This window comes from Streptomyces sp. NBC_00464 (assembly GCF_036013915.1).
GTDB lineage: Bacteria > Actinomycetota > Actinomycetes > Streptomycetales > Streptomycetaceae > Streptomyces.
In genome coordinates, this window is the sequence record NZ_CP107899.1 from 1,724,287 (window position 1) to 1,780,633 (window position 56,347).

Genomic DNA, 56,347 nt, shown 5'->3' on the forward strand with positions numbered 1-56,347 from the left:
TGGCCCGCCACGCGAAGCTCCACGGCGCGGAGCAGCCGCTGCCCCCCTATCAGCACTGGCTGGACCGGCTCGCCGACTTCGACCCACGACGCGTGCTCTTCGCCCACGACTGCTCGGTCTGGGAACCGCCGCAATCCGAAGGCCGCTGAACCCGGCCGGCCCGCACCACGATCGGCGCGGACCGGCCGCACACCATCCCGGCGCTGCACCCGTCGTCAGCGCCGGCGGCGGACCTTCAGCGCGTTGTCCGTACGAGTGGTGGGCTTCCCGTCCGGGTCGTTCTGGACGCGCTCGTGCTCCGCGCTGACCAGCACGTCCCACTGCCCCTCGGGGAGTTCGAGGGCGGCGAGCACCTCGTCCGTGGTGGGGAGCTCCATGTCCGCGTGGTCGTGCTCCCAGGCGGGGAAGCCTGCGTGGCCGACGATCAGGAGCACGCCGCCGGGTGCGACCGCCGCGGCGGCCCGGCGCAGGATCTGCTCGCGCGGCAGGTCGCCCATCGAGTGCAGGAACTGCGCGGAGACCAGGTCGTACTCCCCCTCCGGGAAGGAGACCCCGAGGTCGTGGAACTGCCAGTCGATACGGTCTGCGACCCCCGCCTCGGCCCCGTGCTCGGCGGCCCGGTCCAGGGCCACGCGCGAGATGTCGGTGGCGGTGACCTGCCAGCCCTGGCGGGCGAGCCAGACCGCGTCGGCCCCTTCGCCGCACCCGAGGTCCAGGGCGCGCCCGGGGGTCAGATCCTCCACCTCGCGGACGAGTGCGGTGTTGGGGTTGCCGCTCCAGATGCGGTGGCTCTCGCGGTAGCGCTCGTCCCAGAGTTCGGCGTCGGACACCTTGGCCGCGTCGGGTGCGGTGCTGTCGGTTGTCATCGTGTCTCCTGCAGTCCGTGACGTCGGTTTCCGAGGGCCTTCTCGCAGACCTGGCGCTCGGCCTCGGCCGAGAAGGGTGCGCGACGGTCCTCGACCGCGCTCCGGGTGTCCTCGGCGACCAGGTCGCCGTTGATGGCGCGGCCCGCCTTCAGCCCGGCCGAGGCAGCATCGATGACCTGATCCATCAGACTCGCGACGTTACCGGCCACCCACACCCCCGGCACCTCCGTCGCCCCGGCCGGGTCGGCCGCGATGTACGTACCAAGAGTGTGCCCGCCCATCTCCAGCGGCGTGGCGTGCAGCCCGAGGCCGTCGAGCACCCCGGAGCGCGCCGTGAACCGCGGCTGGACCACGACGGCCTCGCGCGGAACGACCCGGCCACCGGCCAGCCGCACCCCGGTCAGGCGGTCGCCGCTCACCTCAAGACCGGTCACCTCCCCGTCCACCACGGCCACGCCCCGCGCCGCCAGCTGCTCGTACTCCTCGTCGCTCGGCTCGGGCGCGTTGTGGAGGAAGAGGGTGACGTCGGCGCTCCACTGCCGCCAGAGCAGCGCCTGGTGGACGGCCATCGGCGTCACGGCCACGATGCCGATCGCCGCGTCCCGGACCTCCCAGCCGTGGCAGTACGGGCAGTGCAGCACGTCCTGCCCCCAGCACTCGGCCAGGCCGGGGATCGGCGGCAGCTCGTCGACGAGCCCGGTGGTGACGAGGAGGCGCCGCGCGGTGACAACGGTCCCGTCCCCCCGCACGACGCGGAACCCGGCGCCGCCCGGCAGCTTCTCCGCCGCCGTGACCTCACCCTCGACGATCTCGGCCCCGTACTGGGACGCCTCCTTGCGGCCCACGGCCACCAGCTCCGAGGGCGGGGTGCCCTCGCGCCCGAGGTAGTTGTGCACGTGGGAAGCGGGTGCGTTGCGCGGGCTGCCCGCGTCGATCACCAGCACCGAACGCCTGGCCCGCCCCAGGGCCAGCGCCCCGCTCAGGCCGGCGGCCCCGCCACCGATCACCACCACGTCGTACGTCTGCGTCATGTCGCTCATGCGAAACACCTCCATCTACGGAAGATGGTGCGCGCAGGGCCCAGATTCGGCAAAGATCCTTGCCGAAGCAGCAAACTCACACCAGACGACCTTGCCGGGACTCCGCTCCCCCACGCCCCACGCATCAGCCAGCACCGAAACCAGCAGCAGCCCGCGCCCGCCTTCGGCGTCGGGACAGGGCTCGGCGCACTGAACGGCCGGGACCTCGCCGTCACCGCTGTCATGCAGCTCGATACGGAGCCTGCCGCCTCCGCCCCGCTCCCAGTAGAGGTGAATACGGAACCCGCGCCCCGGCGGCACCCCATGGACGAGCGCGTTGGTGGCGAGCTCGCTCACACAGAGCAGTACGTCGCCGACATCCACCCCGCACGCCCAGTCGGCCAGCGCCTCGCGCGCGAACCTCCGTACGAGCGGGATCGACCGGCGTTCACGCCGGTAGAACGCCTCACGGAAGGAGGGGAGTTGAGTTGTCTCGTTCATGAGACGAAGGTCACACACCGTCACTACGGTTGATCAGTGCGTCAGGTCGTACATCGCGGCCGTACGACCCCTGACGGGTCGTCCGGTGTCCGTTACGGGGAGAGGCAAGCCATGCAGTCGGCCAAGAGGAACAAGCGCGTCACGTCCTGGCACGTGATCGGCGCCCAGCTCGCCACGTTTCGCAAGGCGGCCGGGATGACGCAGGCGGAGCTCGCGGAGCGGTGTTGTGTGGGCGAGGACACCATCGCGTCGATCGAGCAGGGGCGGCGGCCGCTTCAGGCGGACTTCGCGCGCCAGTTGGACGCACTGCTGGACACGAAGGGGGTGCTGGAGGTCGCGGTGGCGAAGGTGCCACAGAAGGAGCGGTTTCCGGCGTTCGTACAGGACTTCGTGGAGTACGAGCAGGAAGCGGTGACTCTGCTCTCGTACCAGAACCAGGTGGTTCCGGGGCTGCTTCAGACCGAGGCGTACGCGAGAGCTGTGTTCAACTCTCTCTACCCGCCCCTCGAAGCGGAGGAGGTGGACGAGCGGGTCGCTACACGGCTGGACCGGCGAAGCCTCCTGGAACGCAAGCCAAGGCCGATGATGAACTTCCTGCTCGAAGAGGTCATCCTGCGCCGACCGCTCGGCGGGCACGAGGTGCTACGCGAGCAGATTCAGCACCTCCTACTGTGTGCGGAGCTCCCCTTTCTCGGCCTCCAGATCATGGAAACGGGGCGCGAGAGCCACGCCGCCCTCGATGGCCCGATGGTGTTGTTGGAGACTCCCCATCACGATCAACTCGCCTACATTGAGGGCCAGCGCGTGAGCTTCCTCGTCGACGATCTCGACGAGGTCAGCGTCCTTCAGCAGAAATATGGGATGCTCCGATCGCAGGCGCTCTCGCCCGAGGAGAGCATGCGCCTACTGAACGAACTGCTTGGAGAGACATGACCCGCGCAGGACACGGCACAGGGCTCCACTGGTTCAAGTCCAGCTACAGCGGAAGCGAGGGCGGCGACTGCCTCGAAGTCGCCTACGACTGGCACAAGTCCAGTTACAGCGCCAGTGAGGGCGGCAACTGCGTAGAGGTCTCCACCCACCCCGCCGCCGTGCACATCCGCGATTCCAAGGTCACCGACGGCCCCGTCCTCACCGTCCCCCCGCACGCCTGGTCCGCGTTCCTCGACGCCACGGTCTAGCAGCGCGGCAGCGGGCTCATCGGCGGCGACTCCGTCCGCAGCGTCTGCGTCCACCACGCGCTCAGGAATCCGGACACTGCCCCAGCCTGCTCGCAGGGCCACCCCGACCAGCCTGCCGCGGCCGGCCCACGGGCCGCCCTCGGAATCGACCCCGTGGCCTACAACCCCGGGTTCGTCCCCGGCACCGGCCCGCCCGAAACGCGGGACCGGCCTCCCGGTTGCCGGGTCGCCCGTCACAACCCGGCGCGAAGAGCGGCAACGCGCGCGGCGGCGGCATCGAAAGCCGCACCGTCCAGTTGGCCCGATGCCAGCGCGTCCCTCAGGGCGGTCACCGCCTCGTCGCCCTGGGAGACGCTGCGCGACGAGCAGAGCAGCAGGTCCATGCCCGCGGACGCGGCCGTGACGACGCGCTGCGACGTACTGCCGAAGGACTGGAGCGCACCGGCCTCCAGGGCGTCGGTGATCGTGACGCCCGTGTAGCCGAGCCGGTTGCGCAGTTCACCGACGACGGTCGGGGACAGACCGGCGGGGCGCGTGGAGTCCAGGGCGGTGTAGATGGCCCAGGACAGCATGACGAGCTTGGTACCGGCGGCGATCGCGTCCCGGTACGGCACCTCGTCCACGCTGCGAAGGGTGGCCGCGGACGTGGTGATGGTGACGGGGCGGATGTCGGTGTTCTGGCTCGCGGTCGCGGGGCCGAGGCCGGGGAAGTGCTTGGCCGTGGCGGCGACACCGACGGTCTGCTGAGCGGTGATGAAGGTCGAACCGCAACTGGCCACGGAGGCGGCGGACTTGCTGTACGAGCGTTCGTACTGGTCGGTGAAGTCGCCGTTCTGGCGGTAGACGTCGAGGACCGGCGCGAGGTTGACGTTCATGCCGATGCCGGCGAGGTTCATCCCCGCGCCGCTGCCGGTGAAGTCCGCCCACTGGTGCGGATCGGCGGAGGCGCCGACGTCCTTGGCGGACATGACGGGCTCACCGGGCAGACGGCGGATCATGCCGCCTTCCTGGTCCGTCATCAGGAGCAGCGGGGCCTGCACGGGGGCCGAGGCGTGGGCCGCGTTCATCGACTGGATGACGCTCTCGACCTGGCTCAGGTTCTCGATGTTCTCCCCGAAGAAGATCACACCGGCCGTGCGGCCTTCCTTGATGGCGTTCATCAGGGAGGCGGGGGGCGTGAGGCCGGAGTAGGAGTGGATCACGCACTGCCCGGCGCGCTGCTCAGGGGACAGCGCGGCGACCTCGGAGCGTGAGCTCTCCGGCATCCGTACGGCCGCTTGCGAACTTGCCGCCAGCCCCAGCCCGCCGGCCAGAGCCGCAGTTCCGGCGATCAGGGCGCCGCGCCGGCTGAGGGATGGTGTCGAGCTCATGGCTGTTACTCCTTCACGAAGTGTCGTGGAGCCGGGCAGGACCCTCGGGAGGGCACGCGGGGGCCGGGGCGACCGGCGAGACGGCCGCTCCGGCCCCCGTACCCCTCACGCAGAGGCCACGCCCGGGACGGGGCAACGTGTTCCGGCGTCCACCGTCACGGGGTGTTGTTGGCCAGAGCCAGCAGGCGGGAGCGGTCGCCGCTGAAGCGGTCGCGGTCGACGTTGCCGGAGACACCGCTCACCGAGCCGGTGGAGCTGTACTGCCAGACCGTGTAGTACGGGAAGCCCGCCGGGATGCTGGGGGTGCCGGTGGTCCAGTTCGCGACCCACAGCGGGCTGAGGGCGGACATGCCGCTCCAGCCGCCGGTGCAGGTGTTCCACCAGCTCGGGCTGGTGTAGATCACGACGTCACGGCCCGTGCGGGCCTTGTACGTGTTGTAGAAGTCGAGGACCCACTGCCGCATGCCGGCCTGGGAGTAGCCGTAGCAGGTGCCCTCGATGTCCAGCACGCCGGGGAGCGTGAGGTTGTCGCGGGACCATGCGCCGCCGTTGCTCGCGAAGAAGTCCGCCTGGGCCGCGCCGCCGGAGACGTCCGGCCGGGCGTAGTGGTAAGCGCCCCGGATCACGCCCGCGTTGTAGGCGTTCAGGTAGTTCGCGCTGAACGTCGGGTCCTTGTACGACAGGCCCTCGGTCGCCTTCATCCAGGCGAACTCGATGCCCGCGCCGCGGACCGAACTCCAGTTGATGCCTCCCTGCCAGCTGGACACGTCGATGCCTTCGGGGTTCGCCTTGAGATTGGCGTCCGCCCGTGCGCCGAGGTGCAGTTGGCGGGGGTCCGGCTTGAAGTCCTTGCTGTCCTGGACGTAGCCGACGCCCATGTACCCCTTGCCGTACGGCACGGGGTTGTCCGGCACCGGCGCCGACGACGCGGTGCCGGACATCAGGCTCAGCAGCAGCGCGGCGCTCGTGCCGACGACAGCGGCCACGGTGATTCTCTTCCGGGTGGATCTGAGGGAGATATTCCGGGGGAACATGGCGGCCTCCTGCTTGTGGGGGGATGCGATTCCACGACGGTCTACGCGCGTCCGGTTGTCGGGAACACGTCATAGTGAGCCACAGGAGCGCCCGCGGGGTAAATAGTTTTCCCTTTTCGTTAGCGGTCTAGACCTGTCCGCGCCCCAGTGAGCTGCACGAACGACCGGCACTGAAAGAAGTCTTCCGGCCTGCGGGGGCATCGGCGGCCGTCACGAGGGGGATGAGCCGCCCCTGCCGGCTGCGGTGGCGCTTTGGACGCAGTCGCGGAGCAGAGCGCGTCGCCGGTCATGGACGTCATCGGGCTCTTGGCTGTTGGCCGCATAGACATTGCTGACCGGGGACCAGGCCATGGACATGGCGATGACCATGGCCATGATGTCGAACGGGTCACCTGCGCGAACCCGCCCTGCGGCCTGAGCCTCGGCGATGGCCGTGAGTTTGCGGTCGTCGTAGTGCTGGTGCGTCTCGACGAGGTGCCCCACGGGCCGGCGCTCCAGCCGCGTCCAGGTCGCCAGCCGGATGAGGTCGGGGCGGCGCAGGTATTCGTCGTAGAGACGAACGGCCCACTCCGCGAGATCGTCGGCGTCGATGGGCACGACGTTGGTGATGCGCTCCAGCGAGCTGAGGAAGATCGCGTCGAAGAGTCGCTCCTTGTCGCCGAAATAGGCGTACAGCTGCGCCTTGTTGGTGCGCGCCGCCGTCACGACACGTTCGATGCGCGCCCCGGCGATGCCGTGCTGGGCGAACTCTTCGGTGGCGGCGTCCAGGATGCGCTGGTAGGTCGCGGCGCCTCGCGAGGTCTGGGGCTGTTCCGGCATGCCCGCATCCTAGCAAACAGAACAGTTGGTTTGCCTTGAGGCGCGATCGCCCCTACGCTCGGACAGACCGAACAGTCTGTCTGAAGGAGTCACTCATGCGAACGACCACCGGATGGCGGGCGACCGGCCCGACAGGTCTGCGGCGCACGTCGCTGGAGCGCCGCGACCTGCGCCCGGATGACATCGCGGTGCGGGTCGACTACTGCGGCGTGTGCCACACCGACCTGCACGCCCTGCACGCCTATGACCAGCACGCGAAAGCACCCCTGGTGCCGGGTCACGAATTCACCGGCGTGGTGACCGGGACCGGACGGGAGGTCACCACCTTCTCGGTCGGCGACCGCGTCGCGGTGGGCAACATCGTCGACTCCTGCGGCGTGTGTGCCATGTGCGAAGCCGGACAGGAGAATTTCTGCCACTCCTTCCCGACTCTGACCTACGGCGGCACCGACCGGCAGGACGGGTCGGCCACCCTGGGCGGCTACTCCCGCGAGTACGTCGTGCGCGACGCCTTCGCCTACCCGCTCCCCTCCGGCCTCGACCCGGCCGCGGCCGCCCCGCTGATGTGCGCCGGCGTCACCGTCTGGGAACCCCTGCGCTCCCTCGGCGTGGGCCCCGGCAGTCGCGTCGCCGTGGCCGGCCTCGGCGGCCTGGGCCATCTCGCGGTCAAGATGGCCGTGGCACTCGGCGCCACCACGACGGTCGTCAGCCGCACCCATGACAAGCGCGACGACGCCCGCAGGCTCGGCGCTCACGACCTCATCGTTTCCACCGACACCGAGCAGATGGCCACGGCACGCGACACCTTCGACGTCGTCATCGACACCGTCTCCGCCCCTCACGAACTCGCCCCGTATCTGAAGCTGGTGGCGATGGACGGCACCCTCAGCCTCCTCGGGTACCTGGGGCCCGTCACCGTCGAGGCCATGGACCTGCTCGTCGGACGGAAGAAGCTCAGCTCCGCGGGCAGCGGAGGACGCCCGGCGACAGCCGAGATGCTTCGGTTCTGCGCCGACCACGGCATCGCCGCCGACATCGAAGTACTCCCGTCGTCACAGGTGGACACGGCACTCGACCGCCTCCGGCGAAACGACGTCCGCTACCGCTTCGTGCTCGACATGTCCGATCTGGACCGAAGCTGAAGAGACGGGGCTGCCGGGCATGTTCGCGACGACCTCTGGCGGCGGGGCGAGACGGGGGGCCGTTCGTCAGCCCCGGTGGCGCGTCGCCGAGAGGTAGATGCGGCGGGTCGGGATCTCGTCGTCGTACGCCTCGCGGACCGTGCAGTCGTCGACGCGGAAGGCCGCGTCCCCGGCAGCCGTGCGGAGCTCGTACTCCGTGAACTCCGCCCAGTACACGCGCAGATCGCTGCCGAGCGGATCGTCGACCACCCCGTCGCCGGTCCCCTCCTTCGCCACGATCAGCAGCTGCCCGCCGGGGCGGAGCGCCGCGGCCCACGAGGTGAGGGCCGCGGCCAGCTGTCCCTTCGGCTGGTCGTGGAGCGAGTAGTACGAGACCAGCCCGTCCAGCCGCTCCCCCGCGATGTCCCGCTGGTCCATGACCGCGAACCGGCGCGCCGGCCTCTCCTGCCGCGCGAGGGTGACGCAGCGCGGTGAGAGGTCGATTCCGAGGGCGTCGAGACCGTGGGCAGCCAGCAGTTCCGTCACATGGCCGCAGGGACCGCAGCCGACGTCGTACACCCGGCCTCCCTCGGCGACTCGCCCGGCGAACGCGTTCAGGACATCCAGGTCGAAGGGCTTTCCGTCCCACTCGTGGCGGAACATCCGGAGATAGTGGTCGGCGCGCGCGTCCCACGTGCGAACGACATCGGCGGCACTGCCGGGCTCCGGCACGGAGGAGGGCGCATCTGACATGGTCACAATCTAGTGAGGTGGCATCTGACCCGAGGGAGTGGTTTCGCCATGGCGGATGGACAGAGCGAGGTTCCGGACAGCTCCGCGGTACGGGTGGCTCTGTGGCGGGCGCTGCATGTGCAGGTGGACGCTCCGCCCCATGTCATCGAGGACGAGGTCGGGCTGCGACTGGCGGACCCCGACGAGGGGTGGCGACAGCGCCCGGACATGCACCCGCAGGGCACCAGCACCTTCCGGGCCGCCATCGTGGCCCGCGCCCGGTTCATCGAGGACCTGGTCGTGGATCAGGCCGGTCACGGGATCACCCAGTACGTCGTGCTGGGCGCCGGGCTTGACACCTTCGCCCAGCGGAGGCCGGAAATCGCCTCCCGTCTGCGGGTGTTCGAGATCGACCAGCCGGCCACCACGGCATGGAAGGGGCGGCGGCTGAACGAGACCGGCTACGGCGTCCCGGACTGGCTACGCCTCGTACCGGTCGACTTCGAGGCGAGCGAGGACTGGTGGGAGCGGCTGGCCGACGCCGGATTCGATCCCGGGCTCCCGGCGCTCGTCGTCTGCACCGGCGTCACCGTGTACCTCACCAAGGAGGCCACGGCAACGACCCTGCGGCGGCTGGCGGGGCTGGCACCCGGATCGACGCTCGCCATGACGTTCATGCTGCCGACCGAACTTCTCGATGCCGCCGACCGCCCCGCGATGGAGGCCACCAAACCGCAGGCGCAAGCGTCCGGGACGCCGTTCATCAGTTTCTACCGTCCGCAGGAGATGCTGGAGTTGGGGCGCGCCTCGGGATTCGCCGACGTCCGGCATGTGTCGGGGGCCTCGCTCGGCGAACGCTACTTCGCCGGTCGGGCGGACGGGCTGCGGCCGTCGAGCGGCGAGGACCTGTTGGTGGCGACCACCTGACGGGCCCGGAGGCCCGTCAGGTGCCTGCTCAGTCCAGACGCCGACGCAGCCACCAGGCGCTGAACCCGGCCAGGATGCCCGCGAGTGCGGCGAAGATCGCCGTCTCGATCCACTGGAAGGCCCAGTAGCGGTCCCCGGGCTGGTACTCCACCGCCACATGGAAGTCCGACTTCGCGAAGCAGCGCAGCGGGTCGGTCTCCCGTGCGGCACAGCCCGCGCTGCCACGCATCTCCTCGCCGGCGGAGTTCAGTACGGGTCCGAGGTCGGACAGGACCCAGGCCCCGGGCCTGGACAGGCCCACCTTCACCTGGGCGTTCTCCCCGTCGCCCGACAGCAGGATGTCGGTGGCGCTCCATGCGGCACCCTCCGCCGGCCTCCCCTCCTGCGCCGCCATACCGAGGCCGGCGAGTGCCACCTCCGCCCGCACCGGTTCCATGAGCAGCGGCCGGATCGCGTACGGCATCAGGATCTGGACCGCGGCGAAGAGGCCGAGGGTGACCGCCATCGCGGGGACCGTCCGGCGGATCAGCAGGCCGGCGCAGACTCCGACGGTGAAGGCGAACGCGGCGTAGCCGAGTGGTGCGACGCCCCGGCCGTCGAACAGCAGCGGGTCGAAGCGGTTGCTGGTGATCTCGTCGAGCGGCCGGGCCCACCAGGTCACCATGAGGCTGAGCAGACCGGTGACGGCGAGCGAGGACAGGCCGACGGCCGTGAGCTTCACGGCGAGCCAGCGGCTGCGGCTGATGCTCTGGTTCCAGATCAGCCGGTGCGTGCCCGTCTCCAGTTCCCGGGCGATGAGCGGCGCACCCCAGAAGATCCCTATGACGCCCGGCACGACGACGAGCAGTCCCGTGACGAGGGCGGCCAGGGTCTCGTACTCGTGGACGAACGCGTTCTTGGCCGCTTCGCAGGTGGTGGAGCAGCCGGCCACGTCGCCGTCGTACGCGGTCCGCATCTGCGTCCCCGTGATCACGAGGGCGATGCCGACAGCGGCCAGCGCCGCCAGGGCCGCGAGGGTCTGGACGCGGTACTGGCGCCAGGTCAGCCAGATCATCGCTGTGCCTCCGGGGTCATCGTGGCGGTGGCGGTTCTGCCTTCGGCCATGTAGGTGAGGACCAGGTCCTCCAGATCGAGGGGTTCCAGGACCCAGGCGGGGTCGTGGAGGGCGGTGTCGGCTCGCACCAGGAAGGTGCTCTGTCGTTCGGTGTGGGTGGCCTGGAGCACCCGCATCCCCTCCGGGAGGCTCTCCGCGTCACGGCGGGCCGTGGTCAGCCGGAAGTGGGTGGAGATCAGGTCGTCGACGTCTCCGGCGAGCTGGACCCGGGAGGCGACCAGGGAGATCAGGTGGTCGCAGACCCGCTCCAGGTCGGAGACCAGGTGCGAGGAGAGGATGACGGTGGTGCCGTGCTCGGCGACGTGCTCCATGAGCCCCTGGAGGAATTCGCGGCGGGCCAGCGGGTCGAGGGCGGCAACGGGTTCGTCCAGGATGAGCAGTTCGGGGCGCTTGGCGACGGCGAGCGTCAGCGCGACCTGGGCCCGCTGACCGCCGGAGAGCCTGCCGACCCGCTGGGCGGGGTCGAGGCCGAGGTCCCGGATCCTGCCCTCCGCCAGGCCCTTGTCCCAGGTGGGGTTGAGGCGGGCGCCCAGGCGCAGATGGTCGGCGATGGTCAGCGCGGCGTACGTGGGGGTGTCCTGGGCGACGAAGCCGACCTTGGCCAGCTGGGCCGCGTCTGCGGCGGGGCGTCCGCCGACGACCTCGATGGTGCCCGAGGTCGGGGTGATCAGCCCGCAGGCGAGTTGCAGGAGCGTTGACTTCCCTGCCCCGTTGGGGCCGACCAGGCCGACGACCCGGCCGGCGGGCACGCTGAGCGTGCAGTCGGAGAGTGCCTGGCGGCGGCCGTATCGCTTGCCCAGGCCGATGGCTTCCAGAATGGCGGTCATTGCTCCTCTTCGGTGGCCGTACGGAACGTGCTCAGGAACAGGGCCTCGATGCTTTCCTCGTCCAGACCGGCGGCCCGCGCCCGCGTCAGCCATCCGCGCAACTCCTGCCGCAGTGGCTCGTGCTGGGACAGCGAGGCGTCGCTGAGGGTGCTCGACACGAAGGTGCCGACACCGGGCTTCTTGGTCACCAGCCCCTCGTACTCGAGCTCCCGGTACGCCTTGAGCACGGTGTTCGGGTTGATCGCCACTTTCGCCGCGACGTCCTTGACCGTGGGCAGGCGATCCCCCTCGAACAACAGCCCAAGGCGCATGGCCTGTCGGACCTGGTGAACCAGTTGCAGGTACGGCGCGACGCCGGACCGGGCATCGAGGTGGAACTCGATCACCGTCGCCTCTATTCATCTAGGGTCCTAGCACTATAGGACTCTGGCGGTACGTCACGTCAAGGGCCGTCGGAAGGCAGGCGAGGGTCAGGCGGTCCCCCACTCGATCGAGTGGACGTGTCCGGCCCCAGCCGCGATTCAGGCGATATCCCTCCGAACCAGACGCGATCATTCGGCGGTGACCTCAACCATCCGGACGGCACGCCGTCCCAAGTACCCGTTCCTGGCCGGGCTCGGCTCGCTCGCCGTACTGACGCTGCTCCCGGCGCTCCCCGCCGAGGCCGCACCGGCGGACGACGCATCACCATCGGCCACCGGGTTCACCTCGCCCCGTGAGGTGACGGCCGCCGAGCGCAGGACCGCCGCGTATCTCAACGCCTCGCAGGGCAGGCCCCAGCGGCTGAAGGCCTTCTTCAAGGCGCTGCCGAAGGGCGGCGACCTCCACAACCACCTGTCGGGTGCGGCCTCGACGGAGTATCTGATCCAGCTCGCGATCGAGCGGGGCCTGTGCATCGACGCGACGATGACGGCCATCGCGCCGCCGTGCGGTACGGGCACGCGGCCCGCCGCCGACGCGCGGACGGACGCGGACTTCCGGCAGCAGATCATCCGGGCCTGGTCCATGCAGGACTTCCCGGCCGACCAGTCCGGGCACGACCACTTCTTCGACACGTTCGGCAAGTTCGGCCTGGCGACGTGGGACCGGGGCAAGCTGCTGGCCAATGTGGCCAACACCGTGGTGAAGCAGAACCAGTTCTATCTGGAGACCATGGTCACCCCGGCCTCGGACAGTGCGAAGAAGCTTGCCGACGCGGTGGGTTATGACGCCGACCTGGCCGCCTTCCACCGCAAGCTCCTGGCCGGCGGTCAGCTCGACCGGGTCGTGGACGAAGCGGTCCAGGAGGCCGACGACGCCAACGCGCAGTTCCGGGCGACCGCGCACTGCGACACCGCCCGCCCCGACCCGGGCTGCCGGCTGCCCGTCCGCTGGATCTCCCAGGTCTCCCGGGGCAGCTCCCCGGCCCGGGTGTTCACGCAGATGGCGATCGGCATGCGGCTGGCCGAGCGCGATCCGAGGTTCGTCGCGGTCAACCTCGTACAGCCGGAGGACTGGGACAGCTCGTTGAGCAACTACAGCCTCCAGATGCGGATGCTGCAGTACCTGCGCGGCCAGTACCCGGACGCCCACCTCACCCTGCACGCCGGTGAGCTGGCCCCCGGCCTGGTCAAGCCCGAGGACCTGACCTTCCACATCCGCGAGGCGGTCCTCGTCGCCGGCGCCGAACGCGTCGGCCACGGCGTCGACCTGGTCCACGAGGACGACTGGCGGCAGCTCGCCCGGACCATGGCACGGCGCCAGGTCGCGGTCGAGGTCCCCTTCTCCAGCAACAAGCAGATCCTCGGCATCGCGGGCGCCGACCACCCGTTCAACGCCTACCGCCGCTACGGCGTCCCCGTGGTCCTGTCCACCGACGACCCGGGTGTCTCGCGGATCGACATCAGCCACGAGTACCAGTACGCCGCCCAGACGTACGACCTCGGCTACACCGCGCTGAAGGACCTGGCCCGCGCCTCGCTGGAGTACGCCTTCCGCGACGGGCGCAGCCTGTGGGCCACCGGCTCCGCCCCCTCCGGGTATCGGCCGGTCCCGGCCTGTGCCGGCAGCCGGCCCGGCGGAGACCGGCCGAGCGCGCGCTGCGGCCGCTACCTCGCCGACAACCCGAAGGCCGCGACCCAGTGGCGTCAGGAGACGGCCTTCGCCGCCTTCGAGCGTGACCACGCCGGGCGCCACTGACACGGGACCGACCGGAACAGAGGGTGCGGGGCCGTGGGCCCCGCACCCTTACGCGTTTGCCACCGGCCGGTACGTGCACACCTGCACGCCCGTGCCGCTGGTGACGTGCGAGACCAGTTCCAGTGTGCGCAGCCCGCCGTCCTCCGGGAAGATCGACTTACCGCCGCCGAGCAGCACCGGCATGATCACGAGCCGGAGTTCGTCGACGAGTCCCTCGCTCAGCAGGCTGCGTACGAGGGTGGGGCTGCCCATGACGAGCAGGTCGCCGCCGTCCTTCTCCCGGAGTTCCTGGATCCGTCCCGCGAACTTCTCGCCGGGGATGCGCACGGTGTTGTTCCACGTCAGGTCGTCGTCGCCCAGGGTGTCGGTCACGACGTACTTCTCGATCGCGTTCATCCGGTCGGCGAAGGGGTCTCCGGCCCGCTCGGGCCATGCCGCGGCCATCGTCTGCCAGGTGCGGCGGCCGAACAACAGGGCTTCGGCCCCGTTCATCGAGTCGTTGAACGAGCCGCCCACCACCTCCGGGTCGAAGAACGGGTGCGACCAGCCGCCGTGGGCGAAGCCGCCGTCCGTGTCCTCCTCCGCCCCGCCCGGGGCCTGCACGACGCCGTCCAGGCTGATGAACTCGCTGATGACGATGCGCATGTGGCTGTCTCCTCGTGGACCGGTGTTTCAGGTGTACGGGAAGTGAGACTGCCACGCTGCCCGGAAGTCATCGCGGACCAGCGCGGCGATTGCGGGGGAATGGCCCGGCCTGGCGCGAACGGACGGTCAGGGCCGGGGCCGGGGCCTGCAACAGGAGTGGGTCCGGCAACAGTTGCCGGTAGTTCCTTGCCGCCAAACGGTGTTGATGCCTGTACGCAACACGTGGATCCTTCATGCCGACGGACACACCGATTCTGGAGGCACATCCATGAGACCGACCCGCGCCGCCCTGCTGATCGCCGCAACGGCGCTGACGCCCGCTCTCCTCTTCACCGCACCGGCCTTCGCCACCGACGCATCCCCTGCGACCACGTCCGTCACGTCCACCACGCCCGTCACAACCACGCCGGCCACGGCCTGCCCGGCCGTCCCGTCCGACGCCGGCACTCCGGTCGACGAGATGACGGAGGACGAACTCCGGGCCGCGATCCAGGACATCCTCGCGGACGAGAACGCCGGCAAGGGCGTCCTGCGCGAGGCGAACGAGGCCCTGGGCGGCACGGTGGACGCCATGCGCGCCTTCCTGGAGACGGGCTGCCGCACGGCCCAGGCCGAGGACGACACCGTCTCCGTCGTCCGCATCCTCAACGTCGCCACCCAGAACGGCGACAAGAGGGTGATCCAGGAGGCCAACGACCTCCTCGACGCCCGCACCCCCGAAGCCCTGCGGACCTTCCTGGAGACGGGGTACGCCCTGGCCCAGGCCGAGGACGACTCCGTCGCGATCGTCCGCATCCTCGGCGTCGCCACGAAGAACGGCGACAAGAGGGTGATCCGGGAGGTCAACGAAACCCTCGACGCCAACACCCCCGAAGCCCTGAGCTACTTCCGGTGGACCGGGTACCGGCTCGCCCAGGCCGAGGACGACTCGGTGTATATCGTCCGCATGCTCACGGACCCGAACATCAGCGACGCCATGTACGACGCGATCCAGGCTGTCCTCGACGACGGCAGCCCGGAGGCCCTGCGGCAGTTCCGGACGGTCGGCCAGTACGAGATCGACGGCTGATCGCAGCCCTCAGAGGCGGCCCGCCGAGGCTGGCGCCGCAAGGCGCCCCTCGGCCGGGCCCGCCCCGGTCCGGGCCACCGCTAGAAGCCGCCGCCGCCGAAGTCACCGCCCCCGCCGAAGCCTCCGCCGTCACCGAAGCCGCCGCCTCCCCCGTCGCCGAAGCCGGACGAGTCGAAGTCGGAGCCGGAGAAGTCACCGCCGGAGTAGTCACCGCCGCCGTAGTCACCGCCGCCGTACTCCGCCGCGTACGCCGGGGTGGAGAGCATCGAGCCGAGCATCGTGCCGACCAGCAGGCCCGGGAGCAGGCCACCGCCGAAGTAACCGCCCGCCCAGGGGCCGTAGGCCGGGCCGGCCTCCCAGTACGGGCGCCTGCTGCCGTCGCCCATGTCCACGGTGCGGCTCATCGGGTCCTCGCCATTGCGCAGCCGTACCTCGTCGGCGCCGCAGACGGGGACCTCGCGGGCCGTGCCGCCCGAAGGGGTCCAGCGGACGTCGGCGACCGAGGGGCCGTGGCGCGGGTCGAAGAAGCAGGGCGGCCTGCGGGCCGGGAGTTCACCGCCGGTGCGGCGGGCGTCCAGGACGGCGAGCGAGTAGCGCCCGTCCTCCAGCGCCTGGGTCACCCCGCGCACGTCGGAGGGGTGCTCGGCGTGCTCCATCCGGGATTTCGCGCTCTCGTAGGAGTCGAGAGCGCGTTCGTAGTCGGCGCGCATCGTGTCGTCGGCGCCCGGCTCCGCGGGGTGGAAGTCGAGCCGCTCCAGATTTTCCCCGTATGCCGTGATGTCCTCGTCGACGACGACCCGGAGCTTGTCGAGGGCGGCCTGTTCCTCGGCCTCCTTGCGCTTGCGGTTGCGGCGCACCATCGTGTAGGCGCCCGCGCCGCCGATGACGACCACCGCGCCGACCGCGATCAGGCCCGCCGTGGCCGAGCTGCTGCCGGAGGAGGAGGTGCCGCCCCAGGAGCTGGGGGCGCTGCCCCGGGCCTGTTCGACGGCCCGGTCGACGAAGGCGTTCAGCTGGGTCGCGGCGGAGGTGTCCGCGCCGGGGGCCTTCACGGCCGCGGTGAGGTTCCGGACCGCCTGCTGCGACATCACCTGCGGGTCGGCGCCCGCGTTGAAGCCGTCGCCGAGGCGGACGGCGTAGACGCCGGTGATCCCGGTGTCGGTGCGCAGGGTGCGCAGCACACTGTCGGCGGGGAAGGCGGAGCTCTGCGGCAGCACGGCCACGAGGACCGGCTTGTCGGCGTCCTTGATCTTCTTCGTCAGGGCGTCGGCCTGCCCCCGGGAGAGCTGGCCGGCCGCTGCCGGATCGACGTACACGGGGCCCTTGCGCAGGGCCTGGGCGACCTCGTCGACGGTGGAGGCGCCGGTCGCGGCCGGTGCGGCGGGGGCCAGGAGCAGGGCGGCCGCCGACAGCAGGAGAAGGAGTCCCGCCAGGAGCGCCGGGACCAGGAAATTCTGGAACGCTCTGTTCCGCATACTTCGAAGCTAACCCAAACGGGTGAGAAATGCGTTGCGGGCGGGCGGCCGCCGCCGCCCGCCCGCGTTGCCTCAGGCGGCCCGGTACGCCGCCCGCAGCTTCGCCACGGCACCGGTCAGGTCACCGGTGAGCAGCAGGTGGTCGGCGTCCGCGAACGGCTTGGAGACCGCCTCCGAAAGCTTCCCGTTGATCTTCTGCTGGACCAGCAGCCGGGCCTGGCCGACGATGGTGCGGCCCACGTCCGTCCGGCCGAGGCCGGTCTTCTCCGCGACCTGGGCGGCCACCGCGAGTGCGCCGAGCGTGAGCTCGCCGCCGGCCGGGGGCTTCTTCAGGGTGCTGAGGCCCCAGCCGTACGGGAACTGCGGGTCGTACGCCGCGTCGCCCACGTTGATCGGCAGCTGTGCCTCGGACTTCGGCCAGGTCACCGGCAGCTGACCGGTGAAGGCGCGCTTGCCGTAGAGCACGTCGGCCACGCCGTCGCCCTCGGTGCCCGGCAGCCAGGAGGCGACCAGGGCGTCGATGCCGTCGAGCCGGTCGCCGATGAGCTGCGGGCGGCCCGAGACGATCAGGACGGCGCACTTCATCGCGGCGCAGACCTTGTCGACCGCGGCCTTGTCGGCGGCGGACAGTTCCAGGTCGTGGCCGTTGCCGACGTCGCCGATGCCCTCGGCGTAGGGGGTCTCGCCGACGACCACGACACCGACGTCGTAACCGTCCGTGGCGGCCGATGCGTCCTTGGAGTACGTGACCGAGTCGGCGTCCTTCTTCATGGCCGACAGGATCGTGGTGCCCGGGGTGATGTTGCCGGACGAGCCCTGCCAGCTGACGGTCCAGCCGCCGGCCTGGTTGCCGATGTCGTCGGCGTTGGAGCCGGCGACGTACACCTTCTGCGTGGATTTCAGCGGCAGCACGCCGCCGTCGTTCTTCAGCAGCACCTGGGACTCGGCGGCAGCCTCGCGGGCCACGGCGCGGTGCTCGGCCGAGCCGACCTTGTCGAGGTTGGTGGTGTCGGCATACGGCTTCTCGAACAGGCCCAGCTTGAACTTCTGCGTCAGGATGCGGCTCACCGCGTCATCGATCCGGGCCTGCGTGATGCGGCCCGCGGTGACCTCGTCCTGGAGCGTCTTCGTGAAGTCCTTGTACGCCGTCGGCACCATGATCATGTCGAGGCCGGCGTTGACCGAGGTGCGGACGTCGCTCGCGTAGTCGCCTGGGATCTGGTCGATGGCCTGCCAGTCGCTGATGACGAAGCCGTCGAAGCCCATCCGGTCCTTGAGCACGCCGTTGATCATCGCGGCGTTGGCGTGCATCTTCACCGGGCCCTCGTCGTCGCCGAGGATGTCGAGCGAGGAGTACGACGGCATGACCGTGCCGACCCCGCGCTTGACGGCGTCGTCGAACGGGGCGAGGTGGACGGCTTCGAGTTCCTGCCGGGTGACCTTGGTGACGCCCTGGTCGATGGGGTACGAACCGGTGGTGGATGAGCCGTACTCCGTACCGCCGTCGCCGACGTAGTGCTTGGCGGTGGCCAGCACCTTGTCGTTGCGGTCCAGGTCCTTGCCGGAGGCCGCTCCCTGCATGCCCTGGATCACGGTCTCCAGGGACTCGACGAGCGCCGGGTCCTCGCCGTACGCCTCGTAGGCGCGGCCCCAGCGGTCGTCGCGCGAGACGCAGAGGCAGGGGGCGAAGTCCCACGGGATGCCGGTGGCGCGCACCTCGTTCGCGGTGACGGCGCCGGTCTTCTCGACGGTCCTCGGGTCGCGGGTCGCGCCCAGGCCGACGTTGTGCGGCATGATCGTCGAGCCGATCACGTTGTTGTGGCCGTGGACCGCGTCCACGCCGTAGATCAGCGGGATCTGGAAGCGGGTCGCCTGGGCGCGCAGCTGGTAGCCGTCGACCATCTTGGCCCAGGCCGCCGCCGTGTTGGGCGTGGGGACGGAGCCGCCGCCGGAGAGCAGCGAGCCGAGGTCGTACGTGGCGATGTCGCCCTGTGAGGAGAGCGCGTTGCGCTCGGCCTGCGTCATCTGGCCCGCCTTCTCGGCGGGCGACATCCGGGCGAGCAGGTCGGCGACCCGCTGCTTCACCGGCAGTTTCGGGTTCTGGTAGGGCAGCCCGTGGGCGTCGATGACGACCTGCGGGTTCTCCTTCGGCGGCTTGGCGCCGGTGACGGTGAGTTCGAGCGGAACCGTCTTGGCGGAGGCGGCGCCGGTGATCTTCTTCGTGGTGACGGAGACCCGGTGCGTGGTGCCGGAGGCGGTGCCCGCGGGGAAGGTGTACGTGCCGCTGACCGGGGTGTAGTCGGCGCCGGAGGCCGCGGTGCCGCCCTTGGTCTCGTACGCGACGGTCACGGGCTCGTCCAGCGGAAGCGAACCGGTGGTGGCGACGGAGAGGTCGATGCCGGCGGTGGCGCCCTGCTTGACGGGATGCACGGCCGCGTCGGTGACGACGCTCGCCTTCAGGGCGGCGTCCGCCTTGCCGTACAGCTCCATGCCGTCGATGGCGAACGTGCCGGGGCCGCCGGGCGGCAGGGTGAGGGCGTAGCCCCACATCTCGTCGAGGCCGAGGACCTGGTCGATGCCGCCGACGGGCTGGTAGTCGCCGCGGTAGGTGAAGTCGGCGAACGGGATCTCGACCTGGTGCCAGCCCTCCCAGTCGTCGGTGAAGGAGGTGGTCCAGAGCTCGGAGGCCTCGCCGTGGGCGCCGCCGTCCTTGATCTCGAAGCTGATCTTCCTGCCCGAACCGGGCGGCAGGGGCGCGGTGTTCTGGCCGTACCACCAGAAGCGGATGCCCTTGTGGGCGGACCAGTCGTGGGCGGGCTGGTCGGCGGCGTAGTCGTGGCTGAGGCCGCCGTAGCCGCTGATGTCGTAGGTGCCTTCGAGGACCTTGGCGCCCTCGGGGGCGTCCGCGCGTTCCTTCAGCGCCAGGGTGGGCGGGTCGTCGGCGTCGCCGCCCCAGGTGAAGATGCCCTCGGCGGGCTGGGTCGCGAAGGGGACCTCGCCCTCGAAGCGGTCGATGGCGACCGGGGCCGGTTCGTCGGCCGCGGCGGGCGCCGCCGCGCTGGGGACGGCGCCGGCGAGCAGGCCGGCGAGGACGGTCGCGGCGGCCAGTGCGGCGGTCGCGGGTCTCGCCCGGTGACGGGTGCGGGGTGGCATGTGCGGCTCCTCGGTGCGGTGACCGCGCGCGGCACAGCGGGGTGCGGGTGCTGATGCTGTGCCGCGCGCGGGGTGCGGGTGTGACCTGGAGGTGCGGGGGGGGTGGCCTGCTACTTCTGGGGGTCGTGGTCCGGTTACTTCTTCTGCTCGACGCGGACCCAGTCGATCTCCGCCTTGACGCCGCCCTGTGCGATGCGGTCGACGCTGGACTGCGGAAGACCCCAGTAGGGGGTGGTGACCTTGTTCCAGCCGGCGGGGTACGCGCCGCCGAGGGCCAGGTTGAGGATCACGTACTGGTTGTGGTCGAAGACCCACTGGCCGCGGGTGGATTCCAGCTTCTGGCGGGAGGTCGTCTGGACGACCCGGTCGTCGACGGTGAACGTCATGCCCTCGGGCGTCCACTCGACGCCGTAGGTGTGCCATTCGTCGGCGCGGCCGCCGTTCGGGTAGGTCTGCTGCTTGCCGATGTTGCCGTCGGCCGAGTACCCGGGGCCGTGCAGGGCGGAGCTGGTCCAGTCGCCGTAGCCGATGTTCTCCATGATGTCCGTCTCGCCGGAGCCGGGCCAGGAGACGGACGGGTCGTCGACGTTGCTGCCGAGCATCCAGAAGGCGGGCCAGAAGCCGTCGCCGACCGGGAGCTTCATACGGGCGCTGACCTTGCCGTAGGTGAAGTCGAACTTGGTGTTGGTGTCGACCCGGCCGGAGGTGAAGTCGAAGGTTCCGTTGGGCGTGGGGGTGCACGCCTTGCAGTACTTCGACTCCAGGACGAGGGCGCCGTTCTCGGTGCGGATGTTGTCCGTCGAGTCGACGTAGGCCTGCGATTCGCCGTTGACGGGGCCCATCTCCGTACCGGTGCGCACCACCCGCCACTTGGAGCGGTCCAGGCCCGAGGCGGTGAAGTCGTCGAAGAACGTGGTGCTGTACGCGCCGCCCGGGTCCTTGGGCAGGGCCGGGTAGGCGGCGTCCGCGCTGCCTCCGGTGCCCCAGACCTGCAACTCGTAGAGCGAGTAGCCGAACTGGGCGGTGGACGGTGCGGGGTTGTAGAAGGAGCGGCGTTCCACGCCGAGCATCCGGACGTAGCGGCCGGTCGCCGGGGTGGGCAGGGTGACGGTGTCATGGCGTCCGGCGGCCTCCCCCGGCGCCTTCACGTCGGCGCGGCGGGCGGCGACGTCGGCGGCTGAGGGCTGGTAGACGGTGCGCCAGGTGCGGTTGTCGTCGGAGACCTGGATGCGGTAGTCGACGGCGTACGCCGCCTCCCAATACAGGTCGACCGTGTCGATGGTGGAGGTGGCGCCGAGATCGACGCCGACCCAGCGGTCCGCGTTCCAGTCGCTGGACCAGCGCGACTGGTCCGCCTTGAGGTCGGCCGGCCAGCCGCCGTCGGTGACGAACGCCGGTGAATTGCCCGCGTGCTGGTAGAGGTTGCCGTACGCGGGGTGGTTCAGGGCGAGGTTGGTGCGGGTCGTGGAGGCCGGGGCCTGCTCCCCTCCGTACACCTTGAAGGAGTACAGGGAGTAGCCCCAGGCGGTGGCGCGCTGGATGCCGCGCATCCGGACGTAGCGGCCGGTGACCTCCTGCGGGTAGGTGTGCGCGGTGACGCTGCCGCCGGTGCCGTCGTCCTCGGTGTAGAAGGCGGTCCAGTCGGTGCCGTTCTTCGACACCTCCAGGACGTACTTCTTGCCGTAGGCGGCCTCCCAGTCCAGGGTGACCTGGCTGATCCGGATGGTGGAGCCGAGGTCGACCCGGATCCAGGCGTCGTCGGCGGCGTTGCTGGACCAGCGGGTGGTGCCGTTGCCGTCCGCGGCGGCTCCCGGTCCGGTGGCGTCGTTCTCGCTGCCGGACGCGGTGACGGATCCGGGGTCGGCGGCGTGGGCGGCGGCCGCCCGGTCGGTGTCCCAGGCCGCGGCCTGCGCCGCCGGCCGGGGGGCGGCCGGAGCGGCGAAGGCCATGGGGGCGGCGAGGGCGATCAGTGCGGCGGTGGTGGCTGCCAGAGTCGTACGAGAGGGCACGGTGGGGCTCCCGTTCGTATCCTTGAGGGCTGCGCGGGCGCGGCCGGGCAGGCCCTACGCGTTGCGGGTGAGGTGGATGGTGTCGCGGTACCACTTGGCGCTGTCCTTGAGTGTCCGCACCTGCGTGTCGTAGTCGACGCGGACGATGCCGAATCGCTTGTCGTAGCCGTAGGACCACTCGAAGTTGTCCATCAGCGACCAGGCGAAGTACCCCCGGACGTCGGCCCCTTGTGCGCGGGCATCGGCGACGGCGGCGATGTGGTCGGCGAGATAGGTGGTGCGGTCGGCGTCGTGGATCTCGCCGTCCGCGGAGACGGTGTCGTCGAAGGCGGCACCGTTCTCGGTGATGACCGTCGGGAGGCCGTAGTCCTTCTCCAGACGGACCAGCAGGTCGGTGAGGGCGCTGGGGGTGATCTCCCAGTCCATGGCGGTACGGGGCAGCTCGCGCTCGACGACGCGGGTGACGGGCAGTCCTTCGGTGTCCGTCGTCGCGCCGTCCTCGGTCACACCGGAGAACAGCGTGCCGCGGTAGAAGTTGACGCCGAGGACGTCCAGCGGGGTGGAGATGATCTCCAGGTCGCCGTCCTGGACGGGGAGTTCGATGCCCTGGGCGGCGAGGTCGGTGACGATGTCCTCGGGGTAGGCGCCCTTGACGACCGGGTCCAGGTAGAGCCGGGCGCCGAGTCCGTCGGCGCGGCGGGCCGCCTCGGCGTCCTCGTGGCTGTCGGTCTCGGGGGTGGCGGTGCCCAGGTTGAGGGTGATGCCGAGTTCGAGGTCGTTGCCTCGGGCGGCGGCCTGCTCCCGCATGTACTGCGAGGCGAGGCCGTGGCCGAGCAGCAGGTGGTGGACGGCGTGGATCGCCTCGCCGAAGTTCTTCCGGCCGGGAGCCTGGTTACCGTACGCGTACCCCAGCATCGCCGAGCACCACGGCTCGTTCAGCGTGGTCCAGTGCTTCACCCGGTCGCCCAGGGCGTCGTAGGCGAGGGCGGCGTACTCGGCGAAGCGGTAGGCGGTGTCGCGGGCCGGCCAGCCGCCGGCGTCCTCCAGCTCCTGCGGGAGGTCCCAGTGGTAGAGGGTGATCCACGGGGTGACGCCCTTGGCGTCCAGCTCGTCGACCAGACGCTTGTAGAAGTCCAGTCCCTTCGGATTGGCGGGGCCCCGGCCGCCGGGCTGGATGCGGGGCCAGGCCAGCGAGAAGCGGTAGGTGTCGACGCCCAGGTCGGCGATCAGCTGCACGTCCTCGGGCATCCGGTGGTAGTGGTCACAGGCCACGTCGCCGTTCTCGCCGCGCACGACCATGCCCGGCACCCCGCAGTACGTGTCCCAGATCGACGGCGTTCTGCCGTCCTCGGCCGCCGCTCCCTCGATCTGGTACGCGGCTGTGGCGACGCCCCAGCGGAAATCGGCGGGCAGACCGGGTACGGCCTGGGCGGCGATCTCGCGGGCGTAGGCCTGGGGGATGACGGGATTCATGGTTCTCCTGTGGTGTGCGTGGCGTACGTCGCTACGGGCGGGCGACTGCGGGGGCCGGGGCTTCCTTGTGGAGCCAGCAGGCCACGGAGCGGGAGCCGTCGCTCCCGTCCGGCGCCGCGAGCACCGGGACGTGGGTGTCGCAGCCGTCGACCTTCTTGGCGCAGCGGGGGTGGAAGGCGCAGCCGGCCGGCATCGCGGACAGGTGCGGGGGCGAGCCGGGGATGCCGCTGAGCTCGCGGCGGGGGCCGTGCAGGGCGGGGAAGGAGTGCAGCAGTCCGTCGCTGTACGGGTGGCGGGGGTCGCGGTAGATGTCGGACGCGCCGGCCTCCTCGACGATCCGTCCGCCGTACATGATCGCGATCCGGTCGGAGAACTCGATGAGGAGGGAGATGTCGTGCGTGATGAAGACGACGGAGAAGCCGAGTTCCTCACGGAGCTTGACCAGCTGGCGCAGGATCTGGCGCTGCATGACGACGTCGAGCGCCGTCGTGGGCTCGTCCATGATGACGATCTCGGGTTCCAGGGCGAGGGCCATCGCGATCATCACGCGCTGGCGCATGCCGCCGGAGAGCTGGTGCGGGTAGGCACCGAGCCGGTCGGCGGAGATCCCGACCAGGCCGAGCAGTTCCTTGGCCCGTGCGGTGCGTTCGCTCTTCTTCATCTCCGGGCGGTGCGCCTGGAGTACGTCGGTGAGCTGGCTGTGGACCGTGTGCACCGGGTTGAGGGAGTTCATCGCGCCCTGGAAGACGATCGACAGCTCCTGCCAGCGGAAGGCGCGCAGTTCGGGCGCGGACAGGGTCAGCAGGTCGAGCGCCTGGCCGTCGCGCTGGTGGTAGTGGACCTCGCCGCCGGTGATCACACCGGGCGGGGAGAGCAGCCGGGTGACGGCGTAGGCCAGGGTGGACTTGCCGGAGCCCGACTCGCCCGCGAGGCCGAGGACTTCGCCGCGGTGCAGGGTGAGGTCGATGTCGCGCAGCGCGTGCACGGCGTCCGCGCCGGTCCCGTAGTCCACGTTGAGGCCGCTGATGGTGAGGACGGGCTCGCTCATGGGCGGGGCTCCTTCTTGGACGTGCCGGTACGGGCCACGGGGGTGAAGCCGACGCGCATGCGGACCTTCCGGGAGCCGCCGGTCTCGGTGCGCAGGCGCGGGTTGACGAACTCGTCGATGCCGAAGTTGATGAGGGCGAGCGACATGCCGAGCAGGGCGATGCAGAGCCCGGCGGGGACGAACCACCACCACGCGCCCTGGGCGAGGGCCTGGTTGGACTGCGCCCAGAACAGGACGGTCCCCCAGTTCCAGTTGGAGATGTCGGCGACGCCGATGAAGGCGAGGGTGATCTCCGAGAGGATCGCGAAGATGACGGTGCCGACGAAGCCGGAGGCGATGACGGCGGTCAGGTTGGGGAGCACCTCGAAGAGGATGATCCGCCAGGTCGACTCGCCGGTGGCGCGGGCCGCCTCGATGTAGTCCCGGCGGCGCAGGGAGAGCGTCTGGGCGCGCAGCACCCGCGCTCCCCAGGCCCAGGAGGTCAGGGCGATGACGGCGGCGATCAGCAGGTCACCGGTGTCGGAGACGAAGCTGGCGATGATGATGATCAGCGGCAGTCCGGGGATGACCAGGAAGACATTGGAGAGCAGCGAGAGCACCTCGTCGGCGGTGCCGCCGAGGAAGCCGGCGCTGACGCCGATCAGCACGGAGAGGGCCGTGGCGAGGATGCCGGCGATGAAGCCGACGACGAGGACGCCGCGGGTGCCGACGAGGATCTGCGAGAGCACGTCCTGACCGGTCTGCGTGGTGCCGAACCAGTGCGAGCCGGACGGCGGCTGGAGCAGTTCGTTGCTCATCGTGTCGGGGTCGTACGGGGCGATCCAGGGGCCGATGACGGCGATCAGTACGAAGAACAGCAGGATGCCGAGTCCGATGACAGTCTTGCGGCCGCGCAGGAAGCGGAACTTGCGCTTGCCCGCTGCGGGGGTCTCGGTCGCGTCGAGTACGGCGACCTCGGTTGCGGTGACGGCCATGAGCCCTACGCCTCCCTTCGGGTACGGGGGTCGAGGAGCATGTAGAGGACGTCCGCGAGGAGGTTCGCGGCGAGGACGGAGAGCGTGATGATCAGGAAGACACCCTGCATCAGGGGGTAGTCCTTGGCTCCGACGCCCTGGAAGAGCTGGTAGCCGATGCCCGGGTAGGAGAAGACCATCTCCACCAGGAGCGTGCCGCCGACGATGAAGCCGAGCGAGAGGGCGAAGCCGGAGATGTTGGGGAGGATCGCGTTGCGTGCGGCGTATCCGAACATCACCCGGCGCTCGGAGAGCCCCTTGGCCTGGGCGACCATGACGTAGTCCTCGCTCGACACCGTCACCATCATGTTGCGCATGCCGAGGATCCAGCCGGCCACGGCGCTGAGCACGATCGTGAGGCCGGGCAGCACACCGTGGTAGAGCGCGCTGGAGATGAACGGCCAGTCGAAGGCGGGCACCAGCGAGTTGTCATAGCCGCCGGCGGCCGGGAAGAGCGGCCACTTCACGGCGAACAGCGAGATGGCGATGAGGCCGAGCCAGAAGTACGGGATGGCGGAGATGAACGTGGTGACGGGCAGCAGGCTGTCCATCCAGGAGCCGCGCCGCCAGCCGGTGAAGACCCCGATGCCGGTACCGAGCACGAAGCTGATCAGTGTGGTGATGCCGACGAGCGCGAGCGTCCACGGCAGCGACTGGGCGATGACCTCGCTCACCGGCGTCGGGAAGAAGGTGAACGACAGACCGAGGTCCCCGTCGAGCAGATGGCTCCAGTAGTCGGTGTACTGCTGCCAGAGCGACTGGTGCTTGTCCAGGCCGAACAGGGCCTTGAGCGAGGCGATGGCGCTGGTGTCCAGCTGGCCCTGGAAGCGGGCGATGAGGGACTGCACCGGGTCGCCGGGCATCAGGCGCGGGATGAAGAAGTTGATGGTGATCGCGGCCCACGCGGTGACCAGGTAGAAGGCGAGCCGTTGGAGCAGGTACTTCACTTCGCAGCCTCCTTCTCGTGGTCGTCGGTGGTGTTGGCGTCGCCGTTGGTCCCGTCGTACAGCCAGCAGGCGGCCCACTGGCCGTCGGCGAGGTCGAAGCGCGGCGGCAGTTCGGTGCGGCAGCGCTCCATCGCCTTGGGGCAGCGGGGGTGGAACCGGCAGCCGGCCGGCGGGTCGATGAGCGACGGGGGCTCGCCGCTGCCGGTCTCCTCCTGCTCCTCCTCGTCGACGACCCGGTCCGGGTCGGGCGCCGAGGCGATCAGCAGCTGGGTGTAGGGGTGGGCGGGGCGCTGGGTGACGGTCTCGCTGTCACCGCCCTCGACGATCCGGCCCGCGTACATGACGAGCGTGGAGTCCGCGAAGTAGCGGGCGGACGCGATGTCGTGGGTGATGTAGAGGATCGCGAGGTGCATGCGGTCCTTGAGGTCCTTGAGCAGGTTGAGCACCCCGAGCCGGATCGACACGTCCAGCATCGAGACGGGCTCGTCGGCGAGGAGGACCTGGGGGTCGGCGCCGAGCGCGCGGGCGATGGCCACGCGCTGGCGCTGACCTCCCGACAGCTCGTGCGGGAACTTGTCCAGATACTGATGAGGAGGAGTCAGCTGGACGCGGTTCAGCAGAGCGGTCAGGTTCTCTTCCAGTTCCGCCTCGCCGCTGCCCGCCCTGCCGTGGATCCTCAGGGCGCGGGTGAGGTGGTAGCGCACGGTGTGCACCGGGTTCAGCGAGGCGAACGGGTCCTGGAAGATGAGCTGGACCCGGCGTACGTAACTGCGGAAGGACCGGCCACGTCCGGCCTTCACCGCCTGTCCGCCCAGATGGATCTCGCCCTCGGTGAGCGGATACAACTGGGCGAGCAGCCTGGCGACGGTGGACTTCCCGGAGCCGGACTCCCCCACCAGTGCCGTGACGGTGCCGCGCCGCAGTTGCAGCGAGACGTCGTCGACGGCGTGGACGCTGCGACGCTTGCCCGCGAGGAGATCGCGGCCGGTGCGCCGCACGGCGAAGTGCTTGGTGACTCCGCGTGCTTCGAGCACGACGTGGTTCTTCTCTGTCTGTTCAGACATGGCCGGTACCTGGATCCCTGTCCTACTTGGACGGCTTGAGCTTCAGCACGACTTCCAGCGCCGAGCGCTGGGTGTGCTGCGGGTCGGCGTACGGGTCGGCCTCGGTGGGCCAGCCCACCCAGTTCTTGGTGGAGTACTCGGCCCCGATGGGCGCGGCCGCGGTCGGGATCATCGGCGCCTGCTCGACCATGATCTTCTGCAGGGTGTTCATCGCCGCGGTGCGGGCGGTGTCGGTCGTGGCCTGGGCGAAGTCCTTCAGCGCCTCGGTCGCCTCGGTGCTCTTGAAGCGGCCGAAGTTACCGAGCTGGGAGGCCTTGCCGATGGGCTGGAGCAGGGCGCCGTCCATGATGTTCTGGTACATGTCGTACGGGGTCGCGCCGCTGTTGGTCCAGTGCAGGGTGGCGTCGAAGTTGCCGTTGGCGACGTCCGCGCCCCAGGCCTCGGCGGTCTGCGTCTTGACCTTGGCCTCGATGCCGATCTTCTTGATGTTGTCCTTGATGATCGCGAGACCGGTGATGTAGTCGTTCCAGCCGGCCGGGTCGGTGAACGTGAGCTTCACGGCCTTGCCGCTCGGGTCCTTCAGCACACCGCCGCTGAGCGTGAAGCCGGCCTTCTCCAGGACCTTCTTGGCGCCCTCGACGTCGGGCTTGGTGGTGGCGCTCTTGTACTCGGGTGCGATGAAGGACTCACCGGCGGGCAGCGGGATGCCGGTCGGGTTGGTGATCTCCGGGTAGAGCGTCGCCTCGGCCTGGGTGTAGATGGCGCTGCGGTCGACGACCATCGCCATGGCCTTGCGCAGCGCCGGGTTGTCGAACGGCTTGCGGGTGGTGTTGAACCACAGTCCGTGGATGCCGAGACCGGAGGGGAACCACAGCTTGTGGTTCTTGGGGTCCTTGGAGATGAACAGCTGCTTGTAGTTCGGCATGAAGACGAACGACCACTCCAGCTTGCCGCTGGCCAGCGCGGTGGTGGCGGCGCTGTTGTCGTTGTAGGTGCTGTAGCGCAGCTCCTTGACCTTCGTCTCACCCTTCCAGTACGTGGGCGTGGCGGTCAGCGTGGTGGTCTGCGGGGTGAACGTCTTGAGCTTGTACGGGCCCGAGCCGACGGGGGTGCGGTTGGGCCAGGTCTCCGGGTTCTTGACGCCTTCCCAGATGTGCTTGGGCACGACGAACTGCTGGATGATCTTGTTCTGGTTGACGTACTGCGAGTCCTCGAAGGTCAGGACGACCTTGTTGCCCTGGACCTTCACGCCGTCGTACGCGATGCCGTCGCCGTTGAGCGCCGGGTGCTTCTTCAGCAGGTTGAAGGTGAACGCCACGTCCTCCGCGGTCACCGGCTTGCCGTCGGCCCACTTCGCCTTGTCGTTCAGGGTGAAGGTGACCTTGGTGAAGTTGAGGTCCCACGTCCAGTTCGACGCCAGCCACGGGTCGGCCTTGGCGGTGGGCCGGATCTGGCTCACCATCGCCAGCGGCTCGTAGATCATGAAGCGGTAGCCGAGGGTGGCACCGGCCGAGGTGTTCAGGAACGGGTTGCTGTTGTTCGTCTGCGGCCCGTCCGGCTTGCCGATGTTCAGGACGCCGGAGGCGCCGCTGCCGCTCTTGTTGTGGTTCGAGTTGGCTGACGAGCATCCGGCGGCGAGCGCGACCACCGCGGTGGCGAGCGCGACCGCTCTGAGCGTGTGGTGACGGCGTGCGGACATGGCGACTCCAGGAGGGACTGGCGGGTCTGGGAGATCCGGGAACGGGCAGCGCTCGGCGCGCCGGGTACGGACGGTGCGGGTGCGTACAGGCGGTACGGGCGGTACGGGTGCGTGCGGGGCCGGGCCCGCAGCGCTAGGGCGCCGAGTGGCGCACGACCAGTTCGGTGGGCAGCACGACCGGTGCGTCGGGTACGGGCGTGCCGCCGAGGTGGGAGAGAAGCATCCGTGCGGCCGTCTCACCCATCTGCCGGGTGGGCTGGCGCACGGTGGTCAGGGGCGGTTCGGTGTGCTCGGCCATCGGGATGTCGTCGAATCCGACCACCGCGATGTCGCCGGGCACGGTCCGCCCGGCGGCGCGCAGCGCCCGCAGCACGCCTGCCGCGGTGATGTCGTTGTGCGCGAAGACCGAGTCGAACTCGACGCCGGAGGCGAGGAGTTGCTCGACGGCCTGGCGGCCGCAGAGCTCGGTGAAGTCCCCGCGGACGACGAGGTCGGTGGGCAGGACGGAGACGAATCCCTCCAGCCGGTCGCGTACGCAGCCGAAGTCCTGCGGGCCCGTGATGACCAGGGGCCTGGTGCGGCCGGCAGCCCGCAGATGGCGGGCGGCCGACGCGCCTCCTTCGTGGTTGGTGGTCACGACGGAGGGGAACTCGGGGTGGTGGCCGCGATCGTCGATCAGCACGATCGGCAGGCCACCGCGGTGCAGTGCGGTGAGGTGGTCCATGGTGTTCTCGGGTTCGACGACGACCAGTCCGTCGAAGGCCCGCGCCGACACCTGGCTGGTGAAGCGCTCCACGGACTCGGCCCCGCGGTTGCAGGTGAAGAGCAACAGCCCGTAGTCGGCGGCTTCGACGGTGTCGACGACACCCTGAAGCACCTCGCCCATCCACGGCCAGGTCAGCGAGGGCACCAGCATGCCGACCGTACGGCTGCTGCCGCGGGCCAGACCGACGGCGCCCGAACTGGGTACGTAGCCGAGCTGTGCGATCACTTCACGAACACGGGCGGCCGTCGAACCGTCCACTTCACCCTTGGTGTTGATGACCCGGGAGACGGTCGTCTTGCTGACGCCGGCCTCGCGGGCGACATCAGCGATGGTGACACGCATCGGGGGCCTCCAGGACACAACAGGACAGAGCGAACGAACAGCTGTGGAACCGGTACCGCAACCGGTTCCGGAACCGGTACCGGCGTTGGTGGCGTGAGTTAACCCCGCCGGAACAGAGCCGTCAATACTTCACGTCGAGATTGGTCCGTACCCATCTCAGAGGTGGCCTGGAACGCGCTTGTGTTCAAGTTCTGAACACGCAAACTCTTGACGTGGGCACGTAAGAGCAGTTCACTCCCGTCTCGTCCGACGGCACGTCCCCCACGCTCCCGCCGAGGAAGGCATCAGCCATGATCCGATCAGGAAGGGCGGCGAGGGCGCTGCTCGCCGCAGTGCTCGCCACCGCCGGTCTCACCGGGCTCTCCTCCGGTACCGCACAGGCCGCGGGCGAGACGGTGAACATCGCCCTGACCACCACCGATGACTCCGGCGGCCGTCATGTCACCCGGGGCCTGGAGGCCCAGACCCCGGTCGCGTTCGGGGCCGGGAACGGGGGCGGCGGTACGAACATCACGGTCGACGAGAACACCCGCTACCAGACCTTCACCGGCGGCGGCGCCTCGTTCACCGACACCGCCGCGTACCTGATGAGGAGCAGCGGGGCGCTGAGCCAGGCGACCCGGGACGCCACGATGAAGAAGCTGTTCTCCCCCACGGAGGGCATCGGGCTGTCGTTCGTACGCAATCCGATGGGCGGTTCGGACCTGGCGCGGTACGGCTACACCTACGACGACGTGCCTGCCGGGCAGAGCGACCCGTCGCTCGCGAACTTCTCGATCGCACACGATCTGGAGGACGTGCTGCCGCTGACGAAACAGGCCAGGCAGCTCAACCCGGCGCTGACGACGGTGGCTTCCCCGTGGACTGCGCCGGCCTGGATGAAGGACAACGGGCAGCTGAACGGCGGCTGGCTGAAGGCGGAGAACTACGGCGCCTACGCCGACTACTTCGTGAAGTACCTCCAGGCCTACCGGGACCAGGGCGTTCCGGTCGACTACGTCACCGCGCAGAACGAGCCGACGTGCTGTTCGGGCTATCCGTCGATGAGCTGGAACGGCTCCGGTCTCGCCTACTTCACCAAGAGCGAGCTGCTGCCGAAGCTGGCCTCCGCCGGCCTGGCCACCAAGGTGCTGGCGCACGACTGGAACTGGGACACCTACGACGCGTACGCCGCGGCCACCGTGGACGACGCGGCCGTGCGCAACCACCCCAACTTCGGCGGGGTGGCCTGGCACGGGTACGGCGGTGACATCGCCAAGCAGACGACGGTGCACAACCAGTACCCGACGATGGACGCGTTCCAGACCGAGCACTCGGGCGGCACCTGGATCGCCGACCAGCAGCGCGAAGACATGATGAACATCATCGATTACACCCGCAACTGGGCGAAGTCGGTGACCAAGTGGTCCCTGGCGGTCGACCAGAACCGCGGCCCGCACAACGGCGGCTGCGGCACCTGCGACGGGCTGATCACCGTGCACAACGGGGACGGCAGGAGTGGACAGGTCGACTACAACATCGAGTACTACACGATGGGTCACCTGACCAAGTTCGTCCGCCCCGGCGCCTCCCGGATCTCCTCCACGGCCGGCTCCACCGTGCCCAATGTCGCCTGGCGCAACCCGGACGGATCGAAGGCGCTGATCGCGTACAACGGCGGCGGCTCGGCCCAGCAGCTGACGGTCAACTGGGGCGGCAGCACGTTCACTTACTCGCTGCCCGCCCGCACGTCGGCGACCTTCACCTGGGCGGGCACGCAGTCGGGATCGGAGTCCGCATCGGGCGCCCTGTCCGGCCCCGGCGGCAAGTGCCTCGACGCGACGGGCAACACCGGCGCCGACGGCACACCCGTCCAGCTCTGGGACTGCACCGGGGCCGCCAACCAGCGCTGGACGGTGCAGGGCGACGGCTCCATCCGTACGCTCGGCGCCTGCCTGGACGTGACCTCGGGCTCGACGGCGAACGGCGCGAAGGTCCAGCTGTACACCTGCAACGGCTCCGCGGCGCAGCGCTGGACGTACAACGCTTCAACGGGCGACGTCGTCAACACGGCCGCGGACAAGTGCCTGGACGTGACCGACCAGTCGACGGCGAACGGGGCCCGCACCCAGATCTGGACGTGCACGGGGGCGGCCAACCAGAAGTGGCACCTCGGGTAGCCGACGCGTGCACGGCGGCCGCGGACCGGGCCCGGTCCGTGGCCGTCGTGCGCCCGCCCTACTCCGTCGGCTCGATGCCGGCGCGCAGCAGCCCGAAGGTGTACGCGTCCTCCAGGGCCTGCCAGGACGCGGCGATGATGTTCTCGGCTACGCCCACGGTCGACCAGTCGGCGGAGCCGTCACCGGTCGTGATCAGGACGCGGGTGGTGGAGTCGGTGCCGGTGCGGCCCTCCAGGATGCGGACCTTGTAGTCCACCAGCTCCAGCTTGGCGAGCTGCGGGTAGATCCGTTCCAGGGCGACGCGCAGTGCCCGGTCGAGCGCGTTGACCGGGCCGTTACCCTCGGCGGTGGCGACGATGCGCTCGCCCTTGGCCCACAGCTTCACGGTCGCCTCGTTGGCGTGCGTGCCGTCGGGGCGGTCCTCGACGATCGCGCGCCAGGACTCGATGCGGAAGTACCGGCGTACCCGGCCCTCGGCCTCGGCGCGCAGCAGCAGTTCGAAGGAGGCGTCGGCCGCCTCGTAGGTGTAGCCCCTGAGCTCGCGCTCCTTGACCCGCTCGACGACCCGGCCGACGAGCTCGCGGTCGCCCCCGAGGTCGACGCCCAGCTCCTGGCTCTTGAGCTCGATGGAGGCGCGGCCCGCCATGTCGGAGACGAGCATCCGCATGGTGTTGCCGACCAGCGACGGGTCGATGTGCTGGTACAGGTCCGGGTCGACCTTGATCGCGGAGGCGTGCAGCCCGGCCTTGTGCGCGAACGCCGAGACGCCGACGTAGGGCTGGTGGGTGGAGGGCGTGAGGTTGACGACCTCGGCGATGGCGTGCGAGATGCGGGTCATGTCGGCGAGCGCGCCCTCGGGCAGGACGGTCTTGCCGTACTTGAGCTCCAGTGCGGCGACGACGGGGAAGAGGTTGGCGTTGCCGACCCGCTCGCCGTAGCCGTTGGCGGTGCACTGGACGTGCGTGGCGCCGGCGTCGACGGCGGCCAGGGTGTTGGCGACGGCGCAGCCGGTGTCGTCCTGGGCGTGGATGCCGAGGCGGGCGCCGGTGTCGGCGAGGACGGTGGAGACGACGGCCTGGACCTGGGCGGGGAGCATCCCGCCGTTGGTGTCGCAGAGGATGACGACGTCGGCGCCGGCCCCGGACGCGGCCTTGACGACGGCCTTGGCGTACTCGGGGTTGGCGCGGTATCCGTCGAAGAAGTGCTCGCAGTCGACGAAGACCCTGCGTCCCTGGGCGACCAGGTGGGAGACGGTGTCGCGCACCATCTCCAGGTTCTCCTCCAGCGTGGTGCGCAGGGCGAGCTCCACGTGGCGGTCGTGCGACTTGGCAACCAGGGTGATCACCGGGGCGCCCGACTCCAGCAGCGCCTTGACCTGCGGGTCCTCGGCCGCCTTGCCGCCCGCCCTGCGGGTGGCGCCGAAGGCGACCAGCTCGGCGTTCCGGAACTCGATCTCCTGCTGGGCGCGCGCGAAGAACTCGGTGTCGCGGGGATTGGCTCCCGGCCAGCCGCCCTCGATGAAACCGACGCCGAAATCGTCCAGGTGCCGGGCGATGGTCAGCTTGTCCGCGACCGTCAGGTTGATGCCTTCACGCTGGGCACCGTCGCGCAGCGTGGTGTCGAAGACATGGAAACTGTCGTCGGTGGGCTTGGCCTTGGTGGTCATGCTGGTCTGACTCCTGTCGGATGAGTGGATCCGGACGATCTGACTCCACTTGCCCCCATCATCCCGCGCGCCTCGTCCCGGCCGGTGGTGAGGGCCGGAAAACAAAAAACCCCTCGCGGGTGCGAGAGGTCTGCGCGCGGGTCTGGGGCACGGTGGCCGTGCCGTACATGGTGGTACGGGACGGTCACTGCGGACCGGCGCGCCTGTTGCCGATAATCATGACGAACGAGGACACGGAAGCAGTCTGGCACAGGACCGCCTCCGTGCCCCGCCCTGTCTCAGGATGCGGGCGTGACGCTCGTCGCTCCGGCGGGCTGTGCCTTCTCCCCCGCCCGCCGTGCGGCGACCCGGTTCAGATCGATGTCACGGGTCTCGCGCATCGTCAGATAGACGACCAGGGAGACGGCGGCGCAGCCGGCCACGTACCAGTAGAAGCCGGACTCCGCGCCGGCGTTCTTGAACCACAGCGCCACGTATTCGGCGGTGCCGCCGAAGAGCGCGTTGGCGACGGCGTACGAGAGACCGACGCCCAGGGCGCGGATGTTGGTCGGGAAGAGCTCGGCCTTCACGCAGGCGTTGATGGAGGTGTAGCCGGTGATCACGACCAGGGCGAGCAGCGCCAGGCCGAGTGCGGGCCAGAAGGTGTCGGCGTGCTTGAGCATCGTCATGATCGGCACGGTCAGGAAGGTCGAGCCGACGGCGAAGGTGATCAGCAGCGGGCGGCGGCCGATCCGGTCGGACAGCATTCCGGCCAGCGGCTGGATGCACATGAAGACGAACAACGCGCAGAAGCTGACGAGCGAGGCGGTGGACTTCTCCATGCCGGCGCTCTTGGAGAGGAACTTCGTGAGGTAGGTCGTGTACGTGTAGTAGGCGACGGTGCCGCCCATCGTCAGGGCCATCACCAGGAACGCCTCGCGCCGGTGCTGCCACAGCACCTTCAGCGTGCCCCGGTCCTGCTGTTCGGCGGCGCCGGAGTCGGCGTACACCTCGGTCTCCAGCATGGAGCGGCGCAGGTAGAAGACGATGCCCGCGCCGAGCGCGCCGACGACGAACGGGATGCGCCAGCCCCAGCTGTGCAGCGCCTCCTCCGACATGTTGCGCTGCAGGAAGATCTGGAGGCCGAGACCGACGAGCTGTCCGGCGGTCATGGACACGTACTGGAAGCTGGAGGCGAAGCCGCGCTTCTCGGGGGCGGAGGCCTCGGTGAGGTACGTGGCGCTGGCCGCGTACTCGCCGCCGACGGACAGCCCCTGGAGCAGCCGGGCGACCATCAGTACGGCGACGCCGCCGTATCCGGCGACGTCGTAGGTCGGCGCGATCGCGATGAGGACCGCGGAGGCCGACATGAGGGTGACGGTCAGGGTGAGCGCGGCCTTGCGGCCCTTGCGGTCACCGATCCGGCCGAGCAGCCAGCCGCCGACCGGCCGCATGAAGAAGCCGACGGCGAAGATGCCCATGGTGTTCATGAGGTTGGCGGTCTCGTTGCCTTCGGGGAAGAACGAGTCCGCGAAGTACACCGCGAAGGTCGCGTACACGAACCAGTCGAACCACTCGACCATGTTGCCGGCGGAGCCGACCCAGATTTTCTTCCACTGCTCTCGTCCCATGGTTGGTCACCGTGCCCGAAACGGCGGAAGTCCAACAAGGGTGCAGGCCGCAACGATCGCGCGTACTTACGTACGTTGCGTTCACGAGTGGGTGACGTCAGCCGGCCACGGCCAGCGTCTCCTCGATGAACTCCCCCACACGCTCCAGCACTTGGTCCCGCCCGGTCCCGGGAAGACCGACGGCCACATGGACGCTGAAGCCGTCCAGCAGGGCGCGCAGCCGGGTCGCGTAGCGCTCGGCGTCGACCCGGCGCAGCTCCCCGCGCGAGCCGCCCTCGGCGAGCAGCGCCACCAGGTCGCGGTGCCAGGCACCCTCGATGGCGGCCTGCCGGGCGCGCGCGTCCTCGTCGGCGTCGCGCGAGCGGTTCCAGACCTCCAGCCAGAGCGTCCAGTGCGGGTCGCGGTGACCGGCGGGGAGGTAGAGACCGATGTACGCGTCGAGCCGCTCGCGGACCGTGCCGGGCCGGGACAGCAGCCGGCGCCGCTCGGCCCCGAGCCGGTTCTCGCTCCACTCCAGCGTCTGGAGCAGCAGTTCGTCCTTGGTGCGGAAGTAGTAGAGGAGATGGCCGCTGCTCATGCCGACCTCGCGGCCGAGCCCGGCCATCGTGAGGCCGTCGAGGCCGCGTTCGGCCACGGTGGCCATGACGGCGGCGAGCACGTCCTCGCGGGGCGGGGCGGTGTTGCGGCGGCGCGGGGCGGTGGGCACGGTTCAGACCTTCGGCTGCTGCTGGGTGATGCAGTGGATGCCGCCGCCCCCGGCGAAGATGGCACGGGCGTCGACGAGTGTCACCGTACGGCCCGGGAAGAGCCGGCGGAAAATCCCGGCGGCGAGCTCGTCGCGCGGGTCGCCGAAGGCGCACAGGACGACGCCGCCGTTGCAGAGGTAGTGGTTGATGTAGGAGTAGTCGACCCACTCGCCGCCGGCCCGCAGCACGGTGGGCGCCAGGACCTCCACCACCTCCAGCGGCCGCCCCTTCGCGTCGGTGGCGGCGCGCAGGATGCGGACGGTCTCCCGGGTGACCTCGTGGTCGGGGTGGGCCGGGTCCGGCTGGACGTGGGCGACGACGGTGCCGGGGCGGGCGAAGGCGGCGACGATGTCGACATGGCCGAGTGTGCCGTACGTGCCGTAGTCGCCGGACAGGCCCCGGGGCAGCCAGATGGCCTTCTCGGTTCCCAGGCGGGCATGGATCTCGGCCTCGACCTCCTCGCGGCTCCGGCCGGGGTTGCGTTCCTGGCCGAGCTGGACGGTCTCCGTGAGCAGGACGGTGCCCTCGCCGTCGACATGGATGGCGCCGCCCTCGTTGACCAGGGGCGAGCTGTGCACGGGGACGCCGGCGAGCTCGGCGACGGAGCGCGCGATGTGCCGGTCGCGCTCCCAGCGGGCCCAGCCCTGGGCGCCCCATCCGTTGAACGTCCAGTCGACGGCGGCCAGTTCGCGGCCGTCGGTGACGAAGGTGGGGCCGATGTCGCGCATCCAGGCATCGTCGAGCGGGCGCACCGCCAGCTCGACGTCCGGGCCGAGCAGGGCGCGGGCGCTGTCCTCCTGGCCGGGGCCGACGACCATCGTGACGGGTTCGAAGCGGCGGACGGCGTGGGCGACGGCGGCCCAGGCGCGGCGGGCCTCTTCGAGTTCGGCGGTGGAGGCGAAGGTGGGGTTGGGGCCCGGCCAGGCCATCCAGGTGCGTTCGTGCGGGGCCCATTCGGGCGGCATGCGGAAGGTCACGGGAGCACGGGTCCTTACAGGAAGTAGAGCCGGTTGAGGGAGACCGAGTCGGCGGGTTCGGAGCTGAGCGGGTCGCCGTCCAGGGTGACGAGACCGCTGCGTCCGTCCACGTCGACCGTTCCGGTACGGGAGTTGAGGAGCAGGTCGGCAGGACCGATGCCCCGGGTGCCCCGGACGCCGACACGGCGTCTGCGGGTCGGCATGGCGTCCGCGCCCAGCTGGGTGGCGGCCTGCGAGACGAAGGCGACCGAGAGATCGGCGGCGGTCGCCCCGTACGCACCGAACTGCGGTCCCAGGACGAGGGGTTCGCAGGTGTCGGTGGCGGCGTTGGGGTCGCCGGTGACGCCGTAGGCGGGGAAGCCCGACTTCAGGACGAGCTGCGGTTTCGCGCCGAAGAACTCGGGCCGCCACAACACGATGTCGGCGAGCTTCCCGGTCTCGATGGAGCCGATCTCGTGCGCGAGGCCATGGGCGATGGCCGGGTTGATGGTGAGCTTGGCCATGTAGCGCAGCACCCGGGCGTTGTCGTCGCCCGGCCCGTCGCCCTCCAGCGGGCCGAGTTCGGCCTTCATCTTCCCGGCCATGGCGAAGGTGCGGCGGACGGTCTCGCCGGCCCGGCCCATGCCCTGGGCGTCGGACGAGGTGATCCCGATGGCTCCCAGGTCGTGCAGCACGTCCTCGGCGCCCATCGTGCCGGCCCTGATCCGGTCGCGGGCCATGGCGGCGTCGCCCGGCAGGTCCGTCTTCAGGTCGTGAACGGAGACGATCATCCCGTAGTGCTCGGCGACCGCGTCCCGGCCGAAGGGCAGCGTGGGGTTGGTGGAGGAGCCGATGACGTTCGGCACGCCCGCCATCTTCAGGACGTTGGGGACGTGCCCGCCGCCGCAGCCCTCGATGTGGAAGGCGTGGATGGTGCGCCCCTCCAGGACGCGCAGGGTGTCCTCGACCGACAGGCACTCGTTCAGCCCGTCGCTGTGCAGGGCCACCTGCACGTCGTACTCCTCGGCGACGCGCAGCGCGGTGTCCAGGGCGCGGGTGTGGGCGCCCATGTCCTCGTGGACCTTGAAGCCCGAGGCCCCGCCCTCGGCGAGCGCCTCGACGAGCGGCGCCTCGTGCGAGGAGGAACCGCGGCCCAGGAAGCCGATGTTGACCGGCCAGGCGTCGAAGGCGTTGAAGGCGTGGCGCAGGGCCCACGGCGAGTTGACGCCGACGCCCCAGACCGGGCCGAACTCCTGGCCGATGACCGTGGTGACACCGGAGGCGAGCGAGGCCTCCATGATGCGCGGCGAGAGCAGATGGACATGGGTGTCGACGGCACCGGCCGTGGCGATCATGCCCTCGCCGGACACGATGGACGTGCCCGTGCCGACGACGACGTCCACCCCGTCGAGGGTGTCGGGGTTCCCGGCCCGGCCGATCGAGGAGATCCGGCCCTCGCGGATGCCGATGGACACCTTCCGGATGCCCTGCACGGCGTCGATGACCAGCACGTTGCTGATCACGACATCGCAGGTCTCCCGGACGGCGGCGGCCTTGAGGTGGAGGCCGTCGCGGGCGGTCTTGCCGAATCCGGCGAGGAACTCGTCGCCGGGCTTCTGGGCGTCGGACTCGACCCTGACGGTCAGCCCGGAGTCGCCGAGCCTGACCCGGTCACCGGCGCGCGGTCCGTGCACGGAGGCGTACTCGTACGGGTCGATGCTCATCGCCCTGCCCCCAGGTAGCCGCAGGCCGCGGCGCGCCGCAGCGCCTCATCGCGGGCGCCCGGTGCGTCGAGGGGTCCGTCGACCAGCCCGGCGAACCCGATCGCGACACGGTCGCCGCCGATGGGCACCAGGCCCACCTCGACGCGCTCCCCCGGCCCGAAGCGGACCGAGGACCCCGCGGGCACGCAGAGCCGCATCCCGTACGCCGACGCCCGGTCGAAGTCGAGCCGCGGATTGGCCTCGAAGAAGTGGAAGTGCGAGGTGACGGAGACCGGGACGGTCGCGGTGTTGCGGACGGCGAGGCGCACGGAGGGCTCCGGCTGCGGAGCCGCGGGTCCTGGCACGACCGCGCCCGGCGCCTCGTCGCCGAGGCCGGCGCCCAGGGGGCGGGAGACCACGGCGAGCCGCGAACCGTCGTCGAAGACGGCCTCCACATGGACCTCGGTGACGATGTCCGCGACCCCGGGCAGCACGTCGTCCGGGCCCAGCACCCCGCGTGCGGCCTCGATCGCCTCGGCGAGCCGGCGGCCGTCGCGGGCGGCCTCGCAGACGGTGTCCGCGATCAGGGCGGTGGCCTCGGGGACGTTGAGCCTCAGCCCGCGGGCCCGGCGGGCGCGGGCCAGCTCGGCGGCACCGAAGAGCAGCAGCCGGTCGCGTTCGGTCGGGGTCAGTCGCACGTCGTCGCACCTCCTGGTTAGAGCAGCACTCTAACCAGAAGCCATGGGGAATGGAACTAACGGCGATCAAATTCGAGCAACGCTCTAAGCCCTGGCGCACAAAAAGGCCGCGCCCGGTGGACGCGGCCTTCTGTGTGTACGACCTAGCCGAGCGGGTGCATCCAGCCGTGGGTGTCCTCGGCGGTGCCGCGCTGGATGTCCAGCAGGCGCTCGCGCAGCTTGAGGGTGACCGGGCCGGGCGTGCCGTCGCCCTGGGTCCACTCACCGCCCGCGCTCTTCACGGTGCCGACGGGGGTGATGACGGCGGCGGTGCCGCAGGCGAAGACCTCGGTGAGGGTGCCGTTCGCCGTGTCGTCGCGCCACTGGTCGATCGAGACGCGGCTCTCCTCGGGCTCGTAGCCGAGGTCCGCGGCGAGCCTGAGCAGCGAGTCACGGGTGATGCCCGCGAGCAGGGAACCGGTCAGCGCCGGGGTGACGATCTTGTTCCCGTACACGAAGTACAGGTTCATTCCACCGAGCTCCTCGACCCACTTGTGCTCGACGGCGTCGAGGTAGGCGACCTGGTCGCAGCCCTTGGCCGCGGCCTCCGCCTGGGCGAGGAGGGACGCGGCGTAGTTGCCGCCCGTCTTGGCGTCGCCCATGCCTCCGGGGACGGCGCGGACGCGGTCCTCGGAGAGCCAGATGGAGACGGGCTTCACGCCGCCGGGGAAGTAGGCGCCGGCCGGCGAGGCGATCACCAGGAAGAGGTACTCGTTGGACGGCCGCACCCCGAGCCCGACCTCGGTCGCGATCATGAACGGGCGCAGGTAGAGCGACTCCTCGCCGCCGTGGGCCGGGACCCAGGCCGCGTCCTGCTGGACAAGCGCGTCACAGGCCGCGACGAACGTCTCGACGGGCAGCTCCGGCATCGCCAGCCGGCGCGCGGACGACTGAAAACGCTCGGCGTTGGCCTCGGGGCGGAAGGTGGCGACCGTACCGTCGGGCTGACGGTAGGCCTTGAGTCCCTCGAAGATCTCCTGCCCGTAGTGCAGCGTCATGTTGGCCGGGTCGATCGACAGCGGCGCGTACGGGACGAGCTGGGCGTCGTGCCAGCCGCGGCCGTCGGTCCACTTGATCGTCACCATGTGGTCGGTGAAGTAGCGGCCGAATCCGGGCTTGACCAGGATCGCCTCGCGCTCCGCGTCGGACAGCGGGTTCGAGGAGGGCTTGAGCTCGATCGTGGGCGTCGTCATGAGTACGTGTCCTTCACCGGTTTTGTGTGTGTAGGACCACGCCCACGCCAGCTCCTGTCGGACAGGTCCTAGGACGTCCGAGCTTCGCGGCAAGCCACGGTCCCGTTCGATTATCTCTCGTGGGTGGCCGTGCACGAAATGGCGTGAATGCGATCCAGGATTCGATGGTGACACCCGGGGCCGCACAGGAGAAGCCGCCGGGTGCGTGTGCGACCCGGCGGCTTCCTGAGAGAGTCGTCGGATCAGCCCGCTACGCGTACCGCGAGCGCGTCGCCGATCTCGTCGGTGGTGCGAGCCGTTCCGTCGCGCTCCGCGAGGTCGGCGGAGACGGCGTCCTCGATGCGCACGGCCTGGGCCTCGTAGCCGAGGTGGCGCAGCAGGAGGGCGACGGACAGGATCGTGGCGGTCGGGTCGGCCTTGCCCTGGCCCGCGATGTCGGGGGCAGAGCCGTGGACCGGCTCGAACATCGACGGGAAGGCACCCGTCGGGTTGATGTTGCCGGACGCGGCCAGGCCGATGCCGCCGGAGACGGCCGCGGCGAGGTCGGTGAGGATGTCACCGAAGAGGTTGTCGGTGACGATGACGTCGAAGCGCTCCGGCTGGGTGACGAAGAAGATCGTCGCGGCGTCGACGTGCAGGTAGTCGGTGGTGACCTGGGGGTACTCGGCCGCGACCTTGTCGAAGGTGTTCTTCCACAGGTGGCCGGCGTAGACGAGGACGTTGTTCTTGTGGACCAGCGTCAGCTTCTTGCGGGGCCGGGCGGCGGCGCGCTCGAAGGCGTCGCGGACGACGCGCTCGACGCCGAAGGCCGTGTTGAGGCTGACCTCGGTGGCGACCTCGTGCTCCGTGCCGGTGCGCAGCGAACCGCCGTTGCCGGTGTACGGGCCCTCGGTGCCCTCGCGGACGACGACGAAGTCGATGTCCGGACGGCCGGCCAGCGGGGTCGCCGTGTTCGGGAACAGCTTCGACGGCCGCAGGTTGATGAAGTGGTCGAAGGCGAATCGCAGCTTCAGCAGCAGCCCGCGCTCCAGCACGCCGGAGGGCACGGACGGGTCACCGATCGCACCGAGCAGAATGGCGTCGTGACCCTTGAGGGCCTCCAGCTCCGCGTCCGGGAGGGTTTCACCGGTGCGGTGCCAGCGCTGGGCGCCGAGGTCGTACTCCTTGGTCTCCAGCTTCACATCCTGCGGGAGAACAGCGTTGAGGACCTTGAGCCCCTGGGCCACGACCTCCTGGCCGATACCGTCACCGGGGATCACTGCGAGATTGATGCTGGAAGCCATGTCCGGCACGATACTGCGCGTCCCACCCCATGACACGTCACGTCCATTATACGGACACATGGGCAGCTGTACGTGTACCGTTCACCTACCCGACGGAGTGCCGTCAGGAAGCGGGTGGAGGTTGTCGCCCATGGACATCCCCCGTTTCGGCATCCCCGAGAAGCTCGCCGACCGCATGAGCATGGCCGAGCAGCACGACTACCTGCGGACCCGGCTGACCCGACGCGGTGTGCTGCGTACGAGCGTGGCGACCGCCGCCGTCGCCGGGCTCGGCGCCTCACTGGCCGCCTCGCCCGCCTACGCCGCCCCGTCGGTCCTCACCTCGCACAGCACCACCCGGGTGGACGGTTCGCTGGTCGCCCCGTTCGGCCGGCACCTGGCGTACGGCGCCGACCCGAAGACGCAGATGACGGTCTCCTGGCAGGTCCCGTTCGCGGTGCGCCGCCCGTACATCCGCATCGGCCTCAAGCCGTGGGCGCTGAGCCGGAGGATCGACGCCGAGGTGCGCCACCTGACGACGCCGCTGCTGAACGACGGCAAGATCGCGGCCGCCGAGCAGTACTACGTGCACGCGGCCCTGGAGCGCCTCAAGCCCGGCACGACGTACTACTACGGCGTCGGCCACGACGGCTTCGACCCGGCCGACACCCGCAACCTGGGCACGCTCGGCACCTTCACCACGGCGCCCTCGCGCGCGGAGAAGTTCACCTTCACGGCCTTCGGCGACCAGGGCGTCAGCTACCACGCGCTCGGCAACGACCAGCTGATCCTGGGCCAGAACCCCGCCTTCCACCTGCACGCGGGTGACATCTGCTACGCCGACCCGTCGGGCTCCGGCCAGAGCAGCGACACCTATGACGCGCGCACCTGGGACCAGTTCCTGGCGCAGACCGAGACGGTGTCCAAGACCGTGCCGTGGATGGTGACGACCGGCAACCACGACATGGAGGCCTGGTACTCGCCCGACGGCTACGGCGGCCAGAACGCCCGCTGGACCCTGCCGGACAACGGCCCGGACCCGGTGAACCAGCCCGGGGCGTACTCCTTCGTGCACGGCAACGTCGGCGTGATCGCGCTCGACGCCAATGACGTGTCGTACGAGATCCCCGCCAACTTCGGCATCAGCGGCGGCAAGCAGACACGCTGGCTGGACCGGCGCCTGGGCGAGCTGCGGGCCCGTCACGACATCGACTTCCTGGTGGTCTTCTTCCACCACTGCGCCTTCTCCACGACGAATGCACACGCCTCGGACGGCGGGGTACGGGACGCCTGGGTGCCGCTCTTCGAGAAGCACCAGGTGGACCTGGTCATCAACGGGCACAACCACGTCTACGAGCGCACCGACGCGATCCTGAAGAACGCGGTGCAGCGCAAGGTGCCGATCGGCGAGCGCACCGACCCGACCCGGGACGGCATCGTGTACGTCACGGCGGGCGGCGCGGGCAAGGCGCTGTACAACTTCCCGGCACCGGACAGTTACGAGGGGCATGTCACGGACCTGGAGAGCGTGGACACCTACCACGTGGCCAAGGGCGGCACCAGGGCCACCGAGACCGTGGAGTGGTCGCGGGTGCGCTACACCGGATTCTCGTTCCTCGCGGTGGAGGTGGAGCCCGGACGCGACGCACGGATGAAGGTCACCGCGCTCGCCGAGTCCGGCGAGCGCATCGACCACTTCGAGATCAGCCGGGGCTGATCCCGGTCGCGGCTCGCGGTCAGTGACCGGTGGAGCCGCCGTTGTCCCTGCGGTCCAGCGCGCGCTGCAGGGCGGCGGCGGCATTCTGCCGCTCCGACTCGGTCGGACGGTGGGCGTGACGGACGCGGCGGCGGACAGTGGTCTCGGCCATGGTGGATCGACTCCTTGAGATCGCGAGGATTTCGAGATCGAAAAATCGTGAACGTGATGTCGAGATCAGGGATTTCGAGGCGCCGGAAGGGGCGGGGAGCAGGCGCCGCAGGGATTGCCTGCTTCGGGGCGCGCGCTCACGACCGCCAGTCGCTTGATCAAGCGAGACGTTCGGCTTCTACAAAGCTAAGGCAGCTACGCCGGTCTGTCTCCACAATTACTCGGACTTCCTACTATCTGAGACGGAGGTTTACGCCTCCGTACCGGCCGCTCACTCCCAGCTGCCCGAAGAGCGCCCGTACGGCGAGTGATCGTGCCTGCTCAGCGGTGGTGGAGCGGCCCGCCGCCCGCGGGGTCCGGGTCGTCGTCGATGAACGCACCCACCCAGGTACCGCACCCCGGTACTCAGCCGCCGGTTGAGTACCCGGCCCGTGTCGAAGAATTGTGCGACGCACGACAGTTGCACCCATGAACGGCCTCTACGCTCTCAAGCCCTGGTACGCGAACCGGCTCTCCGGTGTCCGCGCCTCGCTGGTCCGCCGTGAGGTGTCACCCGACACCCTCACCGCCGCCGGCGTCGTCGCCGCCGCCGGTGCCGCCGCCGCACTGGCCTGGCTGCCCGCCGGCCCCGCCGCACTGCCCGTCGCCGCGCTGCTCGCGGCCCGGCTCGCCTTCGCCAACCTGGACGGGGCGCTGGCCCGCGACACGGGGCGGACCACCCGGCGCGGAGCGGTACTGAACGAGCTCGGTGACCGGGTCGCGGACCTGGTCGTCCTGGCCGGGTTCCTGGCCCTCGCCCCGCTGTGGCTGGTGGCGGTCGCCGCGCTCGCGGCGACGCTGCCGTCCTGGGTGTCGCTGGCCGGCGCCGCGGCCGGGGCACCCCGGCGCAACGGCGGGCCGGTCGGCAAGACCGAGCGCTGCCTGCTGGTCGTGGTCGCCGCGGCGAGCGGCTGGGCCGTACCGGTGCTGATCGTGATCGCCGCCGGTGCGCTGCTCACGGCGGTGCTCCGGCTGGCCGGACTGTGGAGGGAGCTGGCATGAGCGCCGTACTGATCGCCGAGGAGGCGGCCGCGCGGGCGGTGCCGCTGGTCGCGGGTGTGCTGGGGGCGGGCGGGGTCGCGGTCGCGGTCCTCCCCTCGAAGGTGCGGATGCGGGCCGAACTGCGCAGGCGGTGGCGGACCTGGGCGCTGGTCGCACCGGTCTTCCTGGGGGCGTACTTCCTGGGCGGCGGTGGTACGTACGCACTGGCCGCGGGGCTCGGGGTGATCGCGGCGAGCGAGTTCGTCCGGATGGCGGGGCTGCGGCGCGGCGACCATGTGGTGCTGGCGGGGGCGGCCCTCGTCCTCCCCGCGCTGGCCTGGCTGGCGCCGCACCTCCTGGACGTGCGGGCTGCGGCGCTGCTGCTGGTCGCGGCCGCACTGCCGTCCGTGCTGTCCGGGGACGACCGGACGGGCTTCACCCGGAGCGCCCGCACCGCCTTCGGGCTGCTGTGGATCCCCGTCGCGCTGACGGGCCTGGTGACGCTCGGCGAGACGGGTGTCGCGGTGGGCCTTGCGGTGGCGCTCGGCGATGTGGGCGCCTGGTGCGGCGGTACGGCGCTGGGCCGGCGCGGCCCGCTCGCCCGGCCGCTGTCGCCGCTCTCCCCCAACAAGACCTGGGCGGGCGTGCTGGGCGCGGCCGCCGCGACAGCCGTACTCCTGCTGGTGCTCGGCGAGTTCAGCCTCCCCCTGTGGGGGGCGGTCATCGGTGGCTGTGTCCTCGGTGACCTGATCGAGTCCATGGTCAAGCGCGAGTCGGGAGTGAAGGACGCGGGCAGCTGGCTCCCCGGCTTCGGCGGCCTGCTCGACCGGATCGACTCCCTGCTGGTGGCCCTTCTCCTGGCGATGGTGATGACCTGATGCGTACGCTCCTGAGCACCCCTGTCCGAGTCGTCCTCCCGCGCCGCTCCCGGGTCGCCGCGGCCTTCCGGCGCGGCCTGTGGTGGGGCGTGCTCAGCCTCACCGGCGGGGTGGAACGGCGCGGCCGGCTGCCGCGCGGCGGCTGTGTGGTGGTCGCCAACCACTCCTCGCACGCGGACACCGCGGCGCTCCTCGCGGCGCTCGACGCCCGGCACAGCCCGGCGATCGGCGCGGCGGCCGACTACTGGTTCGCCTCCCCGTGGCGGCGGCGGATCTGCCGCAGGCTGGCGGCCGGCTTCCCGGTGCGCAGGGGCGGCGGCGGGATGGAGGACCTGCTGACCATGGCCGGTGAACTGCGGGCGGGCCGGGCGGTCGTGCTGTTCCCCGAGGGCACAAGGGGGGGTCTCGCCGGTCACCCCGCGGACCCGGCCCTGACCGGCGAGACCCCCCCTGAGGCGAAGGACGGCTCGCTGGGCACCTTCCACCGGGGCGCGCTGGTCCTGGCCGAGGAGGCGGGGGTGCCGGTGGTGCCGGTGGGGATCGCGGGCACGGACCGGCTGCTGCCGAAGCACGGGCGGCTGCGTTCGTCGCTGGTCCGGGTGACGATCGGTGAGCCGCTGCCGTCGGCCGTCACCCCGGAGGAGGCGCGCGACGCGGTGGTGGCTCTGCACGCGCGTACGGTCGCCGAGCCGTTGAAGGACTCCGCGACGCGACGGCGGGTGGCGGCGGTCGTCACCTCGCGCTGGGGTGTGCCGCTGGCGTTCTGCTGGGCGTTCGCGGAGGCGCTGAGCTGGCCGCTGATGCCGGAGCTGCTGCTGGGCGTGGTGTGCGTTGCGGTGCCGCGCGCGGCCCCCAAGATGTCACTGGGCGCGCTGGCCGGCAGCCTGGCGGGCGGCCTGCTGGCGCTGCAACTGGCTTCGGCGGGTGTCCACTTGCCGGCACCCCTGACGACGGACCGGATGCGCGCCGAGGTCCGCCACGAGCTGGCCGTCGAGGGCGCGTCCGCGGTGCGCCACCAGCCGTGGAACGGCATCCCGTTCAAGGTGTACGGCGCCGAGGCGGGCCGCGCCGACGTGCCCGCGCTCGACTGGCTCACCGCGTCGGCGACGGCCCGTGGCTCCCGCACCCTGACGGTGGGCCTCGCCTTCGCCGGTTTCGGCCTGCTGCTGCGCCGCCACCGCCGCCAGTACGGCCGCTACCTGGCGCTGCTGGGCGGCGGGTTCGCGGCGGGGCTGTCGCTGATCGTGCACGGCTGGGGCTGAACCGCGGAGCCGGTGCGGGCGGGCCGGTTGTCAGTGGGCGCCCCTACTGTTCGGAAGCAGAGGCTGGGACGACAGCCCGGCGGGAAAGGACAGCGATGAGTTTCAGCATGCAGGCGCGGGCCGTCCCGGTCCCTGGGCTGCCGCAGGACTTCGCGGGGGTGGCGGCCGTCTTCGCCGATACGGACGACGAGCTCGACCGCCTCGCGACGGATCTGCACATATCCAAGGACTTCTCCACGGTGCACGAGCTCTGCCTCCTCGCACCGCCGGGCCACGGCAGCGGCGAGCTCCCGGTCTTCGGCGGGACCGTTCATGAGGATCCGGCCGGAGTCGAGGCTCCGTCCGTCACGTTGACGGCTGTGCAGGTACGGGAGGCGGTGGAGTTCCTCCGCGGCCATCCGTTCGACGGGCTGTGGGACGCGGCCGCCGGTGGCTTCACCACGCACTGGGGCATACCGGAAGCCGAGGTCCGCGCCGTCTTCGCCGCCCACTTCCGGCAGGTGGTGGACTTCTACGAGCGCGCGGCACACACGGGCGACGCGGTGGTCAAGCGGTTCCTGTACTGACCCGCCCCCGCCCGTGAATGGAAACCGCCTCCCGGCCGGCAGGGGAACCGATCGGGAGGCGGAGTTCGTGGCGGGGCGCCGGGAGGGCAGCGCCCCGCAGGTGTGTCAGCCCTGGTGGGGGTAGGTGTAGTCGGTCGGCGGAACCAGCGTCTCCTTGATGGCCCGGGTCAGGGTCCAGCGCTGGAGGTTCTGCGGGGCGCCCGCCTTGTCGTTCGTACCCGAGGCACGGCCGCCGCCGAAGGGCTGCTGGCCGACGACGGCGCCGGTCGACTTGTCGTTGATGTAGAAGTTGCCCGCGGCGTACCGCAGCTTCTCCATCGTGTACGCGGCGGCGGCGCGGTCGTTCGCGATGACGGAACCGGTCAGGGCGTAGTCGGAGACCGACTCCATCTGCTCCAGCATCGCGTCGAAGTTCTCGTCCTCGTAGACGTGGATCGCGAGGATCGGGCCGAAGTACTCGGTCGTGAAGACCTCGTTCTCGGGGTCGCTGCACGCGATGACGGTCGGGCGGACGAAGTAGCCCACCGAGTCGTCGTACGTGCCGCCGGCGATGATCGTGCACGCCGGGTCGGCCGCGGCGCGGTCGATGGCGGCCTTGTTCTTCGCGAAGGCGCGGTCGTCGATGACGGCACCCATGAAGTGCGACAGGTCGGTGACGTCACCCATCGTGATGGAGTCGACCTCGGCCGCGAACTTCTCCTTGAAGCCGGCGTTCCAGATGGAGGCCGGAACGTAGGCGCGCGAGGACGCCGAGCACTTCTGGCCCTGGAACTCGAAGGAGCCACGGGTCAGCGCGGTCTTCAGGATCGCGTGGTCGGCCGACGGGTGGGCGACGACGAAGTCCTTGCCACCGGTCTCGCCGACGAGGCGCGGGTAGGTGCGGTACTTCGCGATGTTGTTGCCGACCGTCTTCCACAGGTGCTGGAAGGTGGGGGTCGAGCCGGTGAAGTGGATACCGGCCAGGTCGCGGTGGTTCAGGGCCACCTCGGAGACGGCGATGCCGTCGCCGGTCACCAGGTTGATGACGCCCTTGGGCAGACCGGCCTCCTCCAGGAGCTGCATCAGCAGCACGGCGGCGTGGGTCTGCGTGGGGGACGGCTTCCAGACCACCACGTTGCCCATGAGGGCGGGTGCGGTGGGCAGGTTGCCCGCGATGGCCGTGAAGTTGAACGGCGTGATCGCGTAGACGAAGCCCTCCAGCGGGCGGTGGTCCATGCGGTTCCACACGCCCGGGGAGTTGGCCGGGGGCTGCTCGGCAAGGATCTGGCGTGCGTAGTGCACGTTGAAGCGCCAGAAGTCGACGAGCTCGCAGGGGGTGTCGATCTCGGCCTGCTGGGCGGTCTTGCCCTGGCCGAGCATCGTGGAGGCGGCCAGCGTCTCGCGCCAGGGGCCGGAGAGCAGCTCGGCGGCGCGCAGGATGATGGCGGCGCGGTCGTCGAAGGCCATCGCGCGCCAGGCCGGGGCGGCGGCGAGGGCGGCGTCGATCGCGTCCTGCGCGTCCTGCTCGGTGGCGCCGGCGAAGGTGCCGATGACGGCCTTGTGGTTGTGCGGCTGCACGACGTCGAAGCGCTCGCCGCCGCCCATCCGCTTCTCCCCGCCGATGGTCATCGGCAGGTCGATCGGGTTCTGGCTGAGCTCCTTGAGCTTGGCCTCCAGGCGGGCGCGCTCCGGGGAGCCGGGGGCGTAGGAGTGGACCGGCTCGTTGACCGGCGCGGGGACCTGGGTTACAGCGTCCATGGTGTCCGTAGCTCCTTGAGTAGAGAGGTGGAGGGGGCTCAGCCCTTGGTGAGGATGGAGCGGCCGAAGAACAGCAGGTTGGCCGGCTTCTCCGCGAGGCGTCGCATGAAGTAGCCGTACCAGTCGGTGCCGTACGCGGTGTAGACACGCATGCGGTGGCCCTCGGCCGCGAGCCGGATGTGCTCGTCGCTGCGGATGCCGTACAGCATCTGGAACTCGTACTCGTCGAGCTTGCGCCCGGCCTTGCGGCCCAGCTCCTGGGCGATGGCGATCAGGCGCGGGTCGTGGGACCCGATCATCGGGTAGCCCTCGCCCTCCATCAGCGTCTTCAGGATGCGGACGTACGCCTTGTCGATCTCGGCCTTGTCCTGGTACGCGACGGAGGCGGGCTCCTTGTAGGCGCCCTTCACGATGCGCACGCGGCTGCCGGCGTCGGCCAGGCGGCGGGCGTCGTCCTCGGTACGGAAGAGGTAGGCCTGGATGACGCATCCGGTCTGCGGGTAGTCCTTCCGCAGCTCCTCGTGGATGGCGAACATCGAGTCGAGGGTGGTGTGGTCCTCGGCGTCCAGGGTGACCGTGGTGCCGATCGCGGCGGCGGCCTCGACGACCGGGCGGACGTTGGCGAGGGCCAGCTCGTGGCCGTTCTCCAGCGCCTGGCCGAACATGGAGAGCTTGACGGACATCTCCGCCTTGGTGCCCAGGCCGAGGTCCTTGAGGCGGCCGATGAGCTCCAGATAGGCGTCGCGCGCGGCGGCGGCCTGCTCGGGGGTGGTGATGTCCTCGCCGACCACGTCGAGAGTGACTTCGAGGCCCTTGCCGGTGGCGTCCTCGATGATCGGGACGACGTGCTCGACCGTCTCACCGGCAATGAACCGGTCGACGACCTGCTTCGTGCCCGGGGCTGCCGAGATGAAACGGCGCATCTTGTCGCTGCGTGACGCGGCGAGAATCACGGGACCCAGCACGGGGCACCTCCACGGAAAGTACGAACGAAGGCCGTACCGCCACATAGGGACCATAAGGAACAGAAGCGGTACAGCACGGAGAACCACCGTGAAATCTAAGGATCCCTCCGATCCTGTGCCATCGACAGCTGTCACGCATCCGTGCCCTGGATCTCAGACATATGTCTGAAGGGGTGCGAGAATGGCCGGGTGAAGGGCGATTACCAGGAGCTGGTCGACGAGATCTCCGCGCTGCTCGGCGCTCCCGCGACGCTGGAGAACCGTGACTTCGGCCTGGTCGCCTTCGGTGCCCACGACAGCGACGACGACACGGCGATGGACCCGGTCCGCACCCGATCGATCCTGACCCGCGGCTCGACCCCCGCGGTCCGCGCCTGGTTCGAGAACTTCGGCATCACCCGCGCCACCGGCCCCGTCCGCATCCCGGCCGCCCCGGAGGCCGGTGTCTACCGGGACCGGATCTGTCTGCCGGTACGCCATCGGGGTGTCGTGCTGGGTTACGTATGGCTGCTGGACGCCGACCCGGGGCCGACCGACCAGCAGCTCGACGCGGCGATGGACGTGGCGGCCCGGATCGGGGCGCTGCTCTCCGAAGAGGCACGGGCGGGCACCGATCTCTCCCGGGAGTTCGGCGCGGTCCTCACGGCGGGGCGCGGCTGGCAGCGCGACATGGCGGTGGCCGCGTTCAGCGAGGCGCTCGGCCCGGACGCGGAGGGGCTGCACACCGTGGTGTGCGTGACGCCCTGGCCGGACGAGCCGCCGTCGGTGCGCACGGTGCCGTCCGCTGCGGCCCTGTCCGGCGCGCCCTCGCCGGGCAGGGCCGGGCCCCCGGCGCTGGCCGCACTGGTCCGCCTGCGGTCGCACGACGTCCTGGATCCGGCGCTCACCGCCGCCGACCGGCTGCGCACCACCGCCGGGGCGGCCGCCACCGCCGGGATCGCGGTCCCGCGCCGCGGCCTCGCCGAGCTGGCCGACGCCTGGCACGAGGCATCCGCCGCGGCCCGCGCGGCGGCGGCGGAGACCCGGTTCGGCCCGGTCGCCGAGTGGTCGGCCATCGGCCCGTACCGCCTGCTGACCACACTCACCCCCGGCACTCTGCCGGACCACACGGTCCGCCCGCTGCTCACCCCACCGCACCGGGATCTGGTCCGTACGGCCGAGGTGTTCCTGGACTGTGCGGGCCAGGCGTCCCGGACCGCTGCCGAGCTGGGCATCCACCGGCAGACGCTGTACTACCGCCTCTCCCGGGTCCAGCAGCTCACCGGCCTCGACCTGAACGACGGCGAGGACCGGCTGCTGCTGCACATGGCGCTGAAGGCCTCCCGGCTCTGAGCCGGGGTTCGCGCACTACAGCCAGGACGGCGGGTCGGGGGCAACGATCGGGCGGTCGCTGACGACGGCGGCCATGACCACAGGGGCGTCCCCGTCGCTGCGTCCGACGCTCACGCCGACCCACCGGCCCTGCGCGGACAACGGCCCCCACGCGCTCAGGTCGCCGTAACAGTCCTCGTCGAGCAGCGCTTCGAAGAGCGCGGGTACCCGCTCATCGTGCTCCCTGAGGAGCAGCGCCACATGGACCGCCACCTGGTGGTGTCCTCCCCAGCGGGCATCCAGCTCCCCGGTGAGCGCGGCCAGTTGCGCATCGGCCGCCTCCTCCGCTTCGTCCGCCCCGGCGGCCGCGTCGGGGGCGTCGCCCTCCCAGAGCGGGACGATCCGGAAGCCCTGGCCGGTGGTGACCGTCCACTCGCCCGTGACGGGGTCCCCGTCGGCCACCGTCGGCCCGGTGGCCGGCAGCGGTGCGGCCAGCAGCGCCTCCACGTCGGCGACGGCCCGCGCGATGTCGAACGGCTCCCCCGCCCGGGCGCTCATCGCCCGCCGCCGTTCCCGTGCGGCTGCGGCTCCCGCTTGCTCATCCGCGCCAACTCCTGCCTCCGTCAACGCCGTTACCGGCGTGCTTCAGCGACCCACGTGAGCGGGATTCGTCCGGGTCCGCGGTGCGCACCCGCCCCTCCAGTACCGCCTTCAGCCCGTCCGTCAGATCCTGCGCCGAGGGCGCCGACTCACTGTCCATCAACCACTGGACCATGACGCCGGCGAGCAGCGCCTGGCAGAAGAGCCCGGCCACGCGCGCCTTCTCGGGGTCGGTCTCGGGGTCGATGCCCAGCATGTTCTCGGCGAGGCCGTCGCGGCCCTCGCGCTGCGGACCGGCGAGGGACTTCTGGAGCTCGGGGTCGGTCTCGATCCGGGAGATGACCTCCATCTGGAGCTGCCAGACGGCACGGGTCTGCTCGTAGCTGCCGATCACCCGCTCCCAGCTCTCGCGGAACTGGTCGAGCGGGGCCGGGGGCACGTCCTGGGCGGCCTCGGCCGGGTCGCCCTCCTTGGTCAGCACATCCCCCCACTCCTCCGTCACCTTGAGGAAGGCGAGGTTGAGCAGGGCCTCCTTGGAGCCGTAGTGGTAGCCGATGGAGGCGAGGTTCGTTCCCGAGGCCGCCACGATGTCGCGCGCCGTCGTCCGGGCGTACCCCTTCTCCAGCAGGCAGCGCTTGGCGCCTTCGAGCAGATCCTCACGATGTCCCATGACAGCAGCGTACCCGGCATGTGGACGTTTGTGTAAGACGCACGTCTACATGCCGGGTACGGCAGATCCGGGAGCGGTCCCGTCAAGGAATCAGCTGGTGAGGTTCACCGAGCGGGCCGAGGCCGCGCCGATCTCCGAGGAGATCTCGGCCAGCACCGACGGCGGGACGTCGTCGTCGACGGTGAGGACGACCAGCGCCTCGCCGCCCACGGCGGCCCGGGACACCTGCATGCCCGCGATGTTCAGGCCGGCCTCGCCGAGGATCTTGCCGACCGCGCCGACGACACCGGGGCGGTCGTCGTAACGCAGCACGACCATGTGGTCGGCGAGCGCCAGGTCCACATCGTGCTCGCCGATCGCGACGATCTTCTGGAGGTGCTTGGGGCCGGCCAGCGTGCCGGAGACCGAGACGTCCTCGCCGCTGGAGAGCGTGCCGCGGACGGTGACCACGTTGCGGTGGTCGGGCGACTCGGAGCTGGTGGTGAGGCGGACCTCGACACCGCGCTCCTGCGCGAACAGCGGAGCGTTCACGTACGACACGGTCTCGTCGACGACGTCCTCGAAGACGCCCTTGAGCGCGGAGAGTTCGAGCACCTTCACGTCGTGCTGGGTGATCTCGCCGTACACCTCGACGTCGAGGCGGGCCGCGACCTCGCCCGCGAGCGCGGTGAAGATCCGGCCGAGCTTCTCGGCGAGCGGCAGTCCGGGACGGACGTCCTCGGCGATGACGCCGCCCTGGACGTTGACCGCGTCCGGCACGAGCTCACCGGCGAGCGCGAGGCGCACCGACCTGGCGACCGCGATACCGGCCTTCTCCTGGGCCTCGTCCGTGGAGGCACCGAGGTGCGGAGTGCAGACGACCTGGTCGAACTGGAACAGCGGGGAGTCCGTGCAGGGCTCCTTGGTGTACACGTCGAGACCGGCGCCGGCGACGCGGCCCTCCTTGAGGGCGGAGGCGAGCGCCTCCTCGTCGACGATGCCGCCGCGCGCGGCGTTGACGATGCGCACCGAGGGCTTCACCTTGTGCAGCGCCTCGTCACCGATCAGGCCGAGCGTCTCCGGGGTCTTCGGGAGGTGCACGGTGATGAAGTCGGCGACCTCCAGCAGCTCGTCGAGCGAGAGGAGCTTGACGCCCATCTGCGCGGCGCGGGCCGGCTGGACGTAGGGGTCGTACGCGACGATCTTCATACCGAAGGCCGACATGCGCTGGGCGACCAGGACGCCGATGCGGCCGAGGCCGACGACGCCGAGGGTCTTCTCGCTCAGCTCGACACCGGTGTACTTGGAGCGCTTCCACTCGCCGTTCTTGAGGGCGGTGTTGGCCTGGGGGATGTTGCGCGCGGTGGCGACGAGCAGACCGCAGGCGAGCTCGGCGGCGGTGACGATGTTGGAGGTCGGTGCGTTCACGACCATGACGCCGGCCTTGGTGGCCGAGGAGACATCGACGTTGTCCAGACCGACGCCCGCGCGGGCGACGACCTTCAGCTTCTTCGCGGCGGCGATGGCTTCGGCGTCGACCTTGGTGGCGGAGCGCACCAGGATGGCGTCGACATCGACGATCGCGGGGAGGAGCTCGGCGCGGTCCGCGCCGTTGCAGTGCCGGATCTCGAAGTCCGGTCCCAGGGCGTCCACCGTGGCGGGCGACAGCTCTTCAGCGATGAGTACGACAGGTTTCGAGCTCACGTGAGTCCTCACAGATCCAGTGCGGACGGCCGTCCCGACGGCCGCAGGCGGTGGAGGGGCTTGCCGCGTGGAAGACGCACGACACTGTGGGCCTGACGCGTGTATGTGTGGAGAAGTGTAGTCATGCGCGACGACGCATACTGCGCCCCGTTGGAAGGATCACCCACAAGAGGCTGGACGACTTGTACACACGTACGACGCCGCCTCTTCCAGCGGTGAAGCAGGAACAACGCCCGAGGGGCGGGTCCGGGACCCGCCCCTCAGGCATCAGTGTTACTTGTCGTCGTCGTTGACCCAGCTCATGAGCTTGCGGAGCTCACGGCCGGTGGTCTCCAGCAGGTGGTCGCTGTCGGCCTTCTTGTACTCGTTGTACTTGGGCAGACCGTTGTGGTATTCGGCCATCCAGGCGTTGGCGAAGGTGCCGTCCTGGATCTCGGTGAGGACCTTCTTCATCTCGGCCTTGGTGGCGTCCGTGATGATGCGCGGGCCGGTGACGTAGTCGCCCCACTCGGCGGTCTCCGAGATGGACCAGCGCATCTTCTCCAGGCCGCCCTCGTACATGAGGTCGACGATGAGCTTCAGCTCGTGGAGGCACTCGAAGTACGCGATCTCCGGCTGGTAGCCGGCCTCGGTCAGCGTCTCGAAACCGGCCTTCACCAGGGCGGCGGTGCCACCGCAGAGAACGGCCTGCTCACCGAACAGGTCGGTCTCGGTCTCCTCGGTGAAGGTCGTCTTGATGACGCCGGCGCGGGTGCCGCCGATGCCCTTGGCGTACGAGAGGGCGAGCTCCAGGCCCTTGCCCGTGGCGTCCTGCTCGACGGCCACGATGCAGGGAACGCCGCGGCCCTCCTCGTACTGGCGGCGGACCAGGTGGCCCGGGCCCTTGGGGGCGACCATGCAGACGTCGACGCCGGCCGGCGGCTTGATGAAGCCGAAGCGGATGTTCAGGCCGTGGCCGAAGAACAGCGCGTCGCCGTCCTTGAGGTTGTCCTTGACGGACTCCTCGTAGACCTGGGCCTGGATCGGGTCCGGAACCAGGATCATGATGACGTCGGCCTCGGCGGACGCCTCGGCCGGGGTCACCACGCGCAGGCCCTGCTCCTCGGCCTTGGCCTTGGACTTGGAGCCCTCGTGCAGACCGACACGGACGTCGACACCCGAGTCGCGCAGCGACAGCGCGTGGGCGTGGCCCTGGCTGCCGTAACCAAGGACCGCGACCTTGCGGCCCTGGATGATGGACAGGTCGGCATCGTCGTCGTAGAACAGCTCGGCCACTGGGTCTTCTCCTTGGTGTGCAGGTGTTGCGTCCCACCGTACGGCGGGGTGCGTCAGTTACGTTTTCGGGTCTCGCCATGCGAGCGGCG

At 70.3% G+C, this 56,347-nt stretch carries 50 protein-coding genes (1 of these 50 cut by a window edge); 14 read left to right on the forward strand and 36 right to left on the reverse strand.

The genetic code is table 11. The annotated features are described in order from the left end of the window. Window positions 1–149, forward strand: the end of a protein-coding gene (locus tag OG912_RS07345) for an N-acyl homoserine lactonase family protein (RefSeq protein WP_327708673.1). 565 nt of this gene lie to the left of the window's left edge; only the last 149 of its 714 coding nucleotides appear in the window; its start codon lies off the left edge, out of view; it ends in the stop codon at window positions 147–149. A 66-nt stretch (window positions 150–215) separates the two neighbouring features. Here OG912_RS07345 and OG912_RS07350 read toward each other — a convergent pair whose 3' ends face one another. The 3 genes from OG912_RS07350 to OG912_RS07360 are packed head-to-tail and all read right to left on the reverse strand — an operon-like array spanning window position 216 to window position 2,386. After that, a complete protein-coding gene (locus tag OG912_RS07350; protein ID WP_327708674.1) occupies window positions 216–866 on the reverse strand; it encodes an SAM-dependent methyltransferase in 651 nt (216 codons plus the stop codon). Further along, the gene (locus OG912_RS07355) at window positions 863–1,906 is read right to left on the reverse strand and encodes an NAD(P)/FAD-dependent oxidoreductase (RefSeq protein WP_327708675.1); all 1,044 of its coding nucleotides are present in this window, start codon (window positions 1,904–1,906) and stop codon (window positions 863–865) included. Before OG912_RS07355 ends, OG912_RS07350 begins: the two co-directional genes overlap by 4 nt. A 15-nt stretch (window positions 1,907–1,921) precedes the next feature. Next, a complete protein-coding gene (locus OG912_RS07360) occupies window positions 1,922–2,386 on the reverse strand; it encodes an ATP-binding protein (protein ID WP_327708676.1) in 465 nt (154 codons plus the stop codon). A gap of 111 nt (window positions 2,387–2,497) precedes the next feature. Between OG912_RS07360 and OG912_RS07365 the strand changes: the two genes are divergently transcribed. Then, window positions 2,498–3,319 carry a helix-turn-helix domain-containing protein gene (locus tag OG912_RS07365; RefSeq protein ID WP_327708677.1) on the forward strand — a complete coding sequence of 274 codons (822 nt, stop codon included), beginning with the start codon at window positions 2,498–2,500 and terminating at the stop codon, window positions 3,317–3,319. Then, a complete protein-coding gene (locus OG912_RS07370) occupies window positions 3,316–3,567 on the forward strand; it encodes a DUF397 domain-containing protein (RefSeq protein WP_327708678.1) in 252 nt (83 codons plus the stop codon). Before OG912_RS07365 ends, OG912_RS07370 begins: the two co-directional genes overlap by 4 nt. A 233-nt stretch (window positions 3,568–3,800) precedes the next feature. Here the strand turns inward: OG912_RS07370 and OG912_RS07375 are convergent, their stop codons facing one another. From OG912_RS07375 to OG912_RS07385, 3 genes are all read right to left on the reverse strand, one after another. Next, window positions 3,801–4,937, reverse strand: coding sequence for a glycoside hydrolase family 3 N-terminal domain-containing protein (locus OG912_RS07375; RefSeq protein ID WP_327708679.1), 1,137 nt, complete (start codon window positions 4,935–4,937; stop codon window positions 3,801–3,803). Between the two features lie 155 nt (window positions 4,938–5,092). Further along, window positions 5,093–5,971, reverse strand: coding sequence for a GH25 family lysozyme (locus tag OG912_RS07380; RefSeq protein ID WP_326738954.1), 879 nt, complete (start codon window positions 5,969–5,971; stop codon window positions 5,093–5,095). 210 nt (window positions 5,972–6,181) lie between these two features. Further along, window positions 6,182–6,790 carry a TetR family transcriptional regulator gene (locus OG912_RS07385; RefSeq protein ID WP_327708680.1) on the reverse strand — a complete coding sequence of 203 codons (609 nt, stop codon included), beginning with the start codon at window positions 6,788–6,790 and terminating at the stop codon, window positions 6,182–6,184. A 95-nt stretch (window positions 6,791–6,885) separates the two neighbouring features. Between OG912_RS07385 and OG912_RS07390 the strand changes: the two genes are divergently transcribed. Then, window positions 6,886–7,932: an NAD(P)-dependent alcohol dehydrogenase gene (locus OG912_RS07390; RefSeq protein ID WP_327708681.1), complete on the forward strand. Its 1,047-nt coding sequence runs from the start codon at window positions 6,886–6,888 to the stop codon at window positions 7,930–7,932. A gap of 66 nt (window positions 7,933–7,998) precedes the next feature. On the opposite strand, the gene OG912_RS07395 is transcribed toward OG912_RS07390, so the two are convergent. After that, complete coding sequence (locus tag OG912_RS07395) at window positions 7,999–8,664, reverse strand: class I SAM-dependent methyltransferase (protein ID WP_327708682.1); 666 nt, start codon at window positions 8,662–8,664, stop codon at window positions 7,999–8,001. 48 nt (window positions 8,665–8,712) lie between these two features. On the opposite strand from OG912_RS07395, the gene OG912_RS07400 reads away from it, so the two are divergent. Then, the gene (locus OG912_RS07400; RefSeq protein ID WP_327708683.1) at window positions 8,713–9,570 is read left to right on the forward strand and encodes a class I SAM-dependent methyltransferase; all 858 of its coding nucleotides are present in this window, start codon (window positions 8,713–8,715) and stop codon (window positions 9,568–9,570) included. A 28-nt stretch (window positions 9,571–9,598) separates the two neighbouring features. Here OG912_RS07400 and OG912_RS07405 read toward each other — a convergent pair whose 3' ends face one another. Genes OG912_RS07405 through OG912_RS07415 form a run of 3 tightly spaced genes read right to left on the reverse strand, consistent with a single transcriptional unit; the run spans window position 9,599 to window position 11,897 of the window. After that, window positions 9,599–10,624: an ABC transporter permease gene (locus OG912_RS07405; RefSeq protein ID WP_327708684.1), complete on the reverse strand. Its 1,026-nt coding sequence runs from the start codon at window positions 10,622–10,624 to the stop codon at window positions 9,599–9,601. Then, the gene (locus OG912_RS07410) at window positions 10,621–11,511 is read right to left on the reverse strand and encodes an ABC transporter ATP-binding protein (protein WP_327708685.1); all 891 of its coding nucleotides are present in this window, start codon (window positions 11,509–11,511) and stop codon (window positions 10,621–10,623) included. The genes OG912_RS07405 and OG912_RS07410 overlap by 4 nt, the downstream gene beginning before the upstream one ends. After that, window positions 11,508–11,897 (reverse strand): GntR family transcriptional regulator, encoded by a 390-nt coding sequence (locus OG912_RS07415; protein WP_326657688.1) that lies wholly within the window; start codon window positions 11,895–11,897, stop codon window positions 11,508–11,510. Before OG912_RS07415 ends, OG912_RS07410 begins: the two co-directional genes overlap by 4 nt. Before the next feature lie 175 nt (window positions 11,898–12,072). Between OG912_RS07415 and OG912_RS07420 the strand changes: the two genes are divergently transcribed. Next, complete coding sequence (locus OG912_RS07420) at window positions 12,073–13,689, forward strand: adenosine deaminase family protein (protein ID WP_327708686.1); 1,617 nt, start codon at window positions 12,073–12,075, stop codon at window positions 13,687–13,689. A 48-nt stretch (window positions 13,690–13,737) separates the two neighbouring features. Here OG912_RS07420 and OG912_RS07425 read toward each other — a convergent pair whose 3' ends face one another. Continuing rightward, window positions 13,738–14,334, reverse strand: a complete 597-nt coding sequence (locus tag OG912_RS07425; protein ID WP_327708687.1) for a dihydrofolate reductase family protein — start codon at window positions 14,332–14,334, stop codon at window positions 13,738–13,740. Between the two features lie 268 nt (window positions 14,335–14,602). Here OG912_RS07425 and OG912_RS07430 point away from each other — a divergent pair, with 268 nt between their 5' ends. After that, a complete protein-coding gene (locus tag OG912_RS07430; protein WP_327708688.1) occupies window positions 14,603–15,403 on the forward strand; it encodes an ALF repeat-containing protein in 801 nt (266 codons plus the stop codon). Window positions 15,404–15,483: 80 nt separating this feature from the next. On the opposite strand, the gene OG912_RS07435 is transcribed toward OG912_RS07430, so the two are convergent. From OG912_RS07435 to OG912_RS07480, 10 genes are all read right to left on the reverse strand, one after another. Further along, the gene (locus OG912_RS07435; RefSeq protein WP_327708689.1) at window positions 15,484–16,878 is read right to left on the reverse strand and encodes a hypothetical protein; all 1,395 of its coding nucleotides are present in this window, start codon (window positions 16,876–16,878) and stop codon (window positions 15,484–15,486) included. Between the two features lie 72 nt (window positions 16,879–16,950). Beyond that, the gene (locus OG912_RS07440; protein WP_327708690.1) at window positions 16,951–20,031 is read right to left on the reverse strand and encodes a glycoside hydrolase family 3 protein; all 3,081 of its coding nucleotides are present in this window, start codon (window positions 20,029–20,031) and stop codon (window positions 16,951–16,953) included. Window positions 20,032–20,165: 134 nt separating this feature from the next. Then, window positions 20,166–22,040: a discoidin domain-containing protein gene (locus OG912_RS07445; RefSeq protein WP_327708691.1), complete on the reverse strand. Its 1,875-nt coding sequence runs from the start codon at window positions 22,038–22,040 to the stop codon at window positions 20,166–20,168. A gap of 54 nt (window positions 22,041–22,094) precedes the next feature. Next, on the reverse strand, window positions 22,095–23,513 hold the full coding sequence (locus tag OG912_RS07450) for a GH1 family beta-glucosidase (protein WP_327708692.1): 1,419 nt from the start codon (window positions 23,511–23,513) through the stop codon (window positions 22,095–22,097). 31 nt (window positions 23,514–23,544) lie between these two features. After that, window positions 23,545–24,561 (reverse strand): ABC transporter ATP-binding protein, encoded by a 1,017-nt coding sequence (locus OG912_RS07455; protein WP_327708693.1) that lies wholly within the window; start codon window positions 24,559–24,561, stop codon window positions 23,545–23,547. Next, complete coding sequence (locus tag OG912_RS07460) at window positions 24,558–25,535, reverse strand: ABC transporter permease (protein ID WP_327708694.1); 978 nt, start codon at window positions 25,533–25,535, stop codon at window positions 24,558–24,560. Before OG912_RS07460 ends, OG912_RS07455 begins: the two co-directional genes overlap by 4 nt. A 5-nt stretch (window positions 25,536–25,540) precedes the next feature. Then, complete coding sequence (locus OG912_RS07465) at window positions 25,541–26,521, reverse strand: ABC transporter permease (RefSeq protein ID WP_326738940.1); 981 nt, start codon at window positions 26,519–26,521, stop codon at window positions 25,541–25,543. Beyond that, window positions 26,518–27,585 (reverse strand): ABC transporter ATP-binding protein, encoded by a 1,068-nt coding sequence (locus OG912_RS07470; RefSeq protein ID WP_327708695.1) that lies wholly within the window; start codon window positions 27,583–27,585, stop codon window positions 26,518–26,520. Before OG912_RS07470 ends, OG912_RS07465 begins: the two co-directional genes overlap by 4 nt. A gap of 22 nt (window positions 27,586–27,607) precedes the next feature. Next, a complete protein-coding gene (locus tag OG912_RS07475; RefSeq protein ID WP_327708696.1) occupies window positions 27,608–29,284 on the reverse strand; it encodes an ABC transporter substrate-binding protein in 1,677 nt (558 codons plus the stop codon). A 133-nt stretch (window positions 29,285–29,417) separates the two neighbouring features. Then, on the reverse strand, window positions 29,418–30,392 hold the full coding sequence (locus OG912_RS07480) for a LacI family DNA-binding transcriptional regulator (protein WP_326738937.1): 975 nt from the start codon (window positions 30,390–30,392) through the stop codon (window positions 29,418–29,420). A gap of 290 nt (window positions 30,393–30,682) precedes the next feature. On the opposite strand from OG912_RS07480, the gene OG912_RS07485 reads away from it, so the two are divergent. Further along, a complete protein-coding gene (locus OG912_RS07485) occupies window positions 30,683–32,551 on the forward strand; it encodes a ricin-type beta-trefoil lectin domain protein (RefSeq protein ID WP_327708697.1) in 1,869 nt (622 codons plus the stop codon). A gap of 58 nt (window positions 32,552–32,609) precedes the next feature. Here the strand turns inward: OG912_RS07485 and cimA are convergent, their stop codons facing one another. The 8 genes from cimA to OG912_RS07525 all read right to left on the reverse strand — a co-directional run bounded on the left by cimA (window position 32,610) and on the right by OG912_RS07525 (window position 42,445). Continuing rightward, window positions 32,610–34,217 (reverse strand): citramalate synthase, encoded by a 1,608-nt coding sequence (cimA, locus tag OG912_RS07490; protein ID WP_326738935.1) that lies wholly within the window; start codon window positions 34,215–34,217, stop codon window positions 32,610–32,612. A 278-nt stretch (window positions 34,218–34,495) separates the two neighbouring features. Continuing rightward, a complete protein-coding gene (locus OG912_RS07495; protein ID WP_327708698.1) occupies window positions 34,496–35,827 on the reverse strand; it encodes an MFS transporter in 1,332 nt (443 codons plus the stop codon). 97 nt (window positions 35,828–35,924) lie between these two features. Next, on the reverse strand, window positions 35,925–36,533 hold the full coding sequence (locus OG912_RS07500; RefSeq protein WP_327708699.1) for a TetR/AcrR family transcriptional regulator: 609 nt from the start codon (window positions 36,531–36,533) through the stop codon (window positions 35,925–35,927). 3 nt (window positions 36,534–36,536) lie between these two features. Then, on the reverse strand, window positions 36,537–37,538 hold the full coding sequence (locus tag OG912_RS07505) for an agmatine deiminase family protein (RefSeq protein ID WP_327713362.1): 1,002 nt from the start codon (window positions 37,536–37,538) through the stop codon (window positions 36,537–36,539). 26 nt (window positions 37,539–37,564) lie between these two features. Beyond that, window positions 37,565–39,253: an urease subunit alpha gene (locus OG912_RS07510; RefSeq protein ID WP_326738932.1), complete on the reverse strand. Its 1,689-nt coding sequence runs from the start codon at window positions 39,251–39,253 to the stop codon at window positions 37,565–37,567. After that, window positions 39,250–39,930, reverse strand: a complete 681-nt coding sequence (gene ureA / locus OG912_RS07515) for an urease subunit gamma (protein WP_327708700.1) — start codon at window positions 39,928–39,930, stop codon at window positions 39,250–39,252. Before ureA ends, OG912_RS07510 begins: the two co-directional genes overlap by 4 nt. Window positions 39,931–40,073: 143 nt before the next feature. Beyond that, window positions 40,074–41,162, reverse strand: a complete 1,089-nt coding sequence (locus tag OG912_RS07520) for a branched-chain amino acid aminotransferase (RefSeq protein ID WP_327708701.1) — start codon at window positions 41,160–41,162, stop codon at window positions 40,074–40,076. Between the two features lie 242 nt (window positions 41,163–41,404). Next, window positions 41,405–42,445, reverse strand: a complete 1,041-nt coding sequence (locus OG912_RS07525) for a 3-isopropylmalate dehydrogenase (protein WP_326738929.1) — start codon at window positions 42,443–42,445, stop codon at window positions 41,405–41,407. Window positions 42,446–42,575: 130 nt separating this feature from the next. On the opposite strand from OG912_RS07525, the gene OG912_RS07530 reads away from it, so the two are divergent. After that, complete coding sequence (locus OG912_RS07530; RefSeq protein ID WP_327708702.1) at window positions 42,576–44,141, forward strand: purple acid phosphatase family protein; 1,566 nt, start codon at window positions 42,576–42,578, stop codon at window positions 44,139–44,141. A 19-nt stretch (window positions 44,142–44,160) separates the two neighbouring features. On the opposite strand, the gene OG912_RS07535 is transcribed toward OG912_RS07530, so the two are convergent. Further along, the gene (locus OG912_RS07535) at window positions 44,161–44,292 is read right to left on the reverse strand and encodes a hypothetical protein (RefSeq protein WP_327708703.1); all 132 of its coding nucleotides are present in this window, start codon (window positions 44,290–44,292) and stop codon (window positions 44,161–44,163) included. A gap of 467 nt (window positions 44,293–44,759) precedes the next feature. On the opposite strand from OG912_RS07535, the gene OG912_RS07540 reads away from it, so the two are divergent. From OG912_RS07540 to OG912_RS07555, 4 genes are all read left to right on the forward strand, one after another. Beyond that, a complete protein-coding gene (locus OG912_RS07540) occupies window positions 44,760–45,332 on the forward strand; it encodes a CDP-alcohol phosphatidyltransferase family protein (protein WP_327708704.1) in 573 nt (190 codons plus the stop codon). Beyond that, window positions 45,329–46,189 carry a phosphatidate cytidylyltransferase gene (locus OG912_RS07545; RefSeq protein WP_327708705.1) on the forward strand — a complete coding sequence of 287 codons (861 nt, stop codon included), beginning with the start codon at window positions 45,329–45,331 and terminating at the stop codon, window positions 46,187–46,189. Before OG912_RS07540 ends, OG912_RS07545 begins: the two co-directional genes overlap by 4 nt. After that, a complete protein-coding gene (locus tag OG912_RS07550; protein ID WP_327708706.1) occupies window positions 46,189–47,451 on the forward strand; it encodes a lysophospholipid acyltransferase family protein in 1,263 nt (420 codons plus the stop codon). The genes OG912_RS07545 and OG912_RS07550 overlap by 1 nt, the downstream gene beginning before the upstream one ends. A gap of 95 nt (window positions 47,452–47,546) precedes the next feature. Then, on the forward strand, window positions 47,547–48,017 hold the full coding sequence (locus OG912_RS07555) for a hypothetical protein (RefSeq protein WP_327708707.1): 471 nt from the start codon (window positions 47,547–47,549) through the stop codon (window positions 48,015–48,017). A 105-nt stretch (window positions 48,018–48,122) separates the two neighbouring features. On the opposite strand, the gene pruA is transcribed toward OG912_RS07555, so the two are convergent. Together pruA and OG912_RS07565 are read right to left on the reverse strand one after the other, a co-directional pair. Next, a complete protein-coding gene (pruA, locus tag OG912_RS07560) occupies window positions 48,123–49,754 on the reverse strand; it encodes an L-glutamate gamma-semialdehyde dehydrogenase (protein WP_326738923.1) in 1,632 nt (543 codons plus the stop codon). Between the two features lie 38 nt (window positions 49,755–49,792). Continuing rightward, window positions 49,793–50,719 carry a proline dehydrogenase family protein gene (locus OG912_RS07565; RefSeq protein ID WP_327708708.1) on the reverse strand — a complete coding sequence of 309 codons (927 nt, stop codon included), beginning with the start codon at window positions 50,717–50,719 and terminating at the stop codon, window positions 49,793–49,795. A gap of 189 nt (window positions 50,720–50,908) precedes the next feature. Between OG912_RS07565 and OG912_RS07570 the strand changes: the two genes are divergently transcribed. Beyond that, on the forward strand, window positions 50,909–52,051 hold the full coding sequence (locus OG912_RS07570; RefSeq protein WP_327708709.1) for a PucR family transcriptional regulator: 1,143 nt from the start codon (window positions 50,909–50,911) through the stop codon (window positions 52,049–52,051). 15 nt (window positions 52,052–52,066) lie between these two features. On the opposite strand, the gene OG912_RS07575 is transcribed toward OG912_RS07570, so the two are convergent. The 4 genes from OG912_RS07575 to ilvC form a co-directional block, all read right to left on the reverse strand. Continuing rightward, a complete protein-coding gene (locus OG912_RS07575) occupies window positions 52,067–52,588 on the reverse strand; it encodes a hypothetical protein (RefSeq protein WP_327708710.1) in 522 nt (173 codons plus the stop codon). 40 nt (window positions 52,589–52,628) lie between these two features. Further along, window positions 52,629–53,300, reverse strand: a complete 672-nt coding sequence (locus OG912_RS07580; protein ID WP_327708711.1) for a TetR/AcrR family transcriptional regulator — start codon at window positions 53,298–53,300, stop codon at window positions 52,629–52,631. A 90-nt stretch (window positions 53,301–53,390) separates the two neighbouring features. After that, complete coding sequence (serA, locus tag OG912_RS07585; RefSeq protein WP_326738918.1) at window positions 53,391–54,983, reverse strand: phosphoglycerate dehydrogenase; 1,593 nt, start codon at window positions 54,981–54,983, stop codon at window positions 53,391–53,393. Between the two features lie 273 nt (window positions 54,984–55,256). Then, window positions 55,257–56,258 carry a ketol-acid reductoisomerase gene (gene ilvC, locus OG912_RS07590; protein WP_327708712.1) on the reverse strand — a complete coding sequence of 334 codons (1,002 nt, stop codon included), beginning with the start codon at window positions 56,256–56,258 and terminating at the stop codon, window positions 55,257–55,259. Window positions 56,259–56,347: the final 89 nt, after the last annotated feature.

Coding starts and splice junctions, on each gene's coding strand:
- OG912_RS07410 (WP_327708685.1), bottom strand. CDS start 11,511: ATGACCGCCATTCTGGAAGCCATCGGCCTGGGCAAGCGATACGGCCGC.
- OG912_RS07375 (WP_327708679.1), bottom strand. CDS start 4,937: ATGAGCTCGACACCATCCCTCAGCCGGCGCGGCGCCCTGATCGCCGGA.
- cimA (WP_326738935.1), bottom strand. CDS start 34,217: ATGACCACCAAGGCCAAGCCCACCGACGACAGTTTCCATGTCTTCGAC.
- OG912_RS07580 (WP_327708711.1), bottom strand. CDS start 53,300: ATGGGACATCGTGAGGATCTGCTCGAAGGCGCCAAGCGCTGCCTGCTG.
- OG912_RS07540 (WP_327708704.1), top strand. CDS start 44,760: ATGAACGGCCTCTACGCTCTCAAGCCCTGGTACGCGAACCGGCTCTCC.
- OG912_RS07405 (WP_327708684.1), bottom strand. CDS start 10,624: ATGATCTGGCTGACCTGGCGCCAGTACCGCGTCCAGACCCTCGCGGCC.
- OG912_RS07360 (WP_327708676.1), bottom strand. CDS start 2,386: ATGAACGAGACAACTCAACTCCCCTCCTTCCGTGAGGCGTTCTACCGG.
- OG912_RS07350 (WP_327708674.1), bottom strand. CDS start 866: ATGACAACCGACAGCACCGCACCCGACGCGGCCAAGGTGTCCGACGCC.
- OG912_RS07495 (WP_327708698.1), bottom strand. CDS start 35,827: ATGGGACGAGAGCAGTGGAAGAAAATCTGGGTCGGCTCCGCCGGCAAC.
- OG912_RS07455 (WP_327708693.1), bottom strand. CDS start 24,561: ATGAGCGAGCCCGTCCTCACCATCAGCGGCCTCAACGTGGACTACGGG.
- OG912_RS07440 (WP_327708690.1), bottom strand. CDS start 20,031: ATGCCACCCCGCACCCGTCACCGGGCGAGACCCGCGACCGCCGCACTG.
- OG912_RS07370 (WP_327708678.1), top strand. CDS start 3,316: ATGACCCGCGCAGGACACGGCACAGGGCTCCACTGGTTCAAGTCCAGC.
- OG912_RS07485 (WP_327708697.1), top strand. CDS start 30,683: ATGATCCGATCAGGAAGGGCGGCGAGGGCGCTGCTCGCCGCAGTGCTC.
- OG912_RS07475 (WP_327708696.1), bottom strand. CDS start 29,284: ATGTCCGCACGCCGTCACCACACGCTCAGAGCGGTCGCGCTCGCCACC.
- OG912_RS07510 (WP_326738932.1), bottom strand. CDS start 39,253: ATGAGCATCGACCCGTACGAGTACGCCTCCGTGCACGGACCGCGCGCC.
- OG912_RS07470 (WP_327708695.1), bottom strand. CDS start 27,585: ATGTCTGAACAGACAGAGAAGAACCACGTCGTGCTCGAAGCACGCGGA.
- OG912_RS07505 (WP_327713362.1), bottom strand. CDS start 37,538: ATGCCGCCCGAATGGGCCCCGCACGAACGCACCTGGATGGCCTGGCCG.
- OG912_RS07390 (WP_327708681.1), top strand. CDS start 6,886: ATGCGAACGACCACCGGATGGCGGGCGACCGGCCCGACAGGTCTGCGG.
- OG912_RS07525 (WP_326738929.1), bottom strand. CDS start 42,445: ATGGCTTCCAGCATCAATCTCGCAGTGATCCCCGGTGACGGTATCGGC.
- OG912_RS07460 (WP_327708694.1), bottom strand. CDS start 25,535: ATGGCCGTCACCGCAACCGAGGTCGCCGTACTCGACGCGACCGAGACC.
- OG912_RS07575 (WP_327708710.1), bottom strand. CDS start 52,588: ATGAGCGCCCGGGCGGGGGAGCCGTTCGACATCGCGCGGGCCGTCGCC.
- OG912_RS07380 (WP_326738954.1), bottom strand. CDS start 5,971: ATGTTCCCCCGGAATATCTCCCTCAGATCCACCCGGAAGAGAATCACC.
- OG912_RS07555 (WP_327708707.1), top strand. CDS start 47,547: ATGAGTTTCAGCATGCAGGCGCGGGCCGTCCCGGTCCCTGGGCTGCCG.
- OG912_RS07355 (WP_327708675.1), bottom strand. CDS start 1,906: ATGAGCGACATGACGCAGACGTACGACGTGGTGGTGATCGGTGGCGGG.
- OG912_RS07520 (WP_327708701.1), bottom strand. CDS start 41,162: ATGACGACGCCCACGATCGAGCTCAAGCCCTCCTCGAACCCGCTGTCC.
- OG912_RS07395 (WP_327708682.1), bottom strand. CDS start 8,664: ATGTCAGATGCGCCCTCCTCCGTGCCGGAGCCCGGCAGTGCCGCCGAT.
- OG912_RS07430 (WP_327708688.1), top strand. CDS start 14,603: ATGAGACCGACCCGCGCCGCCCTGCTGATCGCCGCAACGGCGCTGACG.
- OG912_RS07545 (WP_327708705.1), top strand. CDS start 45,329: ATGAGCGCCGTACTGATCGCCGAGGAGGCGGCCGCGCGGGCGGTGCCG.
- OG912_RS07400 (WP_327708683.1), top strand. CDS start 8,713: ATGGCGGATGGACAGAGCGAGGTTCCGGACAGCTCCGCGGTACGGGTG.
- OG912_RS07480 (WP_326738937.1), bottom strand. CDS start 30,392: ATGCGTGTCACCATCGCTGATGTCGCCCGCGAGGCCGGCGTCAGCAAG.
- pruA (WP_326738923.1), bottom strand. CDS start 49,754: ATGGACGCTGTAACCCAGGTCCCCGCGCCGGTCAACGAGCCGGTCCAC.
- OG912_RS07365 (WP_327708677.1), top strand. CDS start 2,498: ATGCAGTCGGCCAAGAGGAACAAGCGCGTCACGTCCTGGCACGTGATC.
- OG912_RS07450 (WP_327708692.1), bottom strand. CDS start 23,513: ATGAATCCCGTCATCCCCCAGGCCTACGCCCGCGAGATCGCCGCCCAG.
- OG912_RS07435 (WP_327708689.1), bottom strand. CDS start 16,878: ATGCGGAACAGAGCGTTCCAGAATTTCCTGGTCCCGGCGCTCCTGGCG.
- OG912_RS07385 (WP_327708680.1), bottom strand. CDS start 6,790: ATGCCGGAACAGCCCCAGACCTCGCGAGGCGCCGCGACCTACCAGCGC.
- OG912_RS07550 (WP_327708706.1), top strand. CDS start 46,189: ATGCGTACGCTCCTGAGCACCCCTGTCCGAGTCGTCCTCCCGCGCCGC.
- OG912_RS07425 (WP_327708687.1), bottom strand. CDS start 14,334: ATGCGCATCGTCATCAGCGAGTTCATCAGCCTGGACGGCGTCGTGCAG.
- OG912_RS07535 (WP_327708703.1), bottom strand. CDS start 44,292: ATGGCCGAGACCACTGTCCGCCGCCGCGTCCGTCACGCCCACCGTCCG.
- OG912_RS07530 (WP_327708702.1), top strand. CDS start 42,576: ATGGACATCCCCCGTTTCGGCATCCCCGAGAAGCTCGCCGACCGCATG.